Source organism: Prochlorococcus sp. MIT 1303 (assembly GCF_001631965.1).
Classification (GTDB): domain Bacteria; phylum Cyanobacteriota; class Cyanobacteriia; order PCC-6307; family Cyanobiaceae; genus Prochlorococcus; species Prochlorococcus marinus_D.
Genome location: NZ_LVHK01000030.1, coordinates 1 through 50,809, shown reverse-complemented (window position 1 = coordinate 50,809; position 50,809 = coordinate 1). Strand labels below are relative to the sequence as shown.

The following is a 50,809-nucleotide window of genomic DNA, read 5'->3' as shown; positions in this document are numbered from 1 at the left end:
CACTTCTTTTAGCGCAGGCATATCAAAATCTCAGGCAATTCGATGAAGCAATTGTTGAATACAAAAAATTGAATATCAATAGACCAAAGAACAAGCTCATTCCATTCAATCTTGGACTCTGCTTGCTCAACACTGGCAACAACATTGATGCCATAGAAGCCTTCAAGATCGCCGTTCAACTAGACGAGACATTCGTAGACGCATGGGGAAACATGGGGGTCACTCTTAAAAAAGAAGGTCGTTTACAGGAAGCAATTGACTCGACACAGAAAGCTTTAGAGCTAGACCCCAAAATCCCATTGTCCACTACACCCTGGGCTTGATCCACAAAGATCTCGGCAACTTCGATCAAGCTCTTGCTTCCATCCTCAAATCTCTAGAGCTCAAGCCTGATAACTCCAATGCCCACATGAACCTGGGCGGGATCTACAAAAATCTCGGCAACCTTGATCAAGCTCTTGCCTCCACTCTCAAATCACTCGAGCTCAACCCTGATAACCCCACCGCCCACATCAACCTGGGTGGCATCTACAAAAATCTCGGCAACCTTGATCAAGCCCTTAGCTCCACCCTCAAATCCCTCGAACTCAAGCCTGATAACCCCGACGTCCACGTCAACCTCGGCGGCATCTACAAAGATCTCGGCAACCTTGATCAAGCCCTTAGCTCCACCCTCAAATCCCTCGAGCTCAAGCCTGATAACCCCGACGCCCTCATCAACCTCGGCGTCATCTATCTAGAGCTGCGCCTATACAAAAATGCTTTGGCGTCTACAGTTGAATCGATAAAAATCTTGCCAGAAAACTCTGAAGCCTATGTCAATCTCTGTGAAATATACAGAAAAATTGGCAACATGCCTAAAGCGATTGAATCAATTAATCGCGCGATTAAACTAGACAATCGAAACGCTAATGCCCTCAGGACATTAGGACACATCGAACTAGAGGCAGGAAATACAATAAAAGTAGAAAAAGCGCTCCTAAAGTCGATCGAATTAAACAACAGATTATCAGCAAGCTATAGATATTTAAGCATAGCTCTTTACCTAAAGGGAGATCACAAAGCCTCAATCGAAAGGATAGAAAATGCCATTGAAATCGAACCCAAATGCCGGCACAACAAGAAAGCGGAAGTTGTCCTCAGAGGCAAAATAAAAAGTTCAGAATCGACATCGTTAGCCAGAATAGAAAATGAAAAATCAACTCATAGCGATTTCCCCAAATTTCCAATCACCCTTAAACGCCCTGTAGAGAGAGGTCTCGTCAAGACACTATACGAAATGGAATATCTTGATCTTGAAAAGCGAAACTTACCAAACAAAGGGAATGCAACGACATCAGACTTTTCCTTTTTCAAAGAGAACAGACAGCTCATGCATTCCGTCGAGCAAGATCTAATATCCTTGACCAAAGGAGTAATTGGCACTGATATTTACTTTTGCGACTCCTGGTTTACAATACTAAGCAGTGGTGGTTTTGTAGACAAACACAACCATATTTCTGACCTCAGTAAACTAAAAGGCTTTGACGATCAAGCGAAAAATTTTGCACTTGTATATTATTTAAGCGTGGGAGACCAAAGCAGTCAGGATCCAGGAATTCTAAAATTTTACGACCCTGAAGAGTACATTTTGCCCTCAGACGGGATGGTAATTATATTTCCCGCAGGCAGTATCATTCAGTAAAGTATTCAGGGTCAGAAGACAGGGTAATGATAGGCGTGAATTTTTGGAGCATCTAAGCAATGGCCTTGAAGTAATGATGCGTTTCAGGCCCTGTATTCGGAGGCGAATAGAGATTCAAAAATACGTTAGCCGCTTATCTACAGGATATTCAAAATGTAGAATCAACAACATCGACAACATCAGTAGCCACAGCGATTTCAATCATTCAATCAATATAATACAAATCATTATCATCATCTTGGATATCTATAACTCTACCTGCATAGCTACAGGCATAAACAAAGTGGTATTCAGTAAAACACCACACAAAAGTTCGATTGACTACACATCATCCAAGTGCACGGGTTCTTTAGTTTATCGAGATTTGCTCAGACAAACATTATATGATCTGGCGCTACTGCTATCCTTAAAGGGGAGCATCACCTGATAAAAAGCCAGATGGAATTCGTCTGAAGTACCTAGGCATCCTATTTTTTCAGACTAGGAAATGCAGTTTCACGACTTAGAGTCGCGTATTATGGGGAAAGGACTCATGACACTTATCCCAACAAGCCTTGATAGTTCACTTAATTCTTGCCACCAGTCACAAACAGGAACTTTAAAGTCTTATGCAAGAACGGAGGGGGGCAAGACCTCTGAGAGGAGAAATATCGGTTTTTTGGGACATGTGCATTCTACAGAGAAGCCATTTACCTATAAAAGGTGGAAAAAGAAAATATGATTATTGGGTAGAAAGCAGATAGCTTAAATTCGGTAATCCTTGGCGACAAGCTAGAATTGCAGTTAAACTTGCAAAATGAGGTATGGATTCAAGCCCGCAAGGTGCTAATAGCACCCAAAATAGCAATCCCTGAAGGACAACCAGCTCTTCTGAAGTAACGGCTTTAGGATACTCAAGAAGACTCTTTCTTGAGCGCTCCAGCGTAATCTTCAACTCATTTGATGGGAGCTAACAGAATATCTATGAAGCCACCCGGCAGAACCCTTTGAAAAATGCAATTTTATACAAAGATTGATCCAAAATTTGCTAACTGAAAATGTCTTGGAGGTCAATCTGCATTGAGAGATATGCCTTATACTTATCAAATGCTACGCTTTTCAGGGGAAATCTAGTTACAATATGGTGCCATATTCTGAGACAATGGAAAATCAGCCCAAGCAATTAAGTATTGACGATGCTCTTAAAATAGCGAGCGAATATTTTGCAGAAGGAAAATATCATGCTAGCGCGGAGAGAGATATATAGCCATTCTGAAGGTCAATCCTGACATGCTCATAGCCAACCAAAGAATGGCAGTAATAAATGAATGTTTTGGGAGGCATGAAGCAGCGCTTAAATTTTACGAAAAGGCCATAAAATATCATCCTTTGAATACTGCCTTTATTTCTGGCTACATTCGCCTCAACATTAAAATGGGTAACATCGACGAAGCAAGAATGATACTTAATAGGTGCGAAAATATTTTCAAAAAAGCTGAGGATTCCGATCAATACAATAGCTTAGCGAAGCAACTAAAGCCAGAAAGAAAGCTCGAATTCTTTTATAAATATTTGGAGTCTCTAGGTATATTTGATTACAAGGAAGGGGAGCGAATGACTTCGGGTTCAAAAATCACTCCATTACTCACCAACTCGTTTCTTGGTTGGTTTGAAACTCAAGGCTGGGAAAACAAAACCCTTTTAGAATTAGGCAGTGGTAGTTCTACGCTATATTTTGCAAAAGTGATTTCCTGGGAGACGAACAAAAGCTGGTTCACAAGCTTATCAGATATATTGCCTGCAAATGTGGAGTATAAGTTAATAGATGGCATCTCACATACTTTTGAATTATTTGACATTGATTCCTGTGACGTAATACTTTTGGATTGCGCAGAAAATAGAGCTATTATAGCCAAGGAAATCAGCGAAAGAAGTTTTAATGGCATTGTCTTTTTCGATAATTCTGAATGGTACAGAAATGGAGTGACTTTTTTGACAAAATCTGGCTTCAGAGAAATCCCCTTTTTTGGACTCAAACCAGTCGAAGACTGGGTTTCCTGTACTAGTGTTTTATATAAAGATACAAGTGCAAAAGATATATTAGCAAGCGGCTGGAAGACTTTGCCTGAATTTGCGAAATACATGCCAGGCAATTCATGGGACATAGCCTAGGACTACTAGAATGCAGACGTTAGGGAAAATTTTGCATTTAAAATTTTTATCCTAATTGCTACATATTTGATGAGATAGATTCTGCTATTAATTTATGATCGATTTCAAATCAGACACAGTTGGAAGGCGATTAATCGTTGATCATGAAATTAACATTTACATTGTGCCTAAAAAGAGTGTTTGTTTGCGAAATTGTTTGATGCTCTATGTTCGAATCGAATATGATTGCTTTATTTCTTTCGCTTACAATTCTGTCTCCACTGACCTTGAACTCTGTGCACCCATCACTATCCTCTAAATACAACAGAAGGGTTTTAATCCCTGGATTAGGGTAATCTTGATGATAGCCACACATATCTTCTCGACCTACGGTCCTTATATACATATTGATCCTCGATCTTATGACACTTATGCTCTTGCAATTATGTTTTTTTACGTATGGAGTCATTAGTGCTCTGTTGAACTTCGCAGGAAAATCCTTTAAGTAAGTTTCTTTAAATATCTTATGCGAATAGTCCTGAATGAACGCAAAGTGGTTTTCGCTGGTGGAATTTGGATTCATGGTTCTCCCAATTTGCCAAGGGAGTTTGTCCATCCTTCTAACTATTCCTTCCAATATGTCATCTGCCAAGTAATTGTGAATTGTTTCGATTGCAGCCACGAAAACTACAAAAAACTAACAAGCCAAATTATACCACAATTGATGCTTCTAGCCAAGTTGTAGACGAGCCAACTTGGCCTAAGCGACAGGCTTCTAAAAACAGGCAAAAGCAAAATGTGTTAGCTGAACAGATCAACCTGCCGATGCCTCCCACTTAAATCACCGTGGATTTGCCCTAGTTCCTAGGTGTCCTTACCAATGGAGAAGCTTCTGATGAGCTATTGAAAGACTGCCCACCAATAATGATGGACTTTCTCTCAATCAGGCTCCTCTATCGGCTGATGAATTAACTCTATAAATGACGCCTATAAATTATTCAAAATATTTCTCCGATACGGAAATCTCTAATTCATCTCGCATCAATTCAGGCAGCCAAGTAGCTGCCAGCAAAAACATCCCAGATAATGAGTGCCCTTTTAAGCGTTCTATCCCGGTGCAGCGTTCGATTCGTCTCTCCTTAACCCTTACCGGTGCTGCGGCTCTTGCCTTAGCCAACTCTCCCATCCAGCCCGTCGCTGCTCAAGAAGAAGACGGCAGTGCAGATGATCTGGGGGTAATGGCCGAGAGCAAACTGGGTGGGTTCGCATTTTTTGGGAAAGGTTTCCACGAATCACGGCATAGCGAGAGAGGAAAGCGCTGGGCTCTGGGATCTGGGATCTAAGGGATCGAAAGCCATCAATGATGTGCTGATCACTTGCACAAAAAGCCCCTGAAAGACCCCAGTAAGAATACTTAGGAGTGAGATAAGTGCTTGCACTGTGTGAATCGCGGATCTTTGGCAGCCTAAAGCTTGCAAATAGCTTAGATCGTCAGAACGAATGAAACAGAGTTGTTGTTGCCCGGAAGCCTATATTGCTTAAGTAAGACGCGTTTATAAAAGGTTGATATGGTTGTTTTCAGAAGGGCTCTGAGAGTCTTTTTGTATAGCTTTAGGGCAGCTTGTTAGAGGGTGATTGTCATGGCTATTTACTGTTAGACACTCTTTTAATTGAAATTGATTATGCTTTATTTGCATACCCCAAGCGGTTGACCGCTTGATAGCTGCTTGAGTATGCAGATAATGCATAAAGAAAAAAGGGCCCACATTTCTGATAGAATTGGGGCAATACCAAGCAGGCTCGTTCTGCTAGAGACAGTCAAAACATGATTTAAGCAGTAATCCCACTACAAATTTTCAATGACAAATGTACTGACCCCTGAACATGTTGCCGCACTGATTGATGCTCAAAATCATGTAATCATTCCAAATAGCTTTACCTCGATTGGTGATTATGCATTTCATGGAACTAATCTAACGAGTGTTGAGATACCAAATAGCGTTACTTCAATTGGTGTCGGAGCATTTCATGGCACTCGACTAACGAGTGTTGATATCGGTAATAGCGTTACTTCGATTGGTGATTATGCATTTGCATATACTCAACTAGCAAGTCTTAAGATCACAGATAGCGTTACTTCAATTGGTAATTATGCCTTTCAGGGCACTCTGCTGACGGAGATTGAAATCCCAGATAGCGTTACTTCAATTGGTGTCGGAGCATTTCATGGCATTAAACTAACGAGTGTTGATATCGGTAATAGCGTTACTTCGATTGGTGATTTTGCATTTGCATATACTGAACTAGCAAGTCTTAAGATCCCAGATAGCGTTACTTCAATTGGTAATTATGCCTTTCATGGCACTCTGCTGACGGAGATTGAAATCCCAGATAGCGTTGCTTCGATTGGAAATTATGCTTTTAAAGATACTCAACTAACGATTGTTGAGATCCCAGATAGCGTTACTTCGATTGGCAATGGTGCATTTGCAGGTACTCAACTAACGAGTATTGATGTCCCAGAAGGTATTGAGATTGCTGCTAATGCTTTTGATTCCTCTGTTCAAATCACAACAAGGGTCAGTGGCGGTAATTTCCTAGAACTTGGTTATAGCCTTAAAGGCAATGACGACACCGGCAATCCTGGTGGCGACGCACAAGCGCTGGGTGTTGATGCTTCTGGCCTTACAAATGTTGCTGTATTAGGTCCTAATACTTCTGAGAACAAAACATACACTCTGGAAATCACAGCAGAATCGCTCAAGAATGGCTGGGATCTAGAAGCAGCAGATATTGTCCTCAAATACGACACTAAGCTCTTTGAAACGATCGATTTGGATGACATCCAAATCGGAGGTGATCTACCCATTTCCAATGCTGTTGACATTGATGATGACAACGGCTTAATTCGTATTGCTGCAGCCAGCCTTAGCAATCTTGGCACAGGCGATTCTATTGATGATGAAGCCCTATTTGCTTCCATCAAGGTTGACTTTGATGAGTCCTATTTCGAAGACTCAGAGAGAAGTCCTGATGCCAACGGTAAATTCACATTTGATGGCAATCCGCTTGGCTTTGAACTCAGCGCCAACAGCGATGAAACTGTTTTCTCAAGAACTTTTAAGTCAGATATTGATGGCAATGAAATTGCCGGTGGTGCTTACACCAACCGCGAAATCAAGAGCCTTGGTGATCTAAATGGTGGCACCTCATTTGACGAAGGAGATGTCAACCTTTATCAGGCTGAAATTAAATTCCAAGAACAAGGTGATGGATTGATTTTTGGCACCAAACGCGTCATTGGTTCTGATATCGGTTTCACCAACTTGATTCGAGAAGGTGATCTTGTTACTGCAAAAACAACTATCGATAACATCAGCAATAGCCTCGCCAAAGATGTTGTCATAGAAGATGCTGGCAATGTTGACGGTGCAAGTTTTGTACGCAGTCACTTCCTAAACAAAACCTCAAACGGGACAGCCACAGATATTGATAATAGCGTCGCACAAGCGGGCGCTATATCACAAGCAACTAGCATATATTTGAATAGCTATTCTGACTTTTATGACAAATATTGGGATACCTCGGGAGCAGGGGGTTGGAAGCATAATGCCCCGGTTCTGACGCAAGATGTTGATGCTGGAATCACCTATAAAGATAGTTGGATGGCTGGATTCGATAGTGAATATAATTCGGCTTACAATTCATTAATCAACGTTGATTTAGCAGGAGGCGTATTCGGCTCTGTAAACACCATCCAGGGTGGAGCCGGTAATGACAACATCATGGGTGGAGCCGGTAATGACACCATCCAGGGTGGAGCCGGTAATGACACCATCATGGGTGGAGCCGGTAATGACAACATCCAGGGTGGAGCCGGTAATGACATCCTTAATGGAGATGCCGGTGCTGACACCATCCAGGGTGGAGCCGGTAATGACACCCTTATTGGAGGTGCCGGTGCTGACCGCTTCATAAACCAAACGACTGTCGCACTTAACGGCGCAGATAACATTTACGACTTCAACATCGCTCAAGGCGACAACTTCACTTTTGATTTCGGTGAAACAGGGGGACTTGCTAATCAAGCCGCCCTGAGAGGTACTGGAGTTAACTGGGAGAGACGCACAGCCCTTCAGGCTCTTGGCGCTAATACAGGTTTCGTAGTTGTCGGCGAGGATATCGCGAATGAAGATGCGCTTGAAATCTTTGCTGAGGGCCTAGGAGGGGAACATGCAAACGATGTTGTTTACTTCATTACATCTACTGATGTTGATGCAAACGCACCATACACTCTTTACTCTGTTACTTACTTCGGAGCCAGTAATGCGGCGACGAATTTGATGGTAACAACTGGCAACCAAACGCTCAATGACTTTGCTGCCGCTCAGATCACTCAATTCACAAATGTAAACGCTACACCACTCGCAACGTTTGAGGGCGTTAGTGACGCAACGTCATTGTCTGCATCAGGGGCTTTCGCAGGAATCCTCAACGATGCCCAATTAAGTGATTTTCCATACGATCCCAGTTCGCAAGAATCAACGGAGATTGAAATTGATATGCGCATCACTGGCAATGCTGGTGATATTGTTGATCTAACCAAGGGTCTATTCAAGGTTTCAGCGGATAACACACAACAAAACCCCGACCCTAATGATCACTACTACACAAGTAACAAAGGCTCCAAAAACCTAATCACCTTCCAAGGCGACCTCAATTACGACGGCAGGGTTTCAATGAAAGACCTCGCCTATCTCAATGCTGGTGCAGCAAGGCAACAAACCACGACTGAGAATCCAACAGGGGAAGACCTTGATAGCAACGGAGTTGTTGATGCCAGCGTTGCTCATGATGTTGATGCTGATTACAGCGGCAAGATTGATCTAAATGATCTAGCCATTCTTGATCGTGATTGGGGTGAAACCCTCCACACAGGCAGTGAAACATTCACAGGCTCTGGCGATCTCTCCTGGGATGAGCTCGATAGTCAGGGCACAAATGCAACATGGGATAACGACGCCTTTAAAGATCAAAATGAAATCGAAGCCTCTAGTGATTACATCGGTTCGCTGGAATCACCAACGGCAAATGGTGTGATCGGTGCTGATGGCAATACCACTGCTAACGATGAGGATATGCAGGGCACAGAATTCCAAGATCCACTGACGGTTTAGAGCAGCAGACTTGTTTATATCGTGTTCTACAAAGCTCTATCAAGGAGGCACTTTGCGTGAAGACTGTTCTTGAGGTTGGAGAAAAGCTTATCAAGAAATCGCCGGCAAACCATCAAAGAGATATTGAGACCGTTGGAGGGATGCTTTACCTGACCACAGAAAGATTGATTTTTGAGTCACATGCACTCAACATTCAAACAGGCGTAACCATCGTCTCAATCTCTGAAATCAATAGGCTAAGAAAGGATTGGACAAAATTCTTAGGCGTTATCCCTATCTTTCCCAACACTCTAGCCGTGACTTCTAGTTCAGGCCATGAAGATAAATTCGTTCTGTTTAGAAGAACTCCTTGGATCAATGAAATTAATGAATTAAAAGAGGGCCAGAACTCAAGCCCCTAACTATTTCCTCACTCCTAACCCACATAACTTGTCGAGTTGAGCGACAGCGCCAACAACAGCTCCTGGATTGTTCTGCTTTAAACCAACCCTTGCGCTCTCCATCAGTAGGTGAATGGCTTGAGCAACAAGATCTGTTCTTTGGATATTCGCCTGATCGATGTCCTCACGGATCAAGGCATAGCCCTGTTGAACAGTCCGTTGAGAGGTGCGGCGACTCACCCCCTTGCTCTGTGCCAGATACGCCACCACCGCTGTGCAGCTATAGCCCTGCGAAAGCATGCAATGGGCTTCCTCAACTCGATCAACGACTGCAGCTCTTTTGGCCATCAACGACCCTCTCAGCATTTGAGGTTGATCAGAAGGGCTACCTGTGGATCAAACCCTTGCGGCAGACAAGTACCCATTAAATTTGTCCTGAAATACAAAAGGGCCGAAAACGCCTTTTCTAGACTCCTGTTATAGCAATAAAAGAGGGGCCCTCTCAGGCCCCATGGATCATTTGGGTGATAAGGATTGGTCATCTGAGGCCACCACTAGAACTCATTGCCATCAAAGGGATCTGCATGGACTTGCTGGGATCTGAATTGACCTGTAATGGCGCTTATGTCACGCTGTTGTCACGGAAGACAAGAAATAGCGCATGCCTAAGACCAATGCTGGACAGCCCTGGGAGATTGGATTTCGAGGTTCAATTCGCACCTCACTTCCTGGCTGGACGGTGAGCAACGCGGAAGGAAAAATCATGGTGCGAGTCCGCCCTCAAGTCGGCGGCAAATCTCAAGCCGCCAGGCTTCCGCTGCTTTGGACTGCAGATAACCAAAGCAAAGCGACCCTGTTGTTAAACCGTGCTGCCAAGCATCTCGCTGGAGGTAATACCGACAGCCTGCGGGATGCCATCACCATGGCCCAGGGCGATAGCAGCACCATGCAACCTGCTCTCAACTGGCAGGAGATAGCTGATGGTCTACGCATGGCACTGATGAGTGGCCGGAATGAAATCCTCGAAAGCACCTGGCGCGATAACTATCAGCACTATGTCAATCAAGCCATCAAGTTGATAGACGCCGGTAAAGCATCCGATGGCCACACCCTGCTGCAGAAAACATTGGTCAAGTGGAAAGGAAAAGCAGCATCAAGAGCTGCCTGTTGTATTGCTCTGCGCAACCTCACTGATCACGCCATTGCCAGACACCATGCCGCTGCCTGCTGGCGCATCACACCCATCGACATCAAGGAACTCAAAGGGAAGCCACCCAAGAAACAAACAAAAGCCACCCTTGAAGATTCAGAGCTTCTCTATCTCATCAATGGCATCGAGCAGAGGAATCCACGTTGGGCCAATGTCATTCGCCTACTCACCCTTTTTGGCTTAAGGCCAATTGAACTCCAGCATCTAGTTCCAAAGACGGAAGACAACGGCACACTTGGTCTTTGGTGCAGCTACGAGAAAAACTGCGGTGGGGCACTCACTGATCCGCGTTGGTTGCGGCCATCTTTTCTGCAAGACACTGACGGCAGCCCAATTCAATGGAATCTGATTGGTGCTCTACATGCCGGTCTCTTAGAACTTCCCCTTGGCAATGACGGTCAACCACGTGTTCTCAATGGCCACTACATCGAGAAGTTCCTTAAACGTCAGATCGAGTGGATTGAACTAAAAGCAAAATGCACTGAACGCGGTGAATGGTTACGGCCTTATTCCTTTCGTGATTCCTATTCACTGCGCTGCCATCGTCAAAAAATAGAAGTTGGTGCTGTTGCTGATGCCATGGGTCACAGCCTGGAAGTTCATGCACGCTCTTATCGCTGGGCAAGTACTGCAACAACAGCTGCTGCATTCGCAGAAGCAATCAAACAAGCAGGTTGATCAAACCAACAACAAGCTACGTGCAAAGACGTGTAGCTATAGAAGCCAATAAACAATCCTTGCTCAGCGCCTGTGATCCAGATCACTCAGAATCATGACTCAGATCATGTCATCTGAGGATGACGCTGCTAGAAAGGTAGGAATTGAAACGTTGAATCAATTGCCACTCTTGAACAATTCAAGCAACTAGAGACAAATCCCGAGAAGCAATCAGCGCTGGGTTCTGAGTACATTGTTGATCCAGAGGCCACAAGAGCCAAGCTCATCAAAATGGCAGCGGATAAAGGTTTTGAACTTACGTCTGAAGAAATTATTCAGTTCATTTCTCAGATGGATGAGGACGATGAGTTCGATGATCTTGAGTTAAGCACTGAGGCTCTAGCGGTTGTCGCCGGCGGAGCGGGCCGCGCCGGGTTAGATGGGTGAGTAGACGATGAAGGCCGTATGGCGCTGTAGCGACCGGGGACTGTGAGTTCTGTGCTGACCCACTCTTTAAGTAGGAGCCACAGCCTAAATACTCAAAGCCCCTGCAATCGCTTGGGCTTTTTATTTCTTCAATAGCCCGATTAATCCCATAGTTCTAGAGTTCTAATCATGTATCCACAGGTTATTGAACCCCTTAATAGCTTTCTGCTTATGCTTCTGAAGATACCTTTCCCTTGGCGTGACTTTTACTTGCTCTCGGTAATGGCAATGATCTCATCCGAGTTTCCACCCATTTACTAGCAACAGGGCGAAAATGACGCTCACTCATACGGGGCATATTCCTGTGTTGGGGATGGAAGGAAAAACATCCCTTTGGAATAGGTTTACATGACTTGAGATTGTTCGCATACAAATCAACTCCAGCGAAGTGAGCCGACCGCATTACATCCGCAACCATCGCTAACAATCCCCCACTTTTCTCCCAGCCAGGGTCCACCCAAACCTTATTATATCGAAGCAAATTAGGAGACAATTGATGAGCCGCAAGCCAGCCAACTAACTTATCATCAGCCATCAAAAGTCGGCTATATGTTAAAGAGTGCCAACCTATTGAATAGGGCTGATTCGGATCATAAGGTTTCCCAATGTTAGGTTCGCCTGGTTCTGTAAGTCGAGCCTGAAGTTCGGAAGTTAGCTCATCAGGGTAGGGAGCAATCTTCCAGCCCCAACGCTGTTTTTGTCGCTTTGCCATTTTTTCTAAACGAACTAACAATGCACCCACCTTAATTGGATCCGAAAGTGTAACTATTACTTTGCCTGGAGAATCATTCCACCCGGCCTCTAGAGAAGTAAGCCGCTTAAGAGCAGGCGTATAAGCTTGATTCTCTGGCATTGCAAGAGTCACTTGATCAAGGGCTTGTGTCTCGGCCCATCCCGTAGCTGCTTGCAAAAGATTTCTAGCTATTCCTTTGCCCTGCCAAGGCTTTCGCACTGCCAAGCTGCATATTTCCATTTCCCTATAACATTCACATTTATTACCTTTAGGTGATGAATTAATTCTCGCAAGTAACATTGCTATGGGTTCAGACTTCGGGCCACTAGATCTGAAACCCCAGGCGATATTTGCCTCAGCTTGGCAGTGGTCTCTCAAGCTTTTGCCTTTAACAAGAGAAAACAGCATCGGCCATAAACTCACAGAGGTTAAACCTCTAAAGTCAATACCGTCCTCGGGATTGGACAACATAAATGTCTCACCAATTAACTTGTTCAATTACCTATGATCCTCATAAATAAATGTTGCTTCATTGCTTATTGATACAGAGCGTCTCAAGAGTATCTTGTGAAAAGTGTACTCGCTCAGCACTTCACTGCACATGGCTCAAGGAAAGCGTTGCATAACATTGTCAACACCTGAAAAGAACTGTGATCCAGATCACTCAGATCCTGACATTAAGAGAATGACCTGCTATAAAGGCAGGGATTGAAAAGATTGACTAATGGCAACCATCGAACAATTCAAGCAAGTCAGAGCCTCTGTATCTCCTGAAGTTCAAACAGAGCTGTATGGGCTATTTCAGTCAAACAGAGCTGAGAGCATTGATGCAGCAGTGCAAAGGATGATTGGGATTGCTAGTGAGAATGGAGTTAGTTTTACCGCTGCTGAGGTTGTAGAGTTTATCTATGAGATTGATGCAGAGGACGAGTTCGATGATATTGAACTAGATGAAGCAACACTGGCTGCAGTATCTGGCGGGCGAAGCAACAGTAGCGATTCGGAATGTGGATCTGTTGGATGTAGCAGCTGACGAGTCTCCGGGCAAGAAAACTAGACCTAATCAACCAGATCCATAGCAATTACTGACGAATCTTTATTTAATCAAGGCTGAAATCACCCTTGGATACCTGGCACCTTGTTGCTAAAAAGCAACGTGTAAAGACGTGTAGTTGATAGAAGCCTGCTCTGAGAATAGTTAAGTGCCACTAAAAAGCTAAACATCAACTTCTGGGTTCTAACCAATACCTATATCTGCTCAACTAATCATCAGAAGCTGAACTGAAGATCACCATCTCTGATGCCATTTGTTTTTCTAAATCTCACAACAAGTTGATGCCAATCCTCTGGAATCTGATTGAGGCGAATACCCCAATCCCATGGCAGTCGTTGTTGGCCTGGTGAAACCCTCTTCCTCTTGCTTCTAGTTCTTGCACTGCTCACGATTCGTTTAAGCATGCGACTACCCCAATGGCTCTTGGGAGCAGCTTTACTGTGATGGCGATAGCGCTGGCAGAAACGCTCATAGCGCCTTGCACCTTGCACATCCATCGAGCGTTGCCGAGAGCTTTAAAAAGGCAGGGCTCCATTCGCTGATGCCATCTGATTGCAACCTGCTGTAGTGGCCATAGTTGGAGTAGGGGTCATAACCGACATCATTCAGTTCCTAATCAGTCATCAGGCTCCACTTGCTCCTTCTTACGAGCAACTGTTGACGTTCTGGGTTGAGCGCAGTCAAAAACAAGACAGGTTCTTCCGGTAAATAATTTGGGAATGCTCGACATGTAGGGCAACATCATCAAGAGCAGCACTATCGGTGGTGCTCTGACATCCAAGAACTCGCTAGAATGTGAACAACCGATGAATGGACCACTAGGTATCTAGTCCTCCATTCCATATCGCTCCATCAGGCGCGATGTCGGGCCTGCAGGGGTGGCACCCTGATGTGGAACCGAGTTGGGGTTTGCCGCTATCGCTGTTTCTTTGCGTTGGCCTTGACCCGTCCAAATCGACTCTCTCCACAAAGCCTTCGTCTTCCAAAGACTGCTGAGTATTCCGTTCGGGATGTTCAACAAATGCTTGATGAAGAGGAATCCAAGGGCTTCAAAACGGATATTCCTGAAGGTTGCAACTTTGTAATCGTCACGATGCCGAAGGCAGTCATGCGGGCTTATCGCCAACGCGAGCAAGCCTGGCTTAAGCGCCTAAGAAACAAGCGGTAGCGACGAACAGCCGGTTTCTTTATCCGGTGATCAACATGTCTACGAGCATCCGCGAGACATTAAGCACCGCCGATATGGCAAAGGCGCTTGGTATCTCCGAAAAGTTGCTTCTGAAAATTCGTAAGCAAGCAATTAGTCCATTTGAGCTCGGTACTCACTACAGATTCCAAGGGATCACAACTGCAGCTCCCGTCCGCTGGTTTCCACGGCCAACTGATGAAGCATTCAGCAGCTTCAAGCGCGTAGACCCTGCATCCATCGAAACGATGAGGAGAGCGTGAATCATGCACTCCTCAGAAGATCAGGCAAATGGCCTGACGGAAGAGCTTCTTGCCTCCGGACTACCACTGGAAGTTCATCAGCGTCTCAGATACCGAGAAGTTTCCACTAAGACTGCACTCGATCTGGTTGGCATTAATGCCACTGGATGGGTAGTTCCAATGTGCTCTCCAGGAGGAGAACAGTATTTACATGAAGGGAAGCCTTTCTTTCGATTTAAGCCTCACCAGGGTCAACTCAAGGGAGAGAACCCACCGAAATATGTCTCACCAAAAGGTGGCGGCTGTCGTCCGTACTTTTCTACTCTCATGCCAGCCAACTCATTGGCTGATGGCAAACCCCTCCGAATCACAGAGGGAGAGAAAAAGACAGACTGCCTCAACCACTATGGACTTCCAACCATTGGTATCTCTGGAGTGGATGCCTGGACTGATAAACGTGTTGAACCAAGGCAATTCATTCCTGAGCTAGAGACGATCAACTGGTCTGGTCGTGATGTTTTCCTCGTCTTCGATTCAGATGTAACCATCAAAGACTCGGTTAGAGCATCGCTTTACAGACTCACAGATGCGCTCTCCGAACGTGGTGCTCAGGTATTCGTCGTCCTTCTGCCCTGTGAACTCAACGGTGATAAGAACGGCGTTGATGATTTCATTTATCGCCATGGAGCCGATGCATATCGAGCTCTGGAGCGGATCAGCCGTCCAGCTTGTAAAAGCAGAGGCAAAGGTAAAAATTGCTCTCGTAAATGGTGGGAACCAGAACCTCCCCAGATACATCACAAAGCCCTAACAGCTTGCACAGTCCTGGATGGTATTTACGCCAACCGGTTGAACCATGGCCTGTACCAATGGAACAACTCTCATTGGGAACTGATAAAGGGAAAGGATCGCGAGGCTCTCAAGCGACCACTCCATCAATGGATGGATGAGATGGGGTGGCATAAACGGGGCGACTCAGTCATCGGATCAATGGTGTCTGAAATCCTGGCCCGGCTAGAAAAAACTAAATGGGACTGCGATGGATTTATGGCTTTTGCCAATGGCACTCTTCGCCAAGATATTTTCACCCCCGGGCATAAGCCCAACGACAGTCAAACCTTTTGCTTCCCGTTCAACTACGACCCTGAATCCACATGCCCACGTTGGCATCAATTCCTCAAAGAAACACTCGGCGCTGATGACTTGATTCGCCTTCTAAGAGCCGCCATTCGTTGGACTCTCATCCCGAAGCAAATCGATGCACCTTTTACGCATGAACTGGTCTTTGATGTTCATGGTCCAAGACGAGCAGGGAAAGGCACCCTTTCTGAAGTGCTACAAGCTATCTGCGGTGGCAGTGCTGGTGTGGGACTCATTCGATCCCAATCCTTCTGCAACCCCAATGCTCTGCACTCCCTAATCGGGAAACGAATTGCACTAGACCCTGACGCCTCTGGCCACGTATCAGATCCTGGTGTCTTCAATAGCATCAGCAGCAACGAAAAAGTCGAAGTCAAAAAGCTCTACAAGGATGCTGATTCCGCACGACTTGGCGTTGTCATCTGGCGCTTTTTTAATGACTCCCCCACCGCTTCCGGCGGCGGTATCGAAGGAATGGGGCGTCGCATAGTCACATTCAGATTCGAGAAATCAGTAACTAATCCAGACGAAGAGCTGAAACTCAAACTCATCAACGAAGCAGCTGGAATCTTCTGGTGGGCCTGGTCGATGTCAGATAGCGAGATGAATGATGCCCTGAGAAATCGAGGGAAGGTTTTAGCTATACGCGAGGCATCCATTGAAGCCGCTCTGGAACGTGACCATATCCTGCGTTTCTCTGTCAGCAATCCTGGAGAATATAAGGCCGCTGAACTTTATCGTCTCTACAGCAGATGGATAACTGAAGAGGGTCAACATCCCATCTCAGCAACCAAGTTTGGACGCGAAATCAAGAAACTCCCTTGGGTCGAACACACTAAAGATTGGAAGGCTTCTTACTACAAGACCCACCAGCCAACTCAACAGGATCTCGCTCTTCATATCGGCATCACCATCGAATCCTCTCGATCTGGTGACTTCAACCCCCCAGCAGAACAAACCCACCAGCCAAACACACCTGAACCACAATCAAGTACTGAAGCCATGTCTCAAGCCTCTCTGGTGAGTCTGGTGAGTTCCTCTTCAGAAAAAAAAGGAAGAGAAGAAGAATTAGAAAAAGGAGAGGAACAGCAAAGAGAAAGTGAGGTGCAGTTCAGACCCACCAGACCCACCAGCGTTCCGGTCTACGTCGATGGCCACAACGGTTGGACATCACCTACCAGTCTCATCCCAAAAGCTGGCCTAATCGTTCTCATTGACGAACTGGGCATCACCCACTCTGTCAATGCAAAACAAGTCTCACTTTACCCTCCTAAAACGAAACAGATACACCGCCCAAGCAACTACTCCACACAACTACTTGTTCAATCCCTGCCAGAATTAAGTCATGAGTAAGTGCACCAGAAAAGAGAAGCTTCGACGCGTCGAAGAACTTGCTGACTTAATTGTCAAAGGCTGGTCGCAACGTCAGCTGATGTCTCATGTGACATGTTCATGGGGACTGTCAGCAGAACAAGCCCATCGCTACGTGCGTGAAGCGCGTGATGTAGTGAAAGGCGATCTAAACGACATCGAGCGTGCAGACATGCTCGCAGCCAAGATTCAAATGCTGGAACAGATCGCTGCTGATGCTGTTGCTTCAGGCCGCGAGAACAACGCTATAGGCGCTATCAGACTGCTTAATGAGCTGGTTGGTTTCGGGCGATAGGCTCTCACCCCTTCAAATTGAAAAGGAAAGCCTGATCGATAACCAGATGTACATGTAGATGCCGAGCGTGAGAAGCGTCGGGGATGAGCGTCGATGTCTTGGTGACCTTGAAGTTGCCATCAACTCGTTCTTAGCCGTTAGATCTACAAGCTCATCAGCCCACCTCTGAAATCGCTTTTGCAGCTTTGGCATCCAGGAAGGCTGGCACTTGCCCAACCGAGATCGAGATTCAGCGGTCGATGGAACGTAAGCGCTGAATCAGCTAAATACCGAATGTTTTTCATGCAGGAGCAAACTCGACCCCGGTTGTCACGCCTATGTCACGTCACAAGATTTTATCGACAGGAGTAAATCTCCAAAAACCTAGCCCTAGCAATAAAAGAGGGGCCCTCTCAGGCCCCGTGGGTCATTTGGGTGATAAGGCTGACCTCACCCCATCTCCCCTAAGGGTCAGGCAGCCACGAGGGCAGGCTGACGGGAGAAACGAACGATGTTGTTCGCAGTTACGTAGTTGCTCATACCGAGCAGGCTTCAGTCACCCTCCTCATACCCCGTCGAAACCATTGCAGCCCCTAGAAACCTGAAAGAGGAATGGAGCTGAGCGGAATCGAACCGCTGTCCGAGACACTGGTGTGGATCACCTAGTCCGCCAAAAGGTGGACAATTCCATTCTGACAGGGATGCTGTTCTTTCGCTCAACAACCCGTGGGTGGTAAAAGCTCAATGCAAGCGATCGCCGTACTCCCCCAAGGATTAGAAGAAGAAGGCGCCAAAGAGCTCACCACGCTTGGAGCCAAAGCCGTACGCCCGCTCAGACGCGCTGCTGCTTTTGAAGCCGACATGGCCTGCTTCTATCGGCTGCATCTACAAGCACGCCTGCCATTTCGCCTTCTCAGAGAGATTGCCCAATTCCCTTGCCGAGGGCCAAAAGAGCTCTACGCAGGTGTGCAATCAGCCTTCAACTGGGAGCGCTGGCTGCATCCCTCAATGAGCTTTCGCGTTGATGTCACCGGCAGCGGCCCTGGCCTCACTCACAGCCACTTCACAGCCCTGCAAGTAAAAAATGCTCTGATCGATCTGCAACGGCAGCTATGGGGTGAGCGATCTGATATCGATCTGCAAGACCCTGCTCTCTGTTTACATCTCCATCTCAGTCGAGATTGTGCCGTCCTGAGCTTGGACGGTTCAGCTGGCAGCCTGCACCGCAGGGGCTACCGAGCTGCAGTTGGCGCTGCGCCTCTCAAAGAAAACCTTGCCGCCGGATTGATCAGACTCAGCGGCTGGGATGGCTGCGTGCCCTTAGTTGACCCCCTTTGCGGATCAGGCACCCTGCTGATCGAGGCAGCCAGTATGAAGCTTGGCCTTGCACCAGGGATACAGCGTTCCTTGCTCCTGGAAGGTTGGGCAGATTTCGATCCTCAACTCTGGAGCGAGGAACAAGTACGAGCCAAGCAACGAGAACGCAGAGATCAATCGCTGCCATTGATCATTGGTTGCGACCGAGACCCCAGCATCACAACACAAGCAAAAGCCAACCTGTCTGAGGCAGGCCTCGACCATGTTGTAGACATTCAAACCTGTGATTTTCGCGACCTAGAACTGCCAAAACAGCCAGGAGTGATGGTCTGCAACCCTCCCTATGGCATCCGAGTTGGCCAGGATGAAAACCTAACCGCTCTCTATGAAAGCCTCGGTCAGTACGCAAAAAAACATGCATCAGGTTGGCAGCTATGGCTGCTGAACGGCAATCCCAGCCTCAGCCGATCACTGCAGATGAAAGCGAGGCGGCGGATTCCAGTCAGCAATGGCGGCATCGAATGCCGCTGGCTGAACTACGCCATTCGCTGAACCGCAGGGCAACTTGATCTATCAGCAGCAATCTTCAAATTCACGGCACTTTTTATAGGCTCTAATCATCCAATAAGGACCACGAGGTATCAAAGAAAACATCAGTCTGCAATCTGCCAAGCTCTTGCCCTAAAATAAAAGACAAGCTCAAATGGAAAGATGCTTAGCCACCTCTTAACTCCTACCAACCTAGTCATTTTTGCTGTTGCATTTACAATCAAACTCCTTGTGGCTGGCTACGTGATCTTGAAAGTACGCAAAAGAATTGCATGATCACTTGGCTGCCATTATGAATGATGGTGCGAGGTGATCTTAAAAATAAAGCCCTAGAGCTAAGAAGAAGATAGTTTTCCTTTGGCAATTAACGTCATACATCAAATCTTGCTGTGCTTATTAATCCATATTGAATTAAAAGCCTAAAAAGTAGGAGCGGTGACTCATTGAAGACTGATTAGATCTGTTCATGATGTGTTGATTTGATGCCATCTTTGCTGATTTTCGACTCTCATGCCAAGCCCTCCCTTCAAGCAAGAGAGTGCATTGCTATGCAAATGTCTCGAATGACAACTTCGCCATTCGCTGAATCACTGGCGACCGAGCACCGCTCGAGTGGTTTTCGACAAACCCTCCAACGTCTGTGGCAAATACGGCCCTTTGGCGAGCTGACCACCCATGCGCAGGCTCACTCCTGCCAAAACAACATCAAGAACTGCCATAGCCAGCAAACCATTCATCAGGCTCCAGCCCCAAACCTCCTGCATCCAAAGCACCAAAGCCACTTCCACTGCCAACAGCGCCAGAAGCATCAACGTGCCTCCCATGGCCAGGAAAACGCCTCCACTAATCAAACGGCGTTTCTCTCGATCCACCTCCTGCAAAGCAATACGCACATGCAGATCCATGACTGAAGCAGCAATCGCAGTCACGCGCGCACCTGCTCCTGATCCGCTTGAACGTTGCTCGTCGCTCATCAGGACCGCCGACCTCCGGCAAAAATAACTCCAATCAGTACACCGATTCCAGCAGCCATTGCAACAGCAAGCAACGGTCGCTGCCGCACAGGACGTTCAATCCGCGGCCGCAGAGTGCTGTTCAGCTCATCGAGAAGCTGCTCGAGCTGCTTCTCCAATGGCTCCAGGCTGTCGGCCAGATTCCTGGTGCGGTCACCAGCAACCTGAAACAGGTCCTCCAGCTGATCACGCACACCATGGCTCGTTAATCCCGAATGCTGTGAAATCACACGAACCATTTCATCAAGGCTGCCTCGTGTCGCTTCCAGTGTGTCCCAAGCCAAATCTGGCCAATACTCTTGGATCGTGGGCAACAAGCTTTCAAATCGTTCACGGAACCTCAGTTCAGAGGGATCTGCAGGACGCGAAGGCTCAGTGTTGACTTGGGTCTGTTGATCGCCGGATGCGGAATTCTCTGATTCCATGTATTCCAGACGGTTGATCTTAGCCTAGTTAGACCTGTGCGAGAGCGAAACCCCCTGTAGCTGGAATGCATCCAAGCCTGCTGCCTGAATACCAACTGCCACTGCAACCATCACCCACCTCCGAGCAGTGACATTCATAAGCGTCATTGATTTGCAGAGGATCTGACCTGCTCAAAAGTTGATCAACAATCCTTGGGTATCTCAGAACTCAAAAGATCCTGAGCACTACCCCTTGAAACGAATCGCTCTTTCCAGAACGACTCCTCTAACAAAGCTTTCGCTCAACTTGCCAGATATGGTGTAGCTGTTGCTACTACCATCTCCACATCTAGTGCGTTACAACTCCTATATGAACACAACTCTGCATTGATGGAGTCTATGAGCGATTCCGTAGCTGAACGTTTAGGGACTTTGCAACCCATTGTTCCTCCTCGTCTAGAGCGCATCCGGCAGCAAATCAGCATCCAAGAACTTGAACTAAGCCTGGCTCGCCTTGGCCTCAGCTCACCAACCTCTAATGAGCTATCTGAAGGAATCGCGAGCTAAAATATCTACTCCACCAGCACGACAATCTTATCTACATCGATGAGCAGGGCTTGACTCGAATCAACTCCAACATTTGCTTGCTGTCTATAATCGCTGAATCAAGCTGATCGATAGCCCTAGATTTTTTGCTGCCCCCAGCAATCAGACTGAAACGTCCTTTCCTGCTCGTGATCATGTTCAAAGAACGCTAGCCAATACAACCGTTTGCTCAAGCTCATGAGCTGACCTCTGGCGGCATGATGATGATCTTCATTAGGTCAATCCGCGTATATGGCAATCTCGGCAGAGATCCTTCTGGAGCTTCATCAGCTCGTAGCAGAAGGGAGGCAATTCATGAAGTCGTCAATACAATAAAGGGAGGACAGAGCAAACAAGAGAATGCCAAGATTCCAACTAAACATATTAATTTTAGCGCCCTAGCTGAATAAAATATACGCCTAATTTTTTACTCTGCTTGGCAAGAATTAGAACCCAGATCAAATCAAGCAATCTTCCGAGAAAATATTAATTATATTCTCCAGGCACGTCCTGTTTCCTTACGGTCACTCGGTCCACCTTTTGTCCAGAGATACGTAGCAGCTCGTCACCTGAAAATTCATAACCAAAGCCAACAGCAAGATTGGCCACCTCATCCGCCGTAGAAGCACTTAAGACCTGCTGGCGCAGGTCAGCATCATCCTGCATTTTGACAAGAAAGGCTCGGAGTTGCTCGAGGGACAAAATTTAGAGAACAAAGGCTTCAAGCCATGATATTCAAAACCATCCTGCGATGCTGAAAAGATCACGTTTTACAGGGCAAGGCATTTTGAGCATACTTTTCAAAGAGACCTTACTTAAATGAGCCCAAATCCCATGCCAAAGAAGGGGCAGGCAATGTGAACGCTTGTTAATATGGTGGATACAATAGAGAACGTATATGCGTAGCCGCAAGTACAACATCAATCATTAGTACTGATCAATTGCACTTCTGCTCTTACGAAGAACAGACGGATGCGAGCCATTAAAGATCTCAAGCATCAATACAGTGTTGATCAATACTGGATCTATTACTCATTCAACTAAACTATTGCAATTAGGTTTTTCTCTCTGAATAGATTCGTCCTATTGGAACATCGTGGAGCGCCGAACGATCCGCTCGGATGTCATTTTGATTTGCTCTTGGAAGACGGCCCTTCATGTCGAACCTGGCGATTGCCGCAGATCCCACGATTAGATGGTCCAGCGGTAGAAGCCATTCCTATCACTGTCCATCGGCTGGCTTGGCTGGACCATCATGACGCCGCCGTCTCAGGAGGACGCGGCTGGGCTAAGCGCATCGTCGGCGGACTGTTCAGCGGCTCTCTGCCGATCAACTGTGAAGATCGCTTGAGTGTGTACCTACAAAGCACTGATCTGAAGGGGCACTTGGAGATCGAACACAGGCTCTGCCGGATCAGATCCGAACCGGGTGCCAACCCTTGAGCTTCAAAGAAAATTCGGTAAACTTGGCTTGCTGAGAGCCCGTGCAACCTGTTGGTTCACATCAATCAGGTTGGGCTTACGCAGTTCAAGTCCTTTGGGGGGTCGATGACCATCCCCCTCGAAGAGGGCTTCACAGTCGTCACAGGCCCCAACGGTTCGGGCAAGAGCAACATCCTCGACGGCGTTCTCTTCTGCCTTGGTCTTGCCACAAGCAGGGGTATGCGAGCAGATCGACTGCCTGATCTTGTCAACAGCCGAATCCTTCGAGCAGGCAAGGCAGCTGAAACCGTGGTGAGTGTGCGCTTCGACCTCAGCGACTGGCAGCCCGATCCAGCCGAGGCAGGTCTAGAGCCACCAGAGGAAGGTCCTTGGATCAAAGCTGATCAAAAAGAGTGGACCGTCACCCGCCGCCTGCGGGTCATGCCTGGCGGCTCCTACAGCACGAGCTACAGCGCCGATGGCGAACCCTGCAACCTGCAGCAACTTCAAACCCAGCTGCGCCGACTGAGGATCGACCCAGAAGGCAGCAATGTTGTGATGCAGGGCGATGTGACCCGCATCGTCTCGATGAGTAACCGCGATCGCCGCGGCCTGATCGACGAACTGGCTGGTGTAGCACTCTTCGACAGCCGCATCGAACAGACTCGCGCCAAGCTCGATGATGTTCAAGAGCGGCAGGAACGCTGCCGGATCGTGGAACAGGAACTGCTGACCACACGGCAACGCCTGGAACGAGACTGCGCTAAAGCCCGCACCTACCAGGAACTCCGCCAGCAACTTCAGTTGGGTCGGCAACAGGAACTGATGCTGGCCTTTGAAGCAGCCCAGCAAGGTTTGCGTGATCTTCAAACCCGACAGCAACAGCTTGGCGAGCAAGAGGTACACGACGCTGCGAACCTCAAAGAGGCCGAAGAAAAGCTGGCCAAGGCCGCCGCCAACCTGAAGACTCTGCAAGAGAACGTGAAGGCCCTCGGCGAAGACCAGTTGCTAGCGGTGCAAGCCGAGCTGGCGGGACTGGAGACCCAGGCTCGTGAACTCGAGCGCCAAGCAGAGCAACACCAAAATGAAGGTCAGCGCCTCCAAGGCGTTCGCCAAGAACTAAGCAACCGCCGCAAACAACTGCAACAGGAGGCTCACAGTCAGACCGAAGATCCCCATCGCACGGCCTTAGAAGATGCTGAGAAGACCTGCAGAGATGCCGAAGCCGCTGTAGAGGTCTCCCGTCGCCGCCTTGGAGACGTCGCCGGTCGCTCTGGTGCTTGGCTTGAGCAACAACGGCAGCGCAGCTCTCGCCGTCAGGAACTTCAATCCACCCTTACACCACTGCAGCAGGAGCAACAACAACTTCAAGAACGCCTGCGACAAGACGGAGAGCGGCGAGTCGAACTCGAAGCAGAGCAGCAGCGTGACGGCACCGAAGACCAGCAGGTACAGAAACAACTGGATCAACTCGAACAGGAATGGCAGAAACTCCTCCAGAACATCAGCGACAAGAAAGAACAGGTTCAGCAAGCCGCTGAATCCCTGGCAGTGCAGCAACGGACCCGCAGTCGACTAGAGCAAGAACAAACCCGCTTGGAAAAAGAAATCGCCCGGCTAGAGAGTCGTCGCGAGACCCTGCAGGAGAGTCGTGGCACTGGAGCTCTAAGGCTGCTACTTGAAGCCGGTCTGGAAGGGATCCACGGGCCCGTTGCCCAGCTTGGGGAGGTAGACGATCGACACCGACTTGCTTTGGAAGTCGCTGCGGGCGCACGACTCGCTCAAGTCGTCGTAGACGACGATCGCATTGCCGCCAAAGCCATCGAACTGCTCAAAAGCAGGCGAGCAGGCCGGCTCACCTTCTTGCCTCTCAATCGCATCAAAGCACCTGCAGCTAGCAGCAATAGCGCCCTCATGCGAGGGCGAAAGCCTGACAACGCTGATAACAGCACTGGCCTGATCGGCAAAGCCTTTGAGCTGGTTAGTTTTGAGCCCATTTATGCCGAGGTTTTTGCCTACGTCTTCGGCGAAACTTTGGTCTTTACCAACCTGAAATCTGCCCGGCTGCAGTTGGGACGAACTCGAGCCGTAACTCTTGATGGAGAACTGCTAGAGAAGAGCGGTGCCATGACAGGCGGCAGTTTTTCCGGTCGTAGCAACAGCCTTAGCTTTGGTAGCAGCAGCGAGGGAGATGAAGCCGAACCCCTACGCCGCAGGCTTCTTGAACTTGGAGAAACCTTGGTGGCTTGCCGCAGAGAGGAAGCTCTGCTCAGCCAAGTTCTCGAGGAAGCTCGCCCCTGCCTCAGGAATCTTGAACAGCGCCAAGCCGCTCTGGAAGCCGAACGCACTGCAGCCCGCCGCTCCCATGGCCCCTTAATGGAAAGACGTCATCAACGCTCTCAAAAAGTGGAGGGGCTACAAGCTCATCAAGAACAACAGCAGCAGCGACTGAACGCTCTCATCGAAAAGCTGTCTCCCCTCACCCTTGAACTGCAGCAACTTGAACAACATGAGCAGGAAGCCCAGGCGGATGGCGATGCAGAGACCTGGCAACGATTACAAGCGGATCTTGAAAGCGCCGATGACGCACTGGGGACAGCCAGAACGAATCGGGATCAGTTGCGGACTGCCCAGCAGCATCGCCACCTCGCCCTCGAACGCCTAGGCGATCAACAAAAGGGCCTGGAGGCTGAGGAAAAAAGACTGCAGGAAGCTGTCCAGGCGCTGGCAACTGCCCATGCTCAATGGCGTGACCAGCAGCAAGAACTGCAAGCGCGAAGACAAACACTAGAGAGCCAGCAACAAGACCTACAGACTCGCTTTGGCGAACAACGGCGCGCCAGGGATGCGGCTGAAGCAGAAGTAGCAAACCAGCGCCAAGGCCTACAAGAGGCCCAGTGGAACCTGGAACGCCTCCGACAGGATCGCCAGGCCCTTGCCGAAGAGCTTCGCAGCGGCGGCCTCCGACTCAAAGAACTCCAACAAGCCTTGCCAGACCCTCCCCCGGAGATCCCCGCAGAGCTTCGCAGCGCAGGACTTGAGGCCCTTCAAGCCGATCTGCAGCAGCTTCAAAGCCGTATGGAAGCCCTGGAACCAGTGAACATGCTGGCCCTTGAAGAACTCGAACAACTCGAACAACGACTCGGAGATCTGGTCGAAAGGCTTGAGGTTCTCTCCCAGGAGCGAGAAGAACTCCTGCTCCGCATCGAGACCGTCGCCACCCTTCGTCAGGAAGCCTTCATGGAAGCTTTTGAAGCAGTTGATGGTCATTTCCGTGACATCTTCGCCAGCCTCTCTGAGGGCGATGGCCACCTACAACTTGACAACCCTGACGACCCCCTCGAAGGCGGCCTCACCCTGGTAGCACATCCGAAAGGCAAAGCAGTGAGACGCCTTGCGGCTATGTCTGGTGGAGAAAAATCGCTTACGGCACTCAGCTTTCTATTTGCTCTGCAGCGCTTCCGCCCCTCTCCCTTCTATGCCCTCGATGAAGTGGACAGTTTCCTCGATGGGGTGAATGTGGAACGCCTTGCTGCTCTGATCGCCCGCCAAGCAGAACAAGCCCAGTTCATGGTTGTGAGCCACCGCCGACCAATGATCGGCGCCTCCAACCGCACCATCGGGGTAACCCAGGCCCGTGGGGCTCACACTCAGGTCGTGGGATTACCCAATGCGGCGTGAGCTGTTTCCTCAAGCCCTTGAGTCAAAATGACTCGATTCGCCCCCTGTTGAGGGCCTGCGTTTGACGACAAACCCATCCCCGAACGATCCACTGGACAAGGTTCCTAGCGACCGCCTCTGGCTGCGCTCCGAGCTCATGGGGACCCACGTGATCACCCGTGATACCGGACGTCGTCTCGGCGTCGTGGGAGAAGTCGTGGTCGACATTGATCGCCGCGAAGTGGTGGCCCTAGGCCTGCGAGACAATCCCCTCACGCGTTACCTACCCGGCCTCCCGCGTTGGATGCCACTTGATCGGATCCGTCAGGTGGGGGACGTCATCCTCGTGGATTCCTCTGACTCACTCAAAGAGGGTTTCACCCCAGATCGCTACAGCCGAGTGATCAACTGCCAAGTGATCACAGAATCTGGCCAGCAACTAGGCAGAGTCCTGGGGTTCTCCTTCGACATCGAAACAGGGGAACTCACAACCCTGGTGATTGGAGCAATCGGTGTGCCCTTATTGGGCGAAGGGGTCTTGAGTACCTGGGAGATGCCTGTAGACGAGGTGGTCAGCAGCGGCGCAGACAGGATCATTGTGTATGAAGGCGCAGAAGAGAAGCTCAAACAACTGAATAGCGGCTTCCTCGAAAAACTCGGAGTCGGCGGCCCCAGCTGGGAAGAACAGGAGCGAGAGCGCTACAGGATGAATCTTGTACCAGTGGAAAACCAGCTCAATTCAGGACAGCCCACTGAACAGGCGCAGCGCCGGCTCCAACCTTCCACCACTCAAACCTTTGAGCCGGAAGAGGAACTTGAATACGTTGAACTGGAAGAGCGTCAACAGGAAGTCATCCCCCAACAGCGCTATCTCGACGAAACACCCTCAAGCTCCCCAACGCGCTACCGCAATGACAGAGAAGAAAGAATGACCTTCGAAGAACCTCCTGCCTATGAACAAAGGCCAGTCTTCGAAGAATCAGCTGCCTATGAACAAAGACGAACCTTTGAAGATCAACAACCCCAGAGACCAAGGCCAGCCTCACGTCGACCTGTTCAGAGCCTTGGTGATCCTCTTGATGTGGAGCCCCTCGACTTTTCAGGACGTGATCAAGCTGGCCGAGACCGAGATGCAGAGGTAGAGGAGCCCCCACCGCGCCGTAATGGCACCGAACTGGACGACCCTTGGTGACGTTCGATTCAAATCAAACCTCTGACTTCTCGGAAAAATCAAGCGAAGCGCTGTTCACGCAGTACCTCTGACCTGTAGGAGCTGGTCCGTCGTTAAAGACATGGCCCAGATGAGCCCCACAGCGAGCACAGTTGATCTCAGTACGCTCCATTCCATGACTCGTGTCCCGATGGGTGGTAATCGCACCTGCCTTGACTCCATCCGAAAAGCTCGGCCAACCAGTGCCTGAATCGAATTTTGTCGCTGAGCTGAAGAGTGGGGCTCCACAACAGACACAGCAATACATCCCTGCTGCCTTGTGGTTCCAATAAGCACCTGTAAATGCTCGCTCCGTGCCTCCCTTTCGGGCAACCTGATACTGCTCATGAGTCAACCTGGCCTGCCATTCCTCAGGGCTGAGCTTGATCCAATCCACTGAATCGGAAGCGGAGGAATCAGACCTGGACATGGAAGGGAAAAGAAAGAGGACCTGCAAGACCCTAAACAGCCTTCGAATCTAAAAAGCACCGAGAGCTTTGGGCAGCAAACGACGCACCTGCTGAACCAGTGCAGACACAGCCCCAGGTTGCCCACGCAGGCTGCGCAGATCCTCGCGCAGCCCCATGAGCCGTTCAGGAGATTCCAGCCAAGCTGACGCCTCATTAGCAATGTCCTGTGGCGAAATTGAGCCCACTCGCTCCGGAACCACCATGCGTCCAGCAGAAATATTGGGCCAAGCCAGGAATCCATGGCGTCGCAGCCGCCATGCACTGAGCAAGACACCAATGCACCAACGCAATCCAGGGAGCCGAGCCAGCAAACCAATCCAGCCATCCCATGCCTGCATCACAGCCAAATGCTGGGTGGGCACGATCACAATCATTGGCAAGCCGAGCGCCCCCAATTCGGCCGTATTTGCCCCCACAGTGGTGAGAGCTAAATCACATTGGCTCAAGGGACCATGCGCAGGATGGTCCTCTTGGAGATAGATGACCGTACCGGCCCTGGTGATCAATCTTCGCCAAGGCTGATCAAGCTCAGCTGGCCTGACCATGGCAATAGCTGAGCGATAGGCAGCAGCAATCGGATTGCTCGAACTCATAAAGCTTTCCAACTCCTTAACGCTTGTAGTGGGTGCAACAGCAAGCAAAAACCGACATCCAGGTCGCAGCCGAGCCAATCGATCAGCCGCCTCCAAAAGGAAAGGAACCCCCACGCAGAGCTTGGCCCGTTTAGACCCCGGCAATAAAGCCACCCAGTCGCCTTGTGGCAGCGGAGCTTCAGCTCGTGCAAGACAAGACAAATCCGCCATCAGGTCTCCCACCACAGTGCAACGTTCCCGGAAACGACGTGGCAGCTGATCCCGCACTTTGGGAGACATCGCAGCAATGCAGTCATTCCAACGAGGCCAGCGGGCCACCCACTCGGCGTAGGTGAGATGGCGGTAGCCCAAGCGACCTGAAAGAAGCACGCTCCAGAACTGATCTCCCCCAAGGAAAACGACCACTCCTTGGCGAGGCCATGGCCCATAGCGTCGGGGAAAGAACAACAAATTCCAAAACTGATTTGCTGGCGTGATCTGCTCAAACTGAATCCATCGCCTAGCCGCATCAGCCTCCTGTCCTGTGGCATTCGGGCAAGGCACCAACACCAGCCTCAGGTCAATAGGCGAGCTTGCAGCGCGAGGACGCATCAATATGCTGCGATGCAGGCTCTCAGCAATGGGTCTAACCCAAGTCGCTAGTTCCCCTGGACCATTGGAAACCAGAACAACCGCCAGCGAAGTGTCCGGGATGACAGCTGGAGGGAGTGAGGTCAAGTTGTAAGGAAAGAATGCGGATGGCGAGACTTGAACTCGCAAGGCCGAAGCCACACGCCCCTCAAACGTGCGTGTCTACCAATTCCACCACATCCGCGTGGCCGACTAAACCTCGCGGGCTTCGTCGATCGAGGATCATACCGGCCAATGGTCCAACGTTTTGCAAAGTTGCCTGGCAAGGAGCGCTGATACGATCCGCCCAAAGACTGATTACTGCGGGATGACCATCGGCAAGGTGCTGATCGCCAACCGCGGCGAAATTGCCCTCAGAATTCTGCGTACCTGCAGAGAGCTGGATATCCCCACAGTGGCTGTTTACAGCACCGTGGATCGCAATGCGCTGCATGTTCAACTTGCTGATGAAGCCGTCTGCGTTGGCGAGGCCCCTAGCAGCAAGAGCTATCTCAATATCCCCAATATCCTCGCGGCTGCGACCTCCCGCGGGGTCGATGCAATTCATCCTGGCTATGGATTTCTAGCCGAAAACGATCGATTCGCAGAAATCTGTCGTGACCATGGCATCACCTTTGTCGGTCCTTCACCCCATGCAATCCGCTCCATGGGAGACAAGGCGACCGCTAAGGCGACCATGCAACAAGTCGGTGTTCCGACTGTGCCAGGTAGCGAGGGCTTGCTCGCCAATCCAGAAGAAGCAGCTGAGCTGGCGCAGGGAATGGGCTACCCAGTGATGATCAAAGCCACAGCAGGTGGGGGTGGCCGCGGCATGCGCCTGGTCACCACGCCAGACCAACTGGAAAACCTCTTCAAGGCCGCCCAAGGAGAGGCCGAAGCGGCCTTCGGCAATCCTGGGCTCTACATGGAGAAATTCATTGACCGGCCACGGCACGTCGAAGTGCAGATCCTGTCGGATCGACACGGCAACGTCATCCACCTCGGCGAGCGTGACTGCTCCATTCAGCGACGTCATCAAAAACTGTTGGAAGAATCCCCCAGCCCAGCCCTCACCCCCGAATTACGCCTGCGCATGGGTGAGGCTGCGGTGGCCGCCGCAAGGAGCATCAACTACGAAGGCGCTGGAACCGTGGAATTCCTCCTTGATCGCAAGGGTGACTTTTACTTCATGGAAATGAACACCCGTATTCAGGTTGAGCATCCCGTCACAGAAATGGTGACAGGCATTGATTTGATCGCAGAACAACTGCACATCGCCGGAGGCGATCCCATCAGCATCAAACAAGAGGACATCCAACTAAGAGGCCATGCCATCGAATGTCGAATCAATGCTGAAGACTCCACCCACAACTTTCGCCCCTCACCAGGGCAAATCACAGGCTGGTTACCACCAGGAGGACCAGGGGTACGCATCGACAGCCACGTCTATACCGGCTACGACATACCGCCTTTCTATGATTCATTGATTGGCAAGGTGATCGCCTGGGGACATAACCGAGACGCGGCACTCAAACGCATGAAAAGAGCACTCAATGAATGTGCTGTCACAGGCATCCCCACCACAGTTGCATTCCATCTCGAACTGCTCAATCGGGAAGAATTTCTGAGAGGAGATGTTCACACCAAATTTGTCGAACAGGACATGCTCGACTGAAATTCCTTCGCTCAATCTCAAGCAATGGCCTGGCTCTTAAGCAGCATCTGAGAGAGCAGTCCTTGCTGGCCAACCAACAACTCCCTCAACAAACTGATCAATCCAGCCCAGATCACGGGAGTGACATCCACTCCACCAATGGGAGCCACCACACGGCGGGTCATCGCCAAAAGAGGCTCCGTGGGCCAACTCACCAAAGGCCAAAACCCCTCGCTGAGCTTTACCTGGGGATACCAAGAGAGCACGATGCGAAAGATAAATGTCAGCGTCCAAAACGCAAGCGAAAAGGCCAGAACCAGATGCAGCGTTGGCAGCGCTTGAATCAGAACTGGTGTCACAAAGCTCAAAGCATCAGCAGTTCCATCGTAGAAAGTCACCCCTGATCATTAAGATCATGATGGCCTCGCCCAAGTCAGACCCACTGCTATGACCGCTTCTCTCGCCAATTATCTAAGCAGCCTCGTTTGGGCCGCAGTAATCGTGGTAATACCAGCTGCCGTTGCCCTTGTGTTGATCAGTCAAAACGACCAGATGTATCGCAAGTGATCGGGTTGACCGAAACTTCAAAGCACCCTTGGCGCACTTCGTAGACTGAGCCCAACGAGGTTGGTTTTCAACCTCCAGTTTAGGCGTTTTCAGGGGGCGCAATTGTGGTCAATGCCAGTCTTAACTGGGGCAGCATTGTTGGAATCGTGCTTGCAGTAGGCGGTGCTCTGCTGTATTTCATGCGATCGTTCAAGCCTGCCTTAGCACGCGACTACGACGTCTTTTTCGCAGCCATCGGCCTCCTTTGTGGAGGAGTTTTCTTTTTTCAGGGGTGGCGCCTGGATCCGATCCTGCAGTTCGGCGTGTTCCTGCTAGCCGGAACCACAATGTTTTTCGCCTACGAAAGTGTCAGGTTGAGAGGCGTAGCTGTCGAGGGGGCTCGGCGCTCCTCCTATTTCGATGATGAACCAGCTCCGCCTATCAACCAGGGTCGAGGCGGTGGCCTAAGGGGTGGCTGGGATGAACCCTACGACCGCTTTGAGGAACCCCAACCGGTTCGAAGACGCTTCTCCAGTCGAGACAACGACGATGCTGATCGCCCTCAAGAAGACTTATACAGGCCTCGCAGAACCACAAGAGCTGCAATACCAGAACAAGCAGCAAGCCGTCGCCGCAACAAGGAGGAAGAGTCCTGGGGCGAAGACTCAGAACGCTCTCGTCGCATGGCCCGATTCGGCCGCCAGGATGATGAACAAAACAATCGTCCTGACTTTGGAGAACGCCGCAATGTTCGCCAAGATCAGCGCCGGGGCAGCCGTCCCTCAGCCAATCAACAAACCACCAATCGAACCCAATTAAGCAACGAGCCAAGGCCTACGACTAGAGGGGGCTACGCCTCATCAAGAAAACCTGGTGTACCTCAGGGGTCTCAGATTGGTCCCGAGGCTGAAGATGCGGCCTACTCTCCTGCAAAGTCCAGGCCGACGGGATCCAGGCCCACAGCATCAAAACCCTCCCGACCACAAGGCAATCCCTCAGCCACCAGAACAGAAGCCGCGCCTCCTTCATCATCAATGCCTGAGCCAAGACGCTCAGCTCCGCGAAGTTCAAGACCTCGCGATAACAGTTCCCGTTTTGACGACTGAAGCCCATTGCCAACAACCTGCAGCAACTGATCCTGCTTTTGGGGTGCCTGGGCCTTGGGAGCTGCATCAATTCGATTGAGAGAGCACCAGGTGGCCTGCTTCAGCGCAGCCAGCAAGACCCTGCCCTCAGCGGCAATGGCGAAATGCTGGCAGTGATCGTCGATCAGCGAGGCAGGCCAACCGTTCAGCTCCGCGATCTTCGAGACGGAAAGATCCTGCCACTACGCCATTTCTCCCGTCACCAACCTCACAGTTCTCCCTCCCTGAGCTGGAATGGACGTTATCTGGCAGTGATCACACAAAAAGGCAATCGTCGTCTAACGATCATTGAAGACCGTCTAACCGGAAGAATCCACCCGCTTCCCCTACCGGGGGGGAGAGATCCTGTGAGCCTCAGCCTGGCACCAGATGCACGCCAGTTAGCTCTGCAAGTAGCCGATCAGGGGCATTGGCGCGTAGAGCTCTTCGATCTATCACAAATCCTTGAACCAGATCCAATCAGAGGGCTGAAGCGCTCAACTCCAACGAAAGAGGTTAGACCGTGAAATATGGGCTCTTACGAGATCTGCCGAGTTGGCTTGCAACTCTGCTTCTTTGCTTTGGGCTGGTTGCTTGCGGAAGAGAAGGATTGAGGCCACTCCAAGGCATCAATCGCTCACTGCTCCAATCTGCTAGCAGTCGTCGCCAACCGGCCCTTGGCAAGCGTTGGTTGGCCACTCTGGCCAACCATCAAGGAAAAGAAAGAATTGAATTGATCGACCTACGAAGCCGCAGACCGGTACTACTTCCAGGCCTGAATCGACCTGATGCTCAGCCAATCAGTGTGAGCGTGAGTGCCAATGGCGAACGCCTGGCGCTAGTAAGACAGCGTGACGACCAAACGGAACTGTTGCTCTATCACCGCAGTATGGGCACTGTTCATCGGCTTGAGCTCAGCGCCAAAGGGATCCCTCGCCATGTGATTCTGGATGGCAAGGGTCGACTTCTAGCAGTTCAAGTCAGCCGAGAGGGTCGTTGGGATGTGGACCTGATCCGTTTGCCAAGCTGATTCGACACCCAACCACTCAGGACAGCAAACCGGCCCAATGCACGAAGGTGTCGCGACTCACCACTTCGATGAGCAGCACAGCGGCCAATCCAATCATCGCGAAACGTCCATTGACCCGTTCTGCATAGGCACTCCAACCAAAAGCGGGGGGATCTCCCGTCGTCGCACTATTGATGGGTGGCTGGACCTCTGAACTTTCAGAACCCTGCTCGGATCCCTCGAAGACAGCCTGTTCGCTGGGAAGGTCCTGATCGCCTGGAAGGTTTTGCTTTGTTGAGGTCATCAAACCTGCTCAGGATCAATCAAAGTCATAGCTTGCGGAAGGGATCAAACGCCAGCTTCCATCTCCCACAAGTTGCAGCACTGAGTCGTGGAATTCGATCAGAGTAGGACGGTGACCGACACTGATGACAGCCAAATCACGATCCTTTAGCAGCTTGTAGAGATGCTTTTCGAGCTTGACATCCAAAGCACTCGTCGCTTCATCAAGAACAACAAAACGAGGCGCATTCAATAGCAGCCGCCCAAAAGCCAGGCGCTGCTGTTCTCCAAGAGAAAGGATCCGCGGCCAATCTTGTTTGACATCAAGATTGGGATAGCGCTCAATCATCTGATCAAGCTTGACCTCCTCCAAAACTGCTTTCAATTGATCATCGCTGAAACGATCTTCCTCAGCTGGATAACAAAGCTGCTCGCGCAATGTCCCTAGCAGCATGTAGGGCTTCTGAGGGATGAATAAAAGTTCCCCAGCAGCTGGTCGCTGCAATTCACCACCACCAGAACCAGGCCAGAGACCACTGACAAGGCGCAGGAAGGATGTTTTTCCGCAGCCCGATGGACCTACCACCAGCAGACGCTGCTGCTCCTCGAGGCTGAGACTGAGATCTCGGATCAGCATCCTGTCGCTGCCAGGCGGCGTGAGATTCACGTGACTAAGCAGAAGGCGATTTCCGCCAACCACATTTGACACCTTGGGCTTAACAGGCAACCCATCTTCATTGCCTGCACCAATCTCTTCTACTCGACCCTGAAACCCCTCAAGACGAGAAATACTGGCCGAGAAAGCAGCAAGCCGATCGATGTTATTAACGATATAACTGACGGAAAATAAAACCTGCGAAAAGGCAATGCTGGCTTGCCCAAATACACCAAAATCAACCTCTCTAGCAAAATAGATCGGTGCGATCACCAGCCAGGGAAGAAAGCGCGAGAAGTAATCATAAGAGCGCTGGATAACGCTAATCAGGGCTTCCCAAACAATCAACCTGTCGTAATTCCTTATAGCCCCATCGAGACGCCTATTAGCCTCGACACCCTCCTGAGCTTCACCACCATAAAATGCAATCGATTCAGCATTATCTCTTATATGAACCAAGCCATATCTGAAATCCGCCTCCAACTTCAACTGCTGATAATTCAGAGCAACCAAACGTCGACTAGCAAAAACGATTAATGACGTTCCAATCACTGAATAAGCAAGCAACAGCAAAGCCAGATTCCCATTTATATTCCATAAGACAATAATAAAACTCACGAATGTAAGAAGAGCAGAGATTACCTCCACCAGAACGCTCAAGCTTGTCCCAGTAAAACTACGAGTATCATCAGAAATTCGCTGGTCAGGATTATCAATTTCAGGCGAAGATTCATCATTTGGGTTAAGAATATAATAAGCACGATTAGAGAGGTAGCGCATCAGCAGCCGGCCACTAAGCCATTCTCTCCACATCAACCCAAGCTTGGGAATCAGATAACTCTGAAAGGCACGTATAGGAAGCGCCAATACCAAACAAAAAGCATAAATAGCAACAATCTTCCAAAAACCATCCCGGTCATAAGCAACCAAGGTGTTGTCCACATTGCGGGCAACGAAACTGATGCCAACGTTGATTCCGTTAATCACCAGAATCATTAACGAGATCACGCCCAACAGCAGCCAAGGCAACCAACGTCCTTCGCGGAGCTTGCCGCGTAAGGCGATGAAACATCCAGCGCCCAACATCATGAGACCGATGAGCAGCGGCCCAATCCATCCGTCCCAAATCGATGCCAGGCGCTCCGGCACGCCTGGCAGGAATCGATCCTGCATGGCAGGGATCAGCTCACCACTGAGAGCTAAAGCCCCCGTCAACAACAGCAAGGTGACGCCGACTACCAGTACCAGCAGAGCAATCACCAGCAACAGGAATTGCCAAGTGCGAGTTTCCTCAACTGGAAGGAAGTAAGGCTGCGCTAGTCGTTGCAGCTTGCCGAGCTGGTCAGAGAGCCCCTTGGAAGTTCCCTTGCTGTTGGTGGTTGTCATCGCGTCATTCTTGCCAGTTCAAGCCTCAACCGGGAGGCCAGGCCAGCGGACGGCCACCTATCACATGAACATGAAGATGAAAAACAGTTTGCCCTGCCTGACTACCACTATTGATCACGGTGCGAAAGTCATCAAGGCCCTCCTGCTTGGCCACCCTGGCTGCCACCAGCAGCAAATGCCCCAGCAACTCCATGTCCGTGGAATCAGCAGCCCGCAGGCTTTCCAGCGGCTTGCGGGGGATCACCAGCACATGAACCGGGGCCTGAGGCTGAATATCGCGAAAGGCCAGACATCTCTCATCGCTATAAACCTCATCACAAGGAATCTCACCGCGAAGCATCTGGCCAAAAATAGTGTCACCCGCCATTGAGTCACAGCCTGAGGATGGGACGGCTTGGGCATGAAATCCATGCACCGTCTGATTACAAATGCTGGCACGTTGCCTGAGTGGTTCTCTGCATGGCATTGAGGCCCTAGCCGTCACTGTGGAAGTGGATCTAGTGCCTGGGCTGCCAGGGCTGCAACTGGTAGGGCTACCCGACGCCGCCATACAGGAATCTCGTGAGCGAGTGCGATCAGCACTCCGCAACAGTGGCTTTCGCGGGCCACTCGTGCGAGTCGTGGTGAACCTGGCTCCTGCTGATCTTCGTAAAGAGGGACCTTCTTTTGATCTCCCTATCGCCCTGGCCCTATTGGTAGCCAGTGGCCAGCTGGATGGTCCGTTGCTTGCCAATCTCTGCTGCGCTGGAGAACTCGGACTCGATGGCAGCTTGCGGCCCTGCAGAGGAATCCTTGCCATCGCAAACCTGGCCGCCGCGCAAAACGTACGAGCGCTAGTGGTGCCATCAGCCAATGCCGCAGAAGCAAGCCTTGTGCCTGGCTTAACAGTACGAGCTGCTCATTCCCTCAGCGAGGTTGTAGATCTATTGCACCAACCCCAACCACTAGCACCTAAACACATCTCCAAAGCGGCCGTCACGGCAACAATCACGCGCAGACCAAACGATCAACTTCATCCACTGCTTGGTTACGCCTTGGGCCATAAAGCCCTTGCCTTGGCTGCTGCCGGGGGCCATCACCTCCTGATGGTGGGGCCACCTGGCTGTGGGAAAACCCTTTTGGCTCAACATTTAGCCCAGCTGCTGCCGCCGCTCACGCGCCAAGAGGCCTTGGAAATCACCAGTATTCACTCTGTGGCAGGAATGCTGAAGAGCACTCCCCAGTTAATGCAACAGCGACCCTTCCGGGCTCCCCATCACAGTTGCACGATTGCTGCCCTCGTTGGAGGCGGTGCAAACCCCAGGCCAGGAGAACTGAGCCTCGCCCATGGTGGTGTGTTGTTTCTCGATGAACTAGCTGAATTTCCACGCAAAGTTCTCGACCAACTTCGACAACCACTCGAGGAAGGAGTCATTCGTCTGAGTCGAGCCAGGCAGACATGTGCCTTCCCTGCTCAAATCACCCTTGTAGCAGCAACCAATCCCTGCCCATGCGGGTGGTTTGGAGATGAAGAGCATCCTTGCCGCTGTAGCCAATCCCAACGCCAGCGGTATTGGAGCCGCCTCTCTGGCCCCTTATTGGATCGCCTGGATTTACAACTGCGCCTCAAGCACCTACCCGCAGCTCAACTGCGCAAATCGGTTACCGGCTTCACTCCCACTGATCTCAATGATCAAAAGTTAATAGGCATCGAGCAGATCTTGCGCGCGCGCGCGCGGATGCTTGTTCGCAATCCTGATGGAAAGCTCAATCGTGACCTCTCGGCCCAGGATTTAGGACAAATCGGCCAGCTGGATGAAAAGGCTCTAGAGCTCTGGGAGCAAGTTGTGAATCACCGCAGACTCAGTGCCCGCAGCGGTCTAAGGATTCTTAGAGTCGCTAGGTCTCTGGCAGATCTTCATGATCAAGACAAAGTCAATAAAAGTGCGATAGCGGAAACAATGTGTTTCCGTAGTTTTGATTGTGGCGATGCCAAAGAAGATTTGGCCATCATTGCCAAGCAACTCGCCAGCTAATTTCCTTCGCCTTCAGCAATCATCCGTATCAAGCTTATTCCTACAAGGGCAAAATCGAATCAGATAGAGTTGATCATTAATCTTCGCTAAGATCATGCAAGCTGTATTCCAACCCATAGGCAAACCATTTATTTACACAAGTCATTAACAATATGTATCACAGCGAAGAGACTGTTGAACTAATTTTAGTTACGCCATAACAGCCAATCAGGCTGCGAATAATATCAACAGGCAACCACACTGACCAATCAACTCTAACAAAATTATTCGACTTAGCAAAACTCACGCCAATGGAATGCACTGTGGCTACTATACTTCTGATTCTTGGGCATATCATTCTCTACAGAAGTCTCGTGATGAAAAGTACTCTTTAGGCCAGCAAAGACCATGCTCTTAGATACTTGTCACTAAAACGGCTCAGACAAGTTAACTTCGCCAATTCTCTCCAACAATGGCCCAGCTCATTGAGCAAGTAACAAATTTTTAGCAAGGCAGGGTAACAGGCTGAATCTACTTATCGATCAAGAGATTCAACAGTTGAGGCCTCAGGTATTATTTCTTCAACAGTTTGCTCCTCAACATCTACCTCCTCCTCTGCAGTTACCTCCTCAACATCTACCTCCTCCTCTGCAGTTACCTCCTCAACGACTTCCTCAACTACGACTTCCTCAGCCGTGACGTCTTCATCTGAACTTCCAGGCCAAGTTTCGCTGAACACATACAGATGGCCAAGCGTACGTTGCCCATATTGGCGACGCATCAATTGCCAACCAGGCTCGAAGTTCAACTTAAGGAAATCACTACTAGAAACCCCAGAACCACCAGCCCTGGCCACGATCAGGGCTGGACTAGAGGTATCCCTAGTGGGGATGGCTAGCAAATGCATATCCCCATCAGTCCTCACCACACTCAAGCGATAGTGAGTTCCTAGGTCATCGCCCCCTATCCGCAACGAATACCCATTGCCGTCAATGTATCGATTGCAAATCCCGGTGAAATCAAACCTCGCAAGCAGAGGATCAACAACAGCCGGCAAACTTCCATCGACTGCAAAACAGGCTCGTTTGCTACTGCGTTGTTCGTAGATATTCAACTGCGACCTCTCACCCTTGCCAATCGGGGCACCCACCAAAATGAATCGGCTCTGCTCAACAGGGGCTGCTGTAAAGAGAGATCCCTGAGCCTGGACAGATGACGACCATCCAGTCAGGCCCGTCGCACCTACCAGGACCAGAGCAACTGCAGAGGGGAAATAACGAGCCATCAAGGCCTTCAAGATTCTGATCGAATCGTAAAAGTCTGCCGAGCAATCGGCTGCCCCCTCAGGCCGGTTTGTTGAGTCGAATCATGACCAACAGTGAATCCACCATGCCTGAAGCTGCAACCAGTAGAAGCTTGCCAGTCGCTAAAGCCACAAGAGATGGATCTCAAGCCCTTCAAAGCAACGCAAAGAAAGAACCACTCAAAGCGCGACGCCAAACACACAAGAAACCGTCAAGGGAAGCATCCTCAAAGGCTTCAGCCAACGCATTCAAACCAGCGGACGAACATCAGCTCGCTTGAAGCCATGCTCCTTTAACTCAAGGCTGAGCTCATTCTCATCGGTGACCCTGTCAACAAAAAGGACACCTTCAAGGTGATCCATCTCGTGCTGGATGCAGCGAGCCATCAGGCCGTCGGCCTTCATTTTGCGTGGTCGTCCCATCTCATCGCGAAAACTGAGCACGATCTCACTAGGCCGCACCACATTGAGATAAACGCCTGGGATGCTCAAGCAGCCTTCCTCATAGGTTTCAACAGTTGCACTGGAGCTAATGATCTCGGGATTGATCAACACCACTGGCGGGGTTGTAGGGGTTTCCAGATCAAGATCAAGGACCAAGAGCTGTTTATGAATTCCCACCTGAGGGGCAGCCAAACCAATCCCCTTAGCTGCGTACATGCTGCGAAGCATGTCCCTCACCAAGTCCCTCACAGATTCATCAACCTTGCCAATCCGACGGGTGGATTGCCGCAAAACCCCATTGCCCAAAGTGTGAATTTGCAGAGGCGGATGATCAAGCGGCTCCTTCGGGACTGCAACAGACCCCTTGTTTTTTTCGGCCGTACGTGCCAGCTGAGCGAAGCTTCGAGCCAAAGAAAAGTCTCAGCATCAGTTGATTGAGTTTAGGCAACTCCACCGCACATCAGACCCCAAACGGCCATGGAAAGCACCAGCCATCACCAGCGAAACCCGAAGCAAACCACTCAACCTCTTTCTGCCAGACGCGCTCTCGGACAAACACCCACCCTCAAAGAACCGCGCCTGATTGATGACTGGGTGCTTTGGCTGGAGCAACGTCCTCAGGAACATGGTCGCACCACTGCCCTTATCCGTCCCTGGGGTCAATCTGACCACCCCCCCCAAGAGCTAACACCTGCCCCAGCCAACCTGCGTAGTCGTATTCACGATTACGGAGGAGGGGTTCTAGCAACAGCCTGCCAAGACAACCAGCTACTGATGGCCTGGATCGATGATGCCGATGGCTGCCTCTGGTTCCAGCGCTGGCAGGGCCTAAACCAAGACACAAAAGGTAAGAAGGCATTATCTCCGCTCAAGCCGCCGCTTCGCCTCTCAAAACCAAACGATGCCCAACTTGCTGATGGTCTGATTGACCTCCCACGACAGCGCTGGCTCGGAATCATGGAAGCAGACAAGCGGGACTGGCTGGTGACCTTCTCCCTCAACCATGAGAACCAGGCTGCCACGGTGTTGCATCGCCCTGCTGATTTTGCTGGTTACGCGATCCTCAGCCCCAATGGAGATCAACTGGCCTGGGTGGAATGGCAACAACCGGCCATGCCCTGGGAGGCAAGCCAACTCTGGTGGGCCAGCCTCGACCCTGCGGGTTTGATCCAAAGCTCGGCTTGTCTAGCTGGTAGCAAACCACTTGATCACAAACAAACATCGGTTTTCCAGCCCCTTTGGTTACCCAATGGAGAGCTGGTTGTCAGCGAAGACAGCAGCGGCTGGTGGAATCTGATGGTGGCAAAGCTGACGACTGACCCCACTGTCCAACCCACTTGGCGACGCCCCTGGCCACTTTCAGCCGAAACCGGCATGCCGCAGTGGGTTTATGGCATGAGCAACAGCGCATGGGATGGAGAACAAATTCTGACCGCCGTCTGTGAACAAGGTTCTTGGAGGCTGAGCCGCTTGGCCGATGATGGACAGATCAGCACCATCAACCAACCTTTTGATGATCTAAATGGTCTGCAGGCACAGGAAGGTCGAGCCGTAGCCATCGCGAGTAATGCCACCACGAGCCCTGGGCTACTAGAGCTCAACCTCAACTGTGGCAGCTGGAAGCACACCCCAGCCAATGAGCCTTTACTGAATGCTGATGCAATCAGCGTTGCGGAACCTATCTGGTTTGAAGGCTGCCATGGCCAGGCAACCCATGCCTGGTATTACCCGCCAATCAATGGCAGCAAAGGCCCTGCGCCACTGCTTGTCAAAAGCCATAGCGGCCCTACCAGCATGGCCAACCACGGTCTAAGCCTCAGCATTCAGTTCTGGACATCCAGAGGCTGGGGAGTGGTGGATGTGAACTATGGCGGCTCCACTGGATTTGGCCGTGCATACCGCGAACGCCTACGGGGAGGCTGGGGTGAGACAGACGTAACGGATTGCGCCCAAGCAGCACTGGCACTAGTGAAATGCAACAAGGCAAACCCAACACAAATCGCCATTGAAGGAGGCAGTGCCGGTGGATTTACCACCCTGGCCTGCCTTTGTTTCACCGATGTATTTCGCGCTGCTGCCTGCCGTTATGCAGTGAGTGATCTAACCGCCATGGCAGAAGACACCCATCGATTTGAAGCGCGATACCTCGATCACCTAGTAGGCCGTTGGCCCGACCAAAGACAACTTTACGAAAACCGCTCACCTCTCCTGCATGCCAACAAGATCCAATGCCCAGTGATCTTCTTTCAGGGACTTCAAGACAAAGTGGTTCCCCCAGAGCAAACAGAACGGATGGCCAATGCCTTAAAAGAAAACGGCATACCAGTTGAACTGCACATTTTTGAGCAGGAAGGCCACGGCTTTCGCGACAGTGCTGTCAAAATCAAAGTCTTAGAAGCAACTGAGCAATTCTTCCGCCGCCACCTAAAGCTCTAGCTGTGCTCTCTTAAGAAGCCGATCGTCGCAGCCAATTCCTCAGCAAAACGATCCACTTCTTCTGGTGTGTTGGTGAAGCTCAAGCTGGCACGAGCTGATCCAGGGATCCCATAGTGACGATGCAAAGGCTGGGTGCAGTGGTGCCCACTACGAATACAGATCCCTGCTGAATCAAGCAGGGCACCAATATCATTGGGATGCAAGCCATCCACCGTGAAAGCCGCCAGGACCGCCCGATCAGGCTCCTGCTGAGGAGTTGGGCCCAGAATCGTCAACCCATCGATGCCTTGGAGGCGATCAAACAATTGCAGCGTGAGCTGCTGCTCCCAAGCGTGAATACGATCTAGGCCAACCTGGTTCAGGTAGTCGAGAGCAACGCCCATACCAATCGCTTCCCCAATAGCAGGGGTACCTGCTTCAAACTTGTAAGGCAGATCAGCCCAGCTGCTGTGTTCGAGATACACATCCTGAATCATTTCGCCACCACCGAGGAACGGCGGCATGGCATCAAGCAACTCCTCTCGAGCCCAAAGAAAACCCATCCCGGTTGGACCACACAATTTGTGGGAAGAACCCACGAGAAAGTCACATCCAAGCCGAGACACATCAACAGGCATATGTGGCAAGCTCTGACAAGCATCCAGCAACACCAGAGCACCGAAGCGATGAGCCTCTGCAGTGACCTCAGAGATAGGGTTAAAACAGCCCAACACATTGCTCAAGTGAGCCAGGCTGACCAAACGAGTGCGCTCTGAGAGCTTTTGCCGAAGATCATTTAAATCAAGCTCCCCGCAATCGGTGAGGTCGACAAAGCGCAGCACGCAACCTGTTCGCTTGACAAGCATCTGCCAAGGGACAATGTTGCTGTGATGCTCCATCAAGGTGAGCAGCACCTCGTCACCTTCATGGAGGTTGGCATCACCCCAACTGCGAGCCACCAGGTTGATCGCCTCACTTGCATTCCTGGTGAAAACGATTTCCCGCGCGCTTGAGGCAGCGATGAAATCAGCCACCTTCTGACGTGCTCGTTCAAAATCCTCGGTAGCCCGAACACTCAACTGATGGGCACCACGGTGCACATTGGCGTTGTCATGGTCGTAGTAATGCTGTAAGGCATCCAGCACCTGCCGTGGCTTCTGACTTGTCGCCGCATGGTCCATGTAAATCAAGGGCTGGCCTAAGCAGGCGGTCTGGCCTAGTAGCGGGAAATCCGCTCGCGTGAGATCTGCCAGGTTGGCTGAAGCTTCTACAGCAGCCATCGCCAACGGCATGCTCTGATCTGAACTAACGGAAGAGGTCATGATCGGCTCAAACCCCATCCAACAATCGAGTCAACGGCCGCCAGGCCTGTGCAGTTGATGGGAGCATGCAAATCACGTCATCACAAAACGCGCGCAGTAAAAGCTGTGCGGCTTGATCAGGTGAAATTCCGCGACTTTGAAGATAAAAAAGTGCCTCCGGCTGAAGCCGGCTCACTGTGGCCCCATGGGCGCATTTCACATCGTCAGCAACAATTTCCAACTCAGGCTTGGTGTCAATTCTGGCCCGATCTGAGAGCAACAAGCTACGACTTAGCTGAGCGGCATCGGTACGCTGCGCCTCACGAGGCACCTGCACTACCCCATTAAAAACACTGCGGCCATGACCGGCTGCAACTACCTTGTGAAGTTGATCCAAGGTTCCTTCCGGGCCATTAAAACGCACGCAGGAATGAGTATCAGCAAGCTGATTAGCCTGCACCAGTTGAAGGGCCCGCAATTGACTCTTGGCACCACCATTCAACTGAATCAATTGGGGCTCATGACGAATCACACCCCAACCTTGACAGACACTCACCAGGGAAACATCACTGCTTGTTTCCTGCTCAACAGCAAGATGAGCCAATAATGCAGCTTGAGGATGGCCGAAAGCTAGAAGGCCATGACGCAACTTAGCCTCACTTTGCAAGTGAGCTTCCACCAAAACGCTGGTGAGATTGGCACCTGAACTCAGCTGAACTTGTAGCAACTCAAGCTTGGCCTTTTCCTCAAGCAGCAAGAGCACCCGCACGGCAAAAACACCCCGATCGGCGCCGGCATCACACACCAATTCAAGAGGGCTATCCACTATCCCGTGAACCCGCAAGCCAATGACTTGTGACGCGATGGCCTGATTAAACGCCACAGGCCATTGGCCTTTGGATCTCGCCAGGTTCAAAGTGTGCCCAAGAGAATGCTTGAGTTCCGCATCGCTAAGCGGCGACAGGCCCTTCGGGAGAGTCACTCCTGCAAAAGGATCCTGCCCCGTCCCTAAGACCAGACGTGTCACCTGATCAGAAACACCAGGAGCCGATGGCTCACCTAGAGAGCAAATCTGTCGAGGCTCAAGCTCAGCGATGGGTGCAAGATCACAAAAACGCCATGCCTCTTGTCGACGATGAGGAGCAGAGAGGGTTTCAAGGTGATTGCGCGACTGAGCCTGGCAGGCAGCCATCAGACCTGATGGGGCGTCAAGACTGTGCAAGAGACGCTCACACCAGTCATCGAGAGCTGAGGAGTTCTTGATGGGGGCTTCCACCATCAGGTCATCTCCAGTGCATCCAATTCACGATCAACCCATTCATAACCTCGTTGCTCCAATTCAAGTGCCAGCGCCTTGTCACCGGAGCGCACAATCCTCCCCGCCGCCATCACATGCACGTAGTCGGGTTGAATGAGATCAAGTAGACGCTGGTAATGAGTAATCAACAGGGTGGCATTATCAACATTTGCGAGTTGATTGACACCCCCAGAAACGATGCGCAAAGCATCGATATCCAAACCGGAATCGGTTTCATCGAGAATCGCTACAAGAGGTTCTAATAAAGCCATTTGCAAAATCTCATTGCGCTTCTTCTCTCCACCACTGAAGCCCTCATTCACCGAACGATCCAGAAAAGCTGGGTCCATCTGCACCAAACCGAGACGCTCACGCACAAAGTCTTCGAACGCAAAGGTATCCAATTCCTCCATGCCTTGTTCTAGGCGACGGGCATTCGTGGATACCCGCAGGAACTCAAGATTACTCACACCAGGAATCTCAACCGGGTACTGAAAGCCGAGAAAGAGCCCAATTCGAGAGCGCTCATCTGGCTCAAGAGGGAGTAAATCCTCACCGCGATAGAGAACACTGCCCTCGGTGACTTTGTAAGCAGGGTGCCCTGCCAAGACCTTAGACAAAGTGCTTTTACCGCTACCATTACGACCCATCAAGGCATGAATCTCGCCTGCACGGATGGTGAGATTTACTCCATTAAGAATAGGCTGATCATCAACGCAGGCACACAAGTCGCGTATCTCTATCAGTACTGGAGCATCGAGAGAAATCACTATGAGAAACGAAAAGAATTAGGAGGGGTTAAGCCAGCGAAGAAATTCATTATCCAACCGAACCCTCCAATTTAAGAGCCAATAGCTTATCAGCCTCAGCAGCAAACTCCATTGGCAACTGACTAAAAACATCTCGACAAAATCCACTAACAATCATCGAAATTGCAGCTTCAAAATCTATGCCCCGGCTCTGAAGATAAAAAAGCTGATCTTCTGAGATTCTGCAGGTACTGGCCTCGTGCTCAATACTGGCATCAGGCTGTTGACTGCGTATATAAGGATAGGTGTTGGCTCCAGCCTGGTCACCAATCAGCATGGAATCACACTGGCTGTAATTCTTGGCATTGACAGCCTTTGGACCCATCTGCACCAGACCGCGATAGCTGTTCGCCGAATGGCCTGCGCTGATGCCCTTGCTCACAATCGTAGAGCGAGTACGAGGCCCTAGATGGATCATTTTTGTGCCAGTATCTGCCTGCTGACGATGATTTGTGAGAGCAACCGAATAAAATTCACCTACGGAATCAGCACCTTGCAAGATACAACTTGGATACTTCCAAGTAATCGCTGAGCCTGTTTCTACTTGTGACCAGCTAATTTTACTGCGCTCGCCACAGCAATGCCCCCGCTTGGTGACAAAGTTGTAAATACCTCCAACGCCATTCTCATCACCGGCATACCAGTTTTGTACCGTGGAATACTTGATCGAAGCATCATCAAGTGCCACCAACTCCACAACAGCAGCATGGAGTGTATTGGTGTCAAACATTGGAGCTGTACAACCCTCCAGATAGCTCACAGACGCCCCCTCTTCTGCAACAATCAAAGTCCGCTCAAATTGTCCAATATCGCCCGAATTAATACGAAAGTAAGAAGATAATTCCATCGGGCATTCCACACCCCTAGGAATAAAAACAAAAGAGCCATCGCTGAAAACAGCTGAGTTCAACGCTGCAAAATAATTATCATTCGAAGGCACAACTGTGCCAAGGTATCTGCGAACCAATTCTGGATACTCATTCACAGCATCAGTAATCGAGCAAAAGACCACTCCATGCTCAGCAAGCTTTTCTTTATAGGTGGTTGCAATCGAAACGCTGTCAAATACTGCATCAACAGCCACATTTGACAAGCGTTTTTGTTCACTAAGAGGAATGCCAAGCTTATCAAAAGTTTCCAACAAAGTAGGATCGACCTCATCAAGGCTATTTTTTTTCTCCTTCTGTTTAGGTGCCGCGTAGTAAACAATATCTTGATAATCTATCGGTGGATAACCAAGCCCTGCCCAATCAGGCGTTTGCAATTTAAGCCAGTGTCGATAAGCCCTGATCCGAAAATCAAGCAGGAACTGAGGCTCATTTTTCTTCTCCGAAATCAAGCGAACCACATCTTCATCAAGACCCTTAGGGATCTTTTCAGTTTCGATGTCAGTTACGAACCCATACTTATAAGGCTCTGAAACAAGCTGCCCAACGTGGCTTTGGCTGGTCATAATTGATAGCCGATCAGAAGGGAGTGAAGGTTTTGAAACCCTCTAGAAAAAGGCCTTTGCTTGTGAAATATGGAGGACCGCATCTGGCATGACATCGAGAAGGAGGATGGGCCGATCAACGTAGGCACGACGACATGAATAAACAAGAAGCCGTTGAAGGCTCTCAGGAGAAACGAAACCTATTGGTTTCGTTTCCAGAAGCCTAAGGCAAAAGGCCTTGAGGTGACTGGCCGCTTGGTGAAGCACTGTTCAAGACTCAACCAGATTGTGTCCATAGGATTGCGGCTGGAACCCTGCGTTGAACCTGATCTAACGCAACCTATGCCGCCACCTTCTGTTTCTGCGTGGCATGGTTATAGGAGCACTGACTATCCATGACCACAGAGGCGCAGGCACCTACCCGCGAAGCAACCCTCACTCTGCTATTGCGGCAGGGTGAGAGTAGTGCGGCAAACCTGGCCGCATCGTTGGGCATCTCAGTCCAAGCAATGCGACGCCATCTACGCAGCCTCAAAGACGATGGTCTGGTCGAGGCCAGCCCAACTCCCACAGGCCCAGGGCGTCCCTCGAACCTCTGGCAATTGACAGAGCAGGGACACCATCACTTCCCTGATGGCAGTGAGACTTTCGCCCTCGGCTTGATGGAGTCCATGAAAGCCGCCCTGTCTCCCGAGACATTTACTTCACTACTAAGTCAACAAGCACTCAAAAAAGCCAACCTCTACCGCCATCAGCTCGGCTCAGGGTCAATCCAGGATCGCCTTGAGAAGCTGGTGGAATTACGTCGCCAAGAGGGCTATGCAACGGAATGGCAGCCAGCCCCAGATGGTATTGGCTGGTTCATCAAAGACTTTCACTGTTCCCTGCAAAGAATTGCAGAGGAGTATCCATCGGTTTGCGAGCAGGAATTACTGCTCATGAGACAAACATTCCCCGACTGCTTGATTGATCGAGTGAACTGGCGTCTGGAATACGGCAATTGCTGTGGCTTCCAAATCAAGCCAACTCAAGGTAATGACTGACCAGGAGACTTAGTAGGTGCATCCTCTCAGCCTGGAAGTCCCTTGGGCAGATCCAAGCCAGGCTCAATCAAATCCGCGACAGCAAAACCTGGAAGCGGCACCTTTGCCTTCCTGGTCTAGGTCATATCTTCTACCAATTCCGTGGAGGCAGACCAGCGGAGTCCTTGCCCTGGATGCACTCACAAATACCTATGCATCTCATTAAGGGGGCGTTCCCGCCCCCTTAATGAGATGCATAGCAAAGGTGCATTTCGCAGCATTGAGCTCTGATCCATCCCTGCTCGGGGACAGATCAACAGAAGGTCCCATTCACTGCGAAGAGCAAACCTGAATTTTTTATTTGTAGGTGCGCTCAATTGAGCATCACCTGCAGATCCCAGTGCGGTCAGTAGATGCTGACCACCAGAGTTCTAACCACCCGTAAACGACCAATTGCCCACAGAATGTGATCCCAAACAAAAACGGAGTGTTTTTAGACGTGACCCAAGCCTTATCTTCTATGGCACGTCTCACCATCCGTCAGCTCCGCCAAGTCGCCAGCGATTTGGGTGTAACCCTTTACAGCCGAAAGACCAAGGAACAATTGCTCAGCGCTATTACTGTTCGTCAGGAAAAGGAAGAAAGCAACCGACAGGGACGAGAAGCTGAACTCAATTCCCCATCCAGACTCAAGTCCGATACTCGGGTGGTTTTCCTACCCCGAGATCCTCAATGGGCTTATGTCTTCTGGGAAATCTCCGAAACTGATCGCAAGCGAGCCCTATCGAAAGGGGCCAACCGGCTCTGCCTACGTTTAACCGACGTAACCGGCATCGATGACGACAAAGCACATCCCCACACACTCCAGGAAGTCTCTGTAGACAGCCACAGCAACGAATGGTACCTACCTGTTCCAATGTCTGATAGGGACTATCGAGTTGAACTCGGCTATCGCGTCGGTACTCTCTGGATGTCCCTGGCCTTTTCCTCTATAGCCAAGGTCCCAACACTCCACCCCAGCGAGCAAATCCTCGATCAGTTTGTTCCCTTCAGCCTTGAGGGCATCACAAGCAGTCCTGCGCCCACCACTACACAAGCACCACAGCTAGAGGATGATCCCATTGGCGACGCAATCGATAGCGGGCTACACGAGCGGCTCTATCAGAGCGCCACAGAACACTTCCGCAGCAGCAGGGTCGGGTCGGAAGTCTTCCAAGAACACAACAGCTTGAATAGCGATCAACGTGGTCTGAACGAGTCAGGCATCGGCCTTTGGGCCAGTGGTCGTAATGAGTCCGGAGTGGGTGGAGTACCACCACGCCCAAAAACCTTCTGGCTTATTGCCGACGCTGAGCTGATGATCTACGGCGCAACAGATCCTTCTGCCCGCCTAACCATCGGTGGCGAAGACATTCCTCTCTCCAATGATGGAACCTTCCGAATCCAAGTGCCCTTCCGCGACGGAGAGCAGGTCTATGCGATTGAGGCCACTGCGGCCGATGGTGAGCAGAAGCGCAATATCACCTTGAACTTCCAACGGAGAACACCCACCGATAACACAAACCCCGAAAACCAGGCAGTCGCAGAATGGTTTTAAATGAGCTTCCAAGATCATGACGACGTTGCGTAAGTTTGTCGCCATCACGCCACTCGCTGGGGCGATCATCCTCCCTCTCGTTGTACCCCTCAGCATGGCCCGTCTTGGTGTCGGTGCAGGAGTCCTCATAACGCTGATGGTGTCCACTATCTGGTTCGTAACCATGCTGCGCACTGCAGAAATGCCCCATTAACAATCTGGGGCGAAATCAAGGTGGAACCCTATTAGCGAGTGGTTGAGGTCAAAAGGTGTGCAAGCAAGCCTGGAAGTGGATGCTCCCCATACTTCTAGGGTGTGCAAGTTGCAGCAAAGTTGGATCTATACAGGGCAATGCCCCTACGGAACTGCCCTTACCTGAAAGAATCCAGGTCGTTTTCAACCATCGCGATCTAGCGCGATACCGCAGTCCTCTTAATGATCAGTGGCGCAACGGCGACAATCTTGAGAAGTTCGTCATCACTGCCATAGAAAAAGCGCAGCAAGAGATTCTTGTAGCCGTGCAAGAACTCAGCTTGCCTGGAGTAGCAGACGCACTCGTCGCAGCCAAGCAACGGGGCGTGACCGTGCAAATGGTGATCGAAAACAGCTTTAGCCAGCCCTGGGGTGATCTACATGAAGCAGATCTGTCCCTTCATGAACGCCGTCGAGTGGCCCATCTAAAGATGTTGGCAGATCGTAATCACGACGGGGAGCTAAGCCCCTCAGAACGCTATCGCGGCGATGCGATGCAAATCCTCAGGCGTCATCAAACCCCTTTGATTGATGACAGAGAAGACGGCAGCAAAGGCAGCGGGCTTATGCATCACAAATTCTTGGTTATCGATCATCAAATAGTGATTACTGGAAGTGCAAACTTCAGCAATTCAGGCATGCATGGAGATCCCGCAGCGATGCAAACGCGCGGCAATGTCAACCACTTGCTGAGCTTCAACAGTTCAGAACTAGCTGAACTTTTCAAAAAGGAGTTCCTTTTGATGTGGGGC

The 50,809-nt window shown here is 50.4% G+C and carries 46 protein-coding genes, 1 tRNA gene and 2 pseudogenes; 29 read left to right on the top strand and 20 right to left on the bottom strand.

What is annotated here, in order from left to right:
• The 3 genes from PMIT1303_RS02080 to PMIT1303_RS02070 form a co-directional block, all read left to right on the top strand.
• A partial coding sequence (locus tag PMIT1303_RS02080) for a tetratricopeptide repeat protein (RefSeq protein ID WP_156486877.1) occupies positions 1–323 on the top strand: 323 nt, incomplete at its 5' end.
• The gene (locus tag PMIT1303_RS13895; RefSeq protein ID WP_063397325.1) at positions 320–1,684 is read left to right on the top strand and encodes a tetratricopeptide repeat protein; all 1,365 of its coding nucleotides are present in this window, start codon (positions 320–322) and stop codon (positions 1,682–1,684) included. The genes PMIT1303_RS02080 and PMIT1303_RS13895, both read left to right, overlap by 4 nt.
• A gap of 1,269 nt (positions 1,685–2,953) precedes the next feature.
• Positions 2,954–3,835, top strand: a complete 882-nt coding sequence (locus PMIT1303_RS02070) for a tetratricopeptide repeat protein (RefSeq protein ID WP_063397324.1) — start codon at positions 2,954–2,956, stop codon at positions 3,833–3,835.
• A gap of 130 nt (positions 3,836–3,965) precedes the next feature.
• On the opposite strand, the gene PMIT1303_RS02065 is transcribed toward PMIT1303_RS02070, so the two are convergent.
• Positions 3,966–4,496: a hypothetical protein gene (locus PMIT1303_RS02065; protein ID WP_156486875.1), complete on the bottom strand. Its 531-nt coding sequence runs from the start codon at positions 4,494–4,496 to the stop codon at positions 3,966–3,968.
• 433 nt (positions 4,497–4,929) lie between these two features.
• On the opposite strand from PMIT1303_RS02065, the gene PMIT1303_RS14315 reads away from it, so the two are divergent.
• From PMIT1303_RS14315 to PMIT1303_RS02050, 3 genes are all read left to right on the top strand, one after another.
• Positions 4,930–5,157 (top strand): hypothetical protein, encoded by a 228-nt coding sequence (locus PMIT1303_RS14315; protein ID WP_063397322.1) that lies wholly within the window; start codon positions 4,930–4,932, stop codon positions 5,155–5,157.
• Between the two features lie 516 nt (positions 5,158–5,673).
• Positions 5,674–8,991, top strand: a complete 3,318-nt coding sequence (locus PMIT1303_RS02055; RefSeq protein WP_063397321.1) for a leucine-rich repeat protein — start codon at positions 5,674–5,676, stop codon at positions 8,989–8,991.
• A gap of 56 nt (positions 8,992–9,047) precedes the next feature.
• Entirely contained in the window at positions 9,048–9,392 is a 345-nt protein-coding gene (locus PMIT1303_RS02050) for a GRAM domain-containing protein (RefSeq protein WP_063397320.1), read from the top strand.
• On the opposite strand, the gene PMIT1303_RS02045 is transcribed toward PMIT1303_RS02050, so the two are convergent.
• Complete coding sequence (locus PMIT1303_RS02045) at positions 9,393–9,719, bottom strand: hypothetical protein (RefSeq protein ID WP_231901245.1); 327 nt, start codon at positions 9,717–9,719, stop codon at positions 9,393–9,395.
• A gap of 313 nt (positions 9,720–10,032) precedes the next feature.
• On the opposite strand from PMIT1303_RS02045, the gene PMIT1303_RS02040 reads away from it, so the two are divergent.
• Complete coding sequence (locus PMIT1303_RS02040; RefSeq protein ID WP_063397319.1) at positions 10,033–11,259, top strand: hypothetical protein; 1,227 nt, start codon at positions 10,033–10,035, stop codon at positions 11,257–11,259.
• 634 nt (positions 11,260–11,893) lie between these two features.
• Here the strand turns inward: PMIT1303_RS02040 and PMIT1303_RS02035 are convergent.
• Entirely contained in the window at positions 11,894–12,955 is a 1,062-nt protein-coding gene (locus PMIT1303_RS02035) for a GNAT family N-acetyltransferase (RefSeq protein WP_063397318.1), read from the bottom strand.
• A 226-nt stretch (positions 12,956–13,181) separates the two neighbouring features.
• Here PMIT1303_RS02035 and PMIT1303_RS13700 point away from each other — a divergent pair, with 226 nt between their 5' ends.
• Complete coding sequence (locus tag PMIT1303_RS13700) at positions 13,182–13,490, top strand: hypothetical protein (protein ID WP_063397317.1); 309 nt, start codon at positions 13,182–13,184, stop codon at positions 13,488–13,490.
• Positions 13,491–13,726: 236 nt separating this feature from the next.
• On the opposite strand, the pseudogene PMIT1303_RS02025 reads toward PMIT1303_RS13700, so the two are convergent.
• Positions 13,727–14,105 (bottom strand): annotated as a pseudogene (locus PMIT1303_RS02025) (hypothetical protein); the annotation flags it as partial.
• On the opposite strand from PMIT1303_RS02025, the gene PMIT1303_RS13200 reads away from it, so the two are divergent.
• The 6 genes from PMIT1303_RS13200 (at position 14,064) to PMIT1303_RS02000 (ending at position 19,593) form a co-directional block, all read left to right on the top strand.
• On the top strand, positions 14,064–14,219 hold the full coding sequence (locus PMIT1303_RS13200) for a hypothetical protein (RefSeq protein WP_156486873.1): 156 nt from the start codon (positions 14,064–14,066) through the stop codon (positions 14,217–14,219). The pseudogene PMIT1303_RS02025 and the gene PMIT1303_RS13200 sit on opposite strands and share 42 nt — an antisense overlap.
• A gap of 232 nt (positions 14,220–14,451) precedes the next feature.
• The gene (locus PMIT1303_RS02020) at positions 14,452–14,679 is read left to right on the top strand and encodes a hypothetical protein (protein WP_231901232.1); all 228 of its coding nucleotides are present in this window, start codon (positions 14,452–14,454) and stop codon (positions 14,677–14,679) included.
• Between the two features lie 35 nt (positions 14,680–14,714).
• Positions 14,715–14,960: a hypothetical protein gene (locus PMIT1303_RS13195; RefSeq protein ID WP_156486872.1), complete on the top strand. Its 246-nt coding sequence runs from the start codon at positions 14,715–14,717 to the stop codon at positions 14,958–14,960.
• A 3-nt stretch (positions 14,961–14,963) separates the two neighbouring features.
• Positions 14,964–17,432, top strand: coding sequence for a DUF3854 domain-containing protein (locus PMIT1303_RS02015; protein WP_063397315.1), 2,469 nt, complete (start codon positions 14,964–14,966; stop codon positions 17,430–17,432).
• Positions 17,425–17,745 (top strand): hypothetical protein, encoded by a 321-nt coding sequence (locus PMIT1303_RS02010; RefSeq protein ID WP_063397314.1) that lies wholly within the window; start codon positions 17,425–17,427, stop codon positions 17,743–17,745. Before PMIT1303_RS02015 ends, PMIT1303_RS02010 begins: the two co-directional genes overlap by 8 nt.
• Before the next feature lie 723 nt (positions 17,746–18,468).
• Positions 18,469–19,593: a class I SAM-dependent RNA methyltransferase gene (locus PMIT1303_RS02000; protein ID WP_063397313.1), complete on the top strand. Its 1,125-nt coding sequence runs from the start codon at positions 18,469–18,471 to the stop codon at positions 19,591–19,593.
• A gap of 584 nt (positions 19,594–20,177) precedes the next feature.
• Here the strand turns inward: PMIT1303_RS02000 and PMIT1303_RS01995 are convergent.
• Together PMIT1303_RS01995 and PMIT1303_RS01990 are read right to left on the bottom strand one after the other, a co-directional pair.
• Positions 20,178–20,564 (bottom strand): phage holin family protein, encoded by a 387-nt coding sequence (locus PMIT1303_RS01995; protein ID WP_063397312.1) that lies wholly within the window; start codon positions 20,562–20,564, stop codon positions 20,178–20,180.
• Complete coding sequence (locus tag PMIT1303_RS01990; protein ID WP_011825011.1) at positions 20,564–21,028, bottom strand: YqjD family protein; 465 nt, start codon at positions 21,026–21,028, stop codon at positions 20,564–20,566. Before PMIT1303_RS01990 ends, PMIT1303_RS01995 begins: the two co-directional genes overlap by 1 nt.
• Before the next feature lie 378 nt (positions 21,029–21,406).
• Between PMIT1303_RS01990 and PMIT1303_RS13190 the strand changes: the two genes are divergently transcribed.
• Positions 21,407–21,574 carry a hypothetical protein gene (locus PMIT1303_RS13190; protein WP_156486871.1) on the top strand — a complete coding sequence of 56 codons (168 nt, stop codon included), beginning with the start codon at positions 21,407–21,409 and terminating at the stop codon, positions 21,572–21,574.
• Positions 21,575–22,078: 504 nt separating this feature from the next.
• Here PMIT1303_RS13190 and PMIT1303_RS01980 read toward each other — a convergent pair.
• Positions 22,079–22,294, bottom strand: a complete 216-nt coding sequence (locus PMIT1303_RS01980; RefSeq protein ID WP_011825006.1) for a Nif11-like leader peptide family natural product precursor — start codon at positions 22,292–22,294, stop codon at positions 22,079–22,081.
• A 384-nt stretch (positions 22,295–22,678) separates the two neighbouring features.
• On the opposite strand from PMIT1303_RS01980, the gene PMIT1303_RS01975 reads away from it, so the two are divergent.
• The 3 genes from PMIT1303_RS01975 (at position 22,679) to PMIT1303_RS01965 (ending at position 27,866) form a co-directional block, all read left to right on the top strand.
• The gene (locus tag PMIT1303_RS01975; RefSeq protein WP_063397310.1) at positions 22,679–23,035 is read left to right on the top strand and encodes a hypothetical protein; all 357 of its coding nucleotides are present in this window, start codon (positions 22,679–22,681) and stop codon (positions 23,033–23,035) included.
• 51 nt (positions 23,036–23,086) lie between these two features.
• Positions 23,087–26,695, top strand: coding sequence for a chromosome segregation protein SMC (gene smc / locus PMIT1303_RS01970; RefSeq protein WP_063397309.1), 3,609 nt, complete (start codon positions 23,087–23,089; stop codon positions 26,693–26,695).
• Positions 26,696–26,756: 61 nt separating this feature from the next.
• The gene (locus PMIT1303_RS01965) at positions 26,757–27,866 is read left to right on the top strand and encodes a PRC-barrel domain-containing protein (RefSeq protein ID WP_063397308.1); all 1,110 of its coding nucleotides are present in this window, start codon (positions 26,757–26,759) and stop codon (positions 27,864–27,866) included.
• A 13-nt stretch (positions 27,867–27,879) separates the two neighbouring features.
• On the opposite strand, the gene msrB is transcribed toward PMIT1303_RS01965, so the two are convergent.
• From msrB to PMIT1303_RS01950, 3 genes are all read right to left on the bottom strand, one after another.
• The gene (msrB, locus tag PMIT1303_RS01960) at positions 27,880–28,314 is read right to left on the bottom strand and encodes a peptide-methionine (R)-S-oxide reductase MsrB (RefSeq protein WP_063397307.1); all 435 of its coding nucleotides are present in this window, start codon (positions 28,312–28,314) and stop codon (positions 27,880–27,882) included.
• Between the two features lie 48 nt (positions 28,315–28,362).
• Complete coding sequence (locus tag PMIT1303_RS01955; RefSeq protein WP_063397306.1) at positions 28,363–29,664, bottom strand: hypothetical protein; 1,302 nt, start codon at positions 29,662–29,664, stop codon at positions 28,363–28,365.
• Positions 29,665–29,679: 15 nt separating this feature from the next.
• Positions 29,680–29,761, bottom strand: a tRNA-Leu gene (locus tag PMIT1303_RS01950).
• Positions 29,762–29,884: 123 nt separating this feature from the next.
• On the opposite strand from PMIT1303_RS01950, the gene accC reads away from it, so the two are divergent.
• Positions 29,885–31,231: an acetyl-CoA carboxylase biotin carboxylase subunit gene (gene accC, locus PMIT1303_RS01945; protein WP_063397305.1), complete on the top strand. Its 1,347-nt coding sequence runs from the start codon at positions 29,885–29,887 to the stop codon at positions 31,229–31,231.
• Between the two features lie 17 nt (positions 31,232–31,248).
• Here accC and PMIT1303_RS01940 read toward each other — a convergent pair whose 3' ends face one another.
• Entirely contained in the window at positions 31,249–31,569 is a 321-nt protein-coding gene (locus PMIT1303_RS01940) for a YggT family protein (protein ID WP_063397329.1), read from the bottom strand.
• 88 nt (positions 31,570–31,657) lie between these two features.
• On the opposite strand from PMIT1303_RS01940, the gene psbX reads away from it, so the two are divergent.
• The 4 genes from psbX to PMIT1303_RS01920 all read left to right on the top strand — a co-directional run bounded on the left by psbX (position 31,658) and on the right by PMIT1303_RS01920 (position 33,910).
• Entirely contained in the window at positions 31,658–31,777 is a 120-nt protein-coding gene (gene psbX, locus PMIT1303_RS01935; RefSeq protein ID WP_011130957.1) for a photosystem II reaction center X protein, read from the top strand.
• A gap of 104 nt (positions 31,778–31,881) precedes the next feature.
• Positions 31,882–32,862 (top strand): Ycf66 family protein, encoded by a 981-nt coding sequence (locus PMIT1303_RS01930; protein ID WP_063397304.1) that lies wholly within the window; start codon positions 31,882–31,884, stop codon positions 32,860–32,862.
• Between the two features lie 38 nt (positions 32,863–32,900).
• The gene (locus PMIT1303_RS01925; protein ID WP_156486870.1) at positions 32,901–33,407 is read left to right on the top strand and encodes a hypothetical protein; all 507 of its coding nucleotides are present in this window, start codon (positions 32,901–32,903) and stop codon (positions 33,405–33,407) included.
• On the top strand, positions 33,404–33,910 hold the full coding sequence (locus PMIT1303_RS01920) for a hypothetical protein (protein ID WP_063397302.1): 507 nt from the start codon (positions 33,404–33,406) through the stop codon (positions 33,908–33,910). Before PMIT1303_RS01925 ends, PMIT1303_RS01920 begins: the two co-directional genes overlap by 4 nt.
• A gap of 16 nt (positions 33,911–33,926) precedes the next feature.
• On the opposite strand, the gene PMIT1303_RS01915 is transcribed toward PMIT1303_RS01920, so the two are convergent.
• The 3 genes from PMIT1303_RS01915 to PMIT1303_RS01905 all read right to left on the bottom strand — a co-directional run bounded on the left by PMIT1303_RS01915 (position 33,927) and on the right by PMIT1303_RS01905 (position 36,579).
• Positions 33,927–34,085, bottom strand: coding sequence for a chlorophyll a/b-binding protein (locus tag PMIT1303_RS01915; protein WP_063397328.1), 159 nt, complete (start codon positions 34,083–34,085; stop codon positions 33,927–33,929).
• A gap of 123 nt (positions 34,086–34,208) precedes the next feature.
• Positions 34,209–36,212, bottom strand: a complete 2,004-nt coding sequence (locus PMIT1303_RS01910) for an ABC transporter ATP-binding protein/permease (RefSeq protein WP_063397301.1) — start codon at positions 36,210–36,212, stop codon at positions 34,209–34,211.
• A 25-nt stretch (positions 36,213–36,237) separates the two neighbouring features.
• Positions 36,238–36,579, bottom strand: a complete 342-nt coding sequence (locus PMIT1303_RS01905) for a histidine triad nucleotide-binding protein (protein ID WP_063397300.1) — start codon at positions 36,577–36,579, stop codon at positions 36,238–36,240.
• A gap of 61 nt (positions 36,580–36,640) precedes the next feature.
• On the opposite strand from PMIT1303_RS01905, the gene PMIT1303_RS01900 reads away from it, so the two are divergent.
• Entirely contained in the window at positions 36,641–38,227 is a 1,587-nt protein-coding gene (locus PMIT1303_RS01900) for a YifB family Mg chelatase-like AAA ATPase (protein ID WP_063397299.1), read from the top strand.
• Between the two features lie 685 nt (positions 38,228–38,912).
• Here PMIT1303_RS01900 and PMIT1303_RS01895 read toward each other — a convergent pair.
• Positions 38,913–39,491: pseudogene (locus PMIT1303_RS01895) on the bottom strand (DUF3747 domain-containing protein); the annotation flags it as partial.
• A gap of 267 nt (positions 39,492–39,758) precedes the next feature.
• The gene (def, locus tag PMIT1303_RS01890) at positions 39,759–40,364 is read right to left on the bottom strand and encodes a peptide deformylase (protein ID WP_063395258.1); all 606 of its coding nucleotides are present in this window, start codon (positions 40,362–40,364) and stop codon (positions 39,759–39,761) included.
• 66 nt (positions 40,365–40,430) lie between these two features.
• Between def and PMIT1303_RS01885 the strand changes: the two genes are divergently transcribed.
• Positions 40,431–42,389, top strand: a complete 1,959-nt coding sequence (locus PMIT1303_RS01885) for a S9 family peptidase (RefSeq protein WP_063397298.1) — start codon at positions 40,431–40,433, stop codon at positions 42,387–42,389.
• Here the strand turns inward: PMIT1303_RS01885 and PMIT1303_RS01880 are convergent.
• The 4 genes from PMIT1303_RS01880 to sufB are packed head-to-tail and all read right to left on the bottom strand — an operon-like array spanning position 42,386 to position 47,228.
• Positions 42,386–43,690, bottom strand: coding sequence for a SufS family cysteine desulfurase (locus PMIT1303_RS01880; RefSeq protein ID WP_063397326.1), 1,305 nt, complete (start codon positions 43,688–43,690; stop codon positions 42,386–42,388). The genes PMIT1303_RS01885 and PMIT1303_RS01880 overlap by 4 nt on opposite strands.
• Positions 43,691–43,697: 7 nt before the next feature.
• Positions 43,698–44,948: a SufD family Fe-S cluster assembly protein gene (locus PMIT1303_RS01875; RefSeq protein ID WP_063397297.1), complete on the bottom strand. Its 1,251-nt coding sequence runs from the start codon at positions 44,946–44,948 to the stop codon at positions 43,698–43,700.
• Positions 44,948–45,736: a Fe-S cluster assembly ATPase SufC gene (gene sufC, locus PMIT1303_RS01870; RefSeq protein ID WP_011824983.1), complete on the bottom strand. Its 789-nt coding sequence runs from the start codon at positions 45,734–45,736 to the stop codon at positions 44,948–44,950. The genes PMIT1303_RS01875 and sufC overlap by 1 nt, the downstream gene beginning before the upstream one ends.
• Before the next feature lie 49 nt (positions 45,737–45,785).
• Positions 45,786–47,228, bottom strand: coding sequence for a Fe-S cluster assembly protein SufB (sufB, locus tag PMIT1303_RS01865; protein WP_063395261.1), 1,443 nt, complete (start codon positions 47,226–47,228; stop codon positions 45,786–45,788).
• Between the two features lie 374 nt (positions 47,229–47,602).
• On the opposite strand from sufB, the gene sufR reads away from it, so the two are divergent.
• The 4 genes from sufR to PMIT1303_RS01845 form a co-directional block, all read left to right on the top strand.
• Positions 47,603–48,250 (top strand): iron-sulfur cluster biosynthesis transcriptional regulator SufR, encoded by a 648-nt coding sequence (gene sufR, locus PMIT1303_RS01855; RefSeq protein WP_063397295.1) that lies wholly within the window; start codon positions 47,603–47,605, stop codon positions 48,248–48,250.
• 478 nt (positions 48,251–48,728) lie between these two features.
• Entirely contained in the window at positions 48,729–49,826 is a 1,098-nt protein-coding gene (locus tag PMIT1303_RS01850; protein ID WP_063397294.1) for a DUF4912 domain-containing protein, read from the top strand.
• 16 nt (positions 49,827–49,842) lie between these two features.
• A complete protein-coding gene (locus tag PMIT1303_RS13695; RefSeq protein WP_197459736.1) occupies positions 49,843–50,019 on the top strand; it encodes a hypothetical protein in 177 nt (58 codons plus the stop codon).
• A gap of 55 nt (positions 50,020–50,074) precedes the next feature.
• On the top strand, positions 50,075–50,809 hold a 735-nt coding region (locus PMIT1303_RS01845), incomplete at its 3' end, for a phospholipase D-like domain-containing protein (protein ID WP_231901230.1).

Excerpts from the sequence above, each read along its gene's own strand:
- PMIT1303_RS02070 (WP_063397324.1), top strand. The coding sequence starts at position 2,954 with ATGCTCATAGCCAACCAAAGAATGGCAGTAATAAATGAATGTTTTGGG.
- PMIT1303_RS02055 (WP_063397321.1), top strand. The coding sequence starts at position 5,674 with ATGACAAATGTACTGACCCCTGAACATGTTGCCGCACTGATTGATGCT.
- PMIT1303_RS02045 (WP_231901245.1), bottom strand. The coding sequence starts at position 9,719 with ATGGCCAAAAGAGCTGCAGTCGTTGATCGAGTTGAGGAAGCCCATTGC.
- PMIT1303_RS02040 (WP_063397319.1), top strand. The coding sequence starts at position 10,033 with ATGCCTAAGACCAATGCTGGACAGCCCTGGGAGATTGGATTTCGAGGT.
- PMIT1303_RS13700 (WP_063397317.1), top strand. The coding sequence starts at position 13,182 with ATGGCAACCATCGAACAATTCAAGCAAGTCAGAGCCTCTGTATCTCCT.
- PMIT1303_RS13195 (WP_156486872.1), top strand. The coding sequence starts at position 14,715 with ATGTCTACGAGCATCCGCGAGACATTAAGCACCGCCGATATGGCAAAG.
- PMIT1303_RS02015 (WP_063397315.1), top strand. The coding sequence starts at position 14,964 with ATGCACTCCTCAGAAGATCAGGCAAATGGCCTGACGGAAGAGCTTCTT.
- PMIT1303_RS02010 (WP_063397314.1), top strand. The coding sequence starts at position 17,425 with ATGAGTAAGTGCACCAGAAAAGAGAAGCTTCGACGCGTCGAAGAACTT.
- PMIT1303_RS02000 (WP_063397313.1), top strand. The coding sequence starts at position 18,469 with ATGCAAGCGATCGCCGTACTCCCCCAAGGATTAGAAGAAGAAGGCGCC.
- PMIT1303_RS01995 (WP_063397312.1), bottom strand. The coding sequence starts at position 20,564 with ATGAGCGACGAGCAACGTTCAAGCGGATCAGGAGCAGGTGCGCGCGTG.
- PMIT1303_RS01990 (WP_011825011.1), bottom strand. The coding sequence starts at position 21,028 with ATGGAATCAGAGAATTCCGCATCCGGCGATCAACAGACCCAAGTCAAC.
- PMIT1303_RS13190 (WP_156486871.1), top strand. The coding sequence starts at position 21,407 with ATGAGCGATTCCGTAGCTGAACGTTTAGGGACTTTGCAACCCATTGTT.
- msrB (WP_063397307.1), bottom strand. The coding sequence starts at position 28,314 with ATGTCCAGGTCTGATTCCTCCGCTTCCGATTCAGTGGATTGGATCAAG.
- accC (WP_063397305.1), top strand. The coding sequence starts at position 29,885 with ATGACCATCGGCAAGGTGCTGATCGCCAACCGCGGCGAAATTGCCCTC.
- psbX (WP_011130957.1), top strand. The coding sequence starts at position 31,658 with ATGACCGCTTCTCTCGCCAATTATCTAAGCAGCCTCGTTTGGGCCGCA.
- PMIT1303_RS01910 (WP_063397301.1), bottom strand. The coding sequence starts at position 36,212 with ATGACAACCACCAACAGCAAGGGAACTTCCAAGGGGCTCTCTGACCAG.
- PMIT1303_RS01905 (WP_063397300.1), bottom strand. The coding sequence starts at position 36,579 with ATGGCGGGTGACACTATTTTTGGCCAGATGCTTCGCGGTGAGATTCCT.
- PMIT1303_RS01900 (WP_063397299.1), top strand. The coding sequence starts at position 36,641 with ATGCTGGCACGTTGCCTGAGTGGTTCTCTGCATGGCATTGAGGCCCTA.
- PMIT1303_RS01885 (WP_063397298.1), top strand. The coding sequence starts at position 40,431 with ATGGAAAGCACCAGCCATCACCAGCGAAACCCGAAGCAAACCACTCAA.
- PMIT1303_RS01880 (WP_063397326.1), bottom strand. The coding sequence starts at position 43,690 with ATGACCTCTTCCGTTAGTTCAGATCAGAGCATGCCGTTGGCGATGGCT.
- PMIT1303_RS01875 (WP_063397297.1), bottom strand. The coding sequence starts at position 44,948 with ATGGTGGAAGCCCCCATCAAGAACTCCTCAGCTCTCGATGACTGGTGT.
- sufB (WP_063395261.1), bottom strand. The coding sequence starts at position 47,228 with ATGACCAGCCAAAGCCACGTTGGGCAGCTTGTTTCAGAGCCTTATAAG.
- sufR (WP_063397295.1), top strand. The coding sequence starts at position 47,603 with ATGACCACAGAGGCGCAGGCACCTACCCGCGAAGCAACCCTCACTCTG.
- PMIT1303_RS13695 (WP_197459736.1), top strand. The coding sequence starts at position 49,843 with ATGACGACGTTGCGTAAGTTTGTCGCCATCACGCCACTCGCTGGGGCG.